At 41.9% G+C, this 50,833-nt stretch carries 37 protein-coding genes, 1 tRNA gene and 1 pseudogene (1 of these 39 running past the window's edge); 26 read left to right on the top strand and 13 right to left on the bottom strand.

Annotated elements, in window-relative coordinates; all coding sequences use genetic code 11:
- The 4 genes from QSE00_RS16150 to QSE00_RS16165 all read right to left on the bottom strand — a co-directional run.
- Positions 1-1,395, bottom strand: partial view of a RagB/SusD family nutrient uptake outer membrane protein gene (locus QSE00_RS16150; RefSeq protein WP_286106747.1) — the 5' portion only. The gene continues 114 nt to the left of window position 1, outside the view; the window shows 1,395 of its 1,509 coding nt (coding positions 1-1,395); it begins with the start codon at positions 1,393-1,395; its stop codon lies beyond the left edge, outside the window.
- A gap of 19 nt (positions 1,396-1,414) precedes the next feature.
- A complete protein-coding gene (locus tag QSE00_RS16155) occupies positions 1,415-4,822 on the bottom strand; it encodes a TonB-dependent receptor (protein WP_181422811.1) in 3,408 nt (1,135 codons plus the stop codon).
- 156 nt (positions 4,823-4,978) lie between these two features.
- Positions 4,979-6,196, bottom strand: a complete 1,218-nt coding sequence (locus QSE00_RS16160; RefSeq protein ID WP_286106748.1) for a FecR family protein — start codon at positions 6,194-6,196, stop codon at positions 4,979-4,981.
- Between the two features lie 100 nt (positions 6,197-6,296).
- Positions 6,297-6,887, bottom strand: a complete 591-nt coding sequence (locus tag QSE00_RS16165) for an RNA polymerase sigma factor (RefSeq protein ID WP_286106749.1) — start codon at positions 6,885-6,887, stop codon at positions 6,297-6,299.
- A 226-nt stretch (positions 6,888-7,113) separates the two neighbouring features.
- Here QSE00_RS16165 and QSE00_RS16170 point away from each other — a divergent pair, with 226 nt between their 5' ends.
- The 18 genes from QSE00_RS16170 (at position 7,114) to QSE00_RS16255 (ending at position 31,780) form a co-directional block, all read left to right on the top strand.
- On the top strand, positions 7,114-7,980 hold the full coding sequence (locus QSE00_RS16170) for an AraC family transcriptional regulator (RefSeq protein WP_110354904.1): 867 nt from the start codon (positions 7,114-7,116) through the stop codon (positions 7,978-7,980).
- Between the two features lie 103 nt (positions 7,981-8,083).
- Positions 8,084-9,409 carry an L-fuconate dehydratase gene (locus tag QSE00_RS16175; RefSeq protein ID WP_110354905.1) on the top strand — a complete coding sequence of 442 codons (1,326 nt, stop codon included), beginning with the start codon at positions 8,084-8,086 and terminating at the stop codon, positions 9,407-9,409.
- A gap of 45 nt (positions 9,410-9,454) precedes the next feature.
- A complete protein-coding gene (locus tag QSE00_RS16180; RefSeq protein WP_110354906.1) occupies positions 9,455-10,231 on the top strand; it encodes an SDR family NAD(P)-dependent oxidoreductase in 777 nt (258 codons plus the stop codon).
- Positions 10,232-10,366: 135 nt separating this feature from the next.
- Positions 10,367-12,610 (top strand): alpha-L-fucosidase, encoded by a 2,244-nt coding sequence (locus tag QSE00_RS16185; RefSeq protein ID WP_286106750.1) that lies wholly within the window; start codon positions 10,367-10,369, stop codon positions 12,608-12,610.
- A 31-nt stretch (positions 12,611-12,641) separates the two neighbouring features.
- Positions 12,642-14,516, top strand: coding sequence for a right-handed parallel beta-helix repeat-containing protein (locus tag QSE00_RS16190; RefSeq protein WP_286106751.1), 1,875 nt, complete (start codon positions 12,642-12,644; stop codon positions 14,514-14,516).
- The gene (locus tag QSE00_RS16195) at positions 14,491-14,994 is read left to right on the top strand and encodes a PDZ domain-containing protein (protein ID WP_286106752.1); all 504 of its coding nucleotides are present in this window, start codon (positions 14,491-14,493) and stop codon (positions 14,992-14,994) included. The genes QSE00_RS16190 and QSE00_RS16195 overlap by 26 nt, the downstream gene beginning before the upstream one ends.
- 12 nt (positions 14,995-15,006) lie before the next feature.
- Positions 15,007-16,590: a sulfatase family protein gene (locus QSE00_RS16200; RefSeq protein WP_286106753.1), complete on the top strand. Its 1,584-nt coding sequence runs from the start codon at positions 15,007-15,009 to the stop codon at positions 16,588-16,590.
- 90 nt (positions 16,591-16,680) lie between these two features.
- Complete coding sequence (locus QSE00_RS16205) at positions 16,681-17,541, top strand: fumarylacetoacetate hydrolase family protein (RefSeq protein ID WP_110354910.1); 861 nt, start codon at positions 16,681-16,683, stop codon at positions 17,539-17,541.
- A gap of 228 nt (positions 17,542-17,769) precedes the next feature.
- On the top strand, positions 17,770-19,923 hold the full coding sequence (locus QSE00_RS16210) for a glycoside hydrolase family 31 protein (protein WP_286106754.1): 2,154 nt from the start codon (positions 17,770-17,772) through the stop codon (positions 19,921-19,923).
- A gap of 21 nt (positions 19,924-19,944) precedes the next feature.
- Entirely contained in the window at positions 19,945-21,339 is a 1,395-nt protein-coding gene (locus QSE00_RS16215; RefSeq protein ID WP_286106755.1) for a sialate O-acetylesterase, read from the top strand.
- Between the two features lie 23 nt (positions 21,340-21,362).
- Positions 21,363-22,703 carry an alpha-L-fucosidase gene (locus QSE00_RS16220; RefSeq protein ID WP_286106756.1) on the top strand — a complete coding sequence of 447 codons (1,341 nt, stop codon included), beginning with the start codon at positions 21,363-21,365 and terminating at the stop codon, positions 22,701-22,703.
- 27 nt (positions 22,704-22,730) lie between these two features.
- On the top strand, positions 22,731-24,290 hold the full coding sequence (locus tag QSE00_RS16225; protein WP_286106757.1) for a sulfatase: 1,560 nt from the start codon (positions 22,731-22,733) through the stop codon (positions 24,288-24,290).
- 7 nt (positions 24,291-24,297) lie between these two features.
- Positions 24,298-26,682 carry an alpha-L-fucosidase gene (locus tag QSE00_RS16230; RefSeq protein WP_286106759.1) on the top strand — a complete coding sequence of 795 codons (2,385 nt, stop codon included), beginning with the start codon at positions 24,298-24,300 and terminating at the stop codon, positions 26,680-26,682.
- Between the two features lie 10 nt (positions 26,683-26,692).
- On the top strand, positions 26,693-27,475 hold the full coding sequence (locus tag QSE00_RS16235; RefSeq protein WP_286106760.1) for an L-fucose dehydrogenase: 783 nt from the start codon (positions 26,693-26,695) through the stop codon (positions 27,473-27,475).
- A gap of 59 nt (positions 27,476-27,534) precedes the next feature.
- A complete protein-coding gene (gene fucP / locus QSE00_RS16240; RefSeq protein WP_286106761.1) occupies positions 27,535-28,845 on the top strand; it encodes an L-fucose:H+ symporter permease in 1,311 nt (436 codons plus the stop codon).
- Positions 28,846-28,903: 58 nt separating this feature from the next.
- Positions 28,904-29,233: an L-rhamnose mutarotase gene (locus QSE00_RS16245; RefSeq protein ID WP_110354917.1), complete on the top strand. Its 330-nt coding sequence runs from the start codon at positions 28,904-28,906 to the stop codon at positions 29,231-29,233.
- Between the two features lie 31 nt (positions 29,234-29,264).
- Positions 29,265-30,524: a DUF6786 family protein gene (locus QSE00_RS16250; RefSeq protein ID WP_286106762.1), complete on the top strand. Its 1,260-nt coding sequence runs from the start codon at positions 29,265-29,267 to the stop codon at positions 30,522-30,524.
- Positions 30,525-30,622: 98 nt separating this feature from the next.
- Complete coding sequence (locus QSE00_RS16255; protein WP_110354918.1) at positions 30,623-31,780, top strand: alpha-hydroxy acid oxidase; 1,158 nt, start codon at positions 30,623-30,625, stop codon at positions 31,778-31,780.
- 57 nt (positions 31,781-31,837) lie between these two features.
- Here the strand turns inward: QSE00_RS16255 and QSE00_RS16260 are convergent, their stop codons facing one another.
- The 7 genes from QSE00_RS16260 to QSE00_RS16290 form a co-directional block, all read right to left on the bottom strand.
- Complete coding sequence (locus tag QSE00_RS16260; protein WP_286106763.1) at positions 31,838-32,851, bottom strand: LacI family DNA-binding transcriptional regulator; 1,014 nt, start codon at positions 32,849-32,851, stop codon at positions 31,838-31,840.
- Between the two features lie 206 nt (positions 32,852-33,057).
- Positions 33,058-34,542: a sodium:solute symporter family protein gene (locus QSE00_RS16265; protein WP_286106764.1), complete on the bottom strand. Its 1,485-nt coding sequence runs from the start codon at positions 34,540-34,542 to the stop codon at positions 33,058-33,060.
- 290 nt (positions 34,543-34,832) lie between these two features.
- Positions 34,833-36,056 (bottom strand): exo-alpha-sialidase, encoded by a 1,224-nt coding sequence (locus QSE00_RS16270; RefSeq protein ID WP_286106765.1) that lies wholly within the window; start codon positions 36,054-36,056, stop codon positions 34,833-34,835.
- An 80-nt stretch (positions 36,057-36,136) separates the two neighbouring features.
- Entirely contained in the window at positions 36,137-37,297 is a 1,161-nt protein-coding gene (locus QSE00_RS16275) for a sialidase family protein (protein WP_286106766.1), read from the bottom strand.
- 76 nt (positions 37,298-37,373) lie between these two features.
- Positions 37,374-38,600: a sialidase family protein gene (locus QSE00_RS16280; protein ID WP_286106767.1), complete on the bottom strand. Its 1,227-nt coding sequence runs from the start codon at positions 38,598-38,600 to the stop codon at positions 37,374-37,376.
- A 50-nt stretch (positions 38,601-38,650) separates the two neighbouring features.
- The gene (locus QSE00_RS16285) at positions 38,651-40,432 is read right to left on the bottom strand and encodes an L-fucose isomerase (protein WP_286106768.1); all 1,782 of its coding nucleotides are present in this window, start codon (positions 40,430-40,432) and stop codon (positions 38,651-38,653) included.
- Between the two features lie 38 nt (positions 40,433-40,470).
- Positions 40,471-42,150, bottom strand: a complete 1,680-nt coding sequence (locus QSE00_RS16290) for a ribulokinase (RefSeq protein ID WP_286106770.1) — start codon at positions 42,148-42,150, stop codon at positions 40,471-40,473.
- 288 nt (positions 42,151-42,438) lie between these two features.
- On the opposite strand from QSE00_RS16290, the gene QSE00_RS16295 reads away from it, so the two are divergent.
- Positions 42,439-42,510 (top strand) — tRNA-Arg (locus tag QSE00_RS16295).
- Between the two features lie 236 nt (positions 42,511-42,746).
- Positions 42,747-44,021, top strand: coding sequence for a site-specific integrase (locus tag QSE00_RS16300; RefSeq protein ID WP_286106771.1), 1,275 nt, complete (start codon positions 42,747-42,749; stop codon positions 44,019-44,021).
- Positions 44,022-44,090: 69 nt separating this feature from the next.
- Here the strand turns inward: QSE00_RS16300 and QSE00_RS25375 are convergent.
- Together QSE00_RS25375 and QSE00_RS16305 are read right to left on the bottom strand one after the other, a co-directional pair.
- A pseudogene (locus QSE00_RS25375) lies at positions 44,091-44,243 on the bottom strand (IS982 family transposase); the annotation flags it as partial.
- Positions 44,244-44,343: 100 nt separating this feature from the next.
- Complete coding sequence (locus QSE00_RS16305) at positions 44,344-45,255, bottom strand: helix-turn-helix domain-containing protein (RefSeq protein ID WP_093978005.1); 912 nt, start codon at positions 45,253-45,255, stop codon at positions 44,344-44,346.
- Between the two features lie 231 nt (positions 45,256-45,486).
- Here QSE00_RS16305 and QSE00_RS16310 point away from each other — a divergent pair, with 231 nt between their 5' ends.
- The 6 genes from QSE00_RS16310 to QSE00_RS16335 are packed head-to-tail and all read left to right on the top strand — an operon-like array spanning position 45,487 to position 50,372.
- A complete protein-coding gene (locus tag QSE00_RS16310; RefSeq protein ID WP_286106772.1) occupies positions 45,487-46,470 on the top strand; it encodes an aldo/keto reductase in 984 nt (327 codons plus the stop codon).
- Positions 46,471-46,507: 37 nt separating this feature from the next.
- Complete coding sequence (locus tag QSE00_RS16315; RefSeq protein WP_286106773.1) at positions 46,508-47,248, top strand: carboxymuconolactone decarboxylase family protein; 741 nt, start codon at positions 46,508-46,510, stop codon at positions 47,246-47,248.
- A gap of 4 nt (positions 47,249-47,252) precedes the next feature.
- Positions 47,253-48,311, top strand: a complete 1,059-nt coding sequence (locus QSE00_RS16320; RefSeq protein WP_286106774.1) for an alpha/beta hydrolase — start codon at positions 47,253-47,255, stop codon at positions 48,309-48,311.
- On the top strand, positions 48,308-48,799 hold the full coding sequence (locus QSE00_RS16325) for a cupin domain-containing protein (protein ID WP_286106775.1): 492 nt from the start codon (positions 48,308-48,310) through the stop codon (positions 48,797-48,799). The genes QSE00_RS16320 and QSE00_RS16325 overlap by 4 nt, the downstream gene beginning before the upstream one ends.
- A 39-nt stretch (positions 48,800-48,838) precedes the next feature.
- Positions 48,839-49,936 (top strand): alpha/beta hydrolase, encoded by a 1,098-nt coding sequence (locus tag QSE00_RS16330; RefSeq protein WP_286106776.1) that lies wholly within the window; start codon positions 48,839-48,841, stop codon positions 49,934-49,936.
- A 4-nt stretch (positions 49,937-49,940) separates the two neighbouring features.
- Complete coding sequence (locus tag QSE00_RS16335) at positions 49,941-50,372, top strand: putative quinol monooxygenase (RefSeq protein ID WP_286106777.1); 432 nt, start codon at positions 49,941-49,943, stop codon at positions 50,370-50,372.
- The last annotated feature ends 461 nt before the right edge of the window (positions 50,373-50,833 follow it).

The following is a 50,833-nucleotide window of genomic DNA, read 5'->3' on the forward strand; positions in this document are numbered from 1 at the left end:
GCCCACAAAATCTTCCAATGCATTGGTTTCAGGGTTATATGCCTTTCTCCACCTAGCCATGTCGAACCAAGTCTTGTTTTCAAAACTCAATTCGTGAATTCTTTCTATTCTCACCGCATCTCTAAAGGCGTCTTGTGAAAGGCCCTCCAATTCATCCAGTTCTGCACGATCCCTAATCTCGTTTATAGCGTTATATGCTTCTGTAGTAGGTCCGCTTTCAGCTTCATTTAAGGCTTCCGCGTACATCAGCAATACATCGGCATATCTATAGATACACCAATTCAAGTCGGATTGGGCGCTCCCTTCGTTCGCTTCAATATCAAAATGTTTAAAGATATAGGGTGCTCCTAGATTAACACTGCTGTTGCGATCGGCCTCTAACGAATAACTGGTAAAATAGAATTGTTTTTCTTCTGCCCGTTTATCACCTAGCTCGTAGGAGTCCACAAAAGCATTTGTTGAAAAGATACCACCGGTTTGGGCCGAATAGGCCGATATTCCTAAGTTATAGGGTAAAATTCCTGGTTGCCAGTTACCGGATTGAATTCCCGCTGCAAATTGGGTCATAAAGATATATTCCCCTGTGTTTTTGGTGGCAGGGTCATGTAGTTCGTCATAGGTGTCAAAAAGTGCAAACTCGTCCGAATCCATTACCTGTTTGGCCTTTGCGGCTGCAAGCGCATAATTTTCGATTTTTTGAAGAGGGTAACCTGCCATGGTCAAATACACATCTGCCAGTAAGGTTTTAACAGCTCCCATTGATACCCTTCCAGATCCATCCCTCCATGGTAGGTCGGAGTTCTCTGCATCGGTGAGATCACTGACAATTAAATCATATACCGCTTCAGGGGAAGATTGTTCAGGGTATAATTGTTCCGACCCCAAATCTACCGAATTGGTGATGATAGGAATGTTTCCGAACATGCGTACCAAACCAAAATAATAATAGGCCCTAAAGAATTTGGCAGTGGCCAAGTAATTTTGCCTATCGGTCTCATCCATATTTATTTCAGGGATTTTTTCTATCGCCAAGTTGGCCCTAGAGATACCGGTGTAATATTCCGTCCAGAAACTGTTTCCATATCCATTGTCCGAATTGTTAATTAAATCCTTTACCAAATAAATATCGGTGGCCTGCCCCAGTGAAGTGTTGGCCAAACCAGTGGCGAATTCCAGCATCATCCAAGTACCGCCTCCAAAACCACTGTTCGTTATAGGTACCAAAGGTTCATATATCCCATTAACAGCACTTTCGGCATGTGCGGCCGTGGTAAAATAGGTGTCTGTTGTGAAGTTGGATTCATCTTCTTCATCCAAAAAATTACTACATGCCGTTATGCTCGAAATTGTGGTTAAGACGGCTATAGCTCTTATAAAGTTTCTATAGATTTTCATTTTTTTATCTTTTATATGGTTATAGTCCAACATTTAATCCTAACATAAAGGTTCGGGGCCTCGGATAATCGTAAAGGGAGAATCCTTGGTCGAAAGCTTGACTTCCATTGGAACTTTCAGGGTCATACCCTGGATATTTGGTGGATACAAAAAAGTTCTGTACCGAGGTATATATCCTGAGACGATTCAAGTGTAAGCGCTCTACCAATTCTGGTTTGAATACGTAGGATAACATTAAATTTCTTCCTCTTAAAAATGAGGCATCCTTTAATTTTCCTGAATCGTTATTGGTATCATAACCAGCAGCAATTGGTCTAATCTGGGCAATGTCGGTATCTTGATTGTCCGGAGTCCAGGCATTAAGAACGGTCTTAAAGCTATTGGCAATTGTCTGACGGTCTTCCGCCGAGTGCTCGTCACGGTACATTATACTGTTGCCATATTGAAACTGTAAGTCTACCAGTAGCTCAAAATTGCCATATCTGAAGGTATTTGAAAAGGTTCCGAAACCGTCGGCAATACCTTTTCCTATGATGGCCCGGTCATCGCTATTGATGGCGCCATCGTTGTTTAGGTCACGGTATTTGATATCTCCAGGTAATCTATCGTAGATGGCGGCCTGGGCTGCCTCATCGGTATTCCATGTGCCTTCATCAATATAACCGAAGAAAGTACCTACAGGTTCACCAACACGGATCAACGTAGACCCTAAGAAAATATCGGAACCTCCCGATAGTGCTTTTACTTCATTTTTGTTAATTGAAATATTGAAGTTGCTGCTCCAGCCAAAAATTTCATTGTCTACATTTATCGTGTTCAAATTAATTTCAACACCCTTGTTTTCCAAACTACCAACGTTTCTAAATACATTGCTGAAACCACTGGAAGATGGAATAGGGGCATTGAGGAGCATATCCGTGGTCAACTTTCTATACAGATCGATCTCTAAGCCTATACGGTTGTTTAAAAGGCCCAATTCAATACCCGCATCTACCTGTTCCGTTCTTTCCCATTTTAGATCGGGGTTGGCCATACGGCCCGCTACAGTGTAAGAGGCAAGGGCATCATCAAAGATTACAGTGCCGTTGGATAGGCCTGCCAATGCTCGGTAGGCAGGTAGTTCAGAGTTACCTGTTGCACCGTAACTGGCTCTAATTTTTAGATTGGAAATGGTTCCATTCTCTCTGAGGAAATCTTCTTCAGAAACCCGCCATGCCAATGCTGCCGATGGGAAAAAGGCAAATTGATTTTCCGGTCCAAATTTAGAGGATCCGTCTGCTCTTCCCGTAAGGGTCAACAAATATTTGTTCATGTAATTATAGTTGACACGCCCAAAGTAAGAGTTGAGTCCGTAAGCGATTTTTTCCGAGGTGGGTGTCTGTGGGTTGGAGCCTGCACCCAGGTTGTTGAAGCCGTAAAAGTCATCGGCAAATCCTCTGGTCGATGCTGTTGCACTAAACTGGTCTATATGTTGCCAAGAAAGCCCTACCATGGCCGTTAGCGAATTATTGCTATCAAAATCCTTGTTATAGGTCAAGTAATTTTCAAATTGCCAAGAATTGTACCGTGCGTTTGTGACACTTGCAGCACCATCGGGCATGGCTATATATCTTAAGTCCTTACCTCCGTAATAATCGTTCCTTTGGTTAATGATATTGGTACCTAGGGTAGTCCTTAATTGAAGGTTTTCATTAAACTCGATATTGCCGTAAAAATTACCTAGAACAGTTTGGGTTTTAAGGAAATACCGGCGATCGTGTGCAACCGCCACAGGGCTGCCACCACCTTCCATACCCGGATAATGTATATTGGATCCCCAGCTGCCATCCTCATAACGTACTGGTATTATAGGCAAGGCTTCGTATACTTGGCGCATGGTGGTGATACCACCGCCCCCAAGTTGGTCTACCTGCTTTTCGTTTTGGTCGTTATAGCTCAGGCTACCTCCAACTTTTAGCCAGTCGGTAACCTCGGTATCCAAAGTAAATCTACCTGAATAGCGCTTCAACCATGATTCTACAATTAATCCCTCTTCATCCCTGAAGCCCATAAACAATCCGAAATTGGATTTTTGGTTACCACCGGTAAAGGAAAGTTGGTGATTTTGGGTAATAGCGTCCCTAATAGCTTCATCTTGCCAATCGGTGTCGTAAAGTGGGTTGCCATTGGTGTCAAAAAGTCTAGGATCGGTTCTTTTTAATCTAGGATCGGTATATCTACCACCTGCCCATCCATCCGGATCAAATTTTTCAGCATTGGCATAAGCGATTTCCTCAACGCGAAGAAACTCTTCAGAATTTAAGAGATCAAGTTTTTTAGGTAAAGTTCCTATGCTGAAATCCACATCATAATTAAGACGTGTTTCACCAGAAGTAGTGCCTTTTTTTGTGGATACAAGAATTACGCCATTGGCACCTCTGGCACCATAAATGGCTGTGGCAGAAGCATCTTTTAATACCTCGATGGATTGGATGTCATTGGGGTTCAGGTAATCTATGGGGGTACTCCCATTGGGTAAGCTGGCGGCATTCAGGATTACACCATCTATTACATAGAGTGGTGTATTGGCGATACTTACCGAGGTATTACCACGGATTCGTACAACGGTTCTACCCCCTGGTCGTCCAGAGCCGGAAGTTATGTTCACTCCTGCTACCTTTCCGGCCATGGCCTGGTTTAAAGAAGCCGCCGGTCTTTCTGCCAATTCTTCCGATTTAATAGAACCTACAGCACCGGTAAGGTCACTTTTCTTTTGCGTACCATAACCGATCAATACCACTTCGTCCAATCCTGCGGCACTTTCTTCCAAACTAACGGCAATAGTGGTTTGTCCGTTAAGAGCTACTTCCTTGGAAGCGAATCCAATATAGCTTATAACCAGTGTAGCATTTTCATTGGCTACATCAAGGGTGAAATTACCGTCAAAATCGGCAGTAACCCCATTGGTGGTTCCTTTTTCCACAATGTTCGCTCCAGGTAAGGGGGTGCCTTCGGTATCCGAAATGGTCCCACTTATAGTATTTTGGTCAATGCTATTATTTGCGTCGGGAATGGTTGTTTCCAGCTTGCCCGTTTTTAAGATAATCTGCTTATTCTTAACAGTGAAATAGATATCGGTAGCTTTAAATATCCTGTCCAAAATATTTGAAATGGGTTCCTTTTTTACATTTACGGAAACAATTCTCTTTAAATTAACCTTTTCATGGTTGTACAGAAACCTAAAATCTGAAAGTGATTCTATTTCTTCAAAAACCTGTTGAACGCTTACGTTTTTTAGGTTTAATGTGATTTTTGTGCTCTGTCCGTATGTGTTGGCCTGAATTTTAAAGAGAGAAACTATTAGTAATAAGGTCGTTAGTTTCATCTTTAAATGATGTTTGCTAAGCCAATCCGAACGGAAAGGCCCTACTAAATTTAATTTTTTCATACTTTTGTAAAGGTTTGGTGATTAAACATTTCGTTTGTTTATATCACTTTCTTATGCCGGGGAATGCGCCAACATTTTCCGGTTTTTTTGTAAAAGTGATACGTTTAGTGCTCATGTTTTCAGTTAATTTTCATTGGCATCTTCTTTAGGTTAATATTAGTCGAGTATTGTTATTTTTGAACCTTCCTGTATAAATTCAAAGGGAATGTCTTCCTTGAAGGCTTCCAAGATTTCCATAATGGTCTCATTTCGAAAAGTGGCCGTGTATATTTGATTTTTCAATCGACCGCTTCTATCTTCTATGGTAATGTTGAAATGACGTTCCAGTTTTGATTTAATGTTGGAAAAGGGAGAGGCCTTGAATAAAAGATACCCGTCTTTCCAAGCGGTATAAATGTTGGTATCCACCTCGTTAATGGTCATGGTATTACTAGTCTTATTCCAAGCAGCCCTTTGCCCAGGAACCAGCTGGGATGAAGTGTTTGTATTTATGTCTGCCCCTTCCTTGTAAAGGACTACGGCCCCTTCTACCAATACGGTGCTGATGTCCTCATCTTCAGGATAGTAGGAAAGGTTGAACTGTGTACCCAATACCCTAATGTTCATTTCGTCCGCATTTACAATAAAAGGGCGGGTCTCATCTGTGGTAACGTCAAAGTATGCTTCTCCTTTTAAATAGACTTTTCTATCCTCTCCTTTAAGGAAGCGCACGGGATATTTAATGGAGCTTCCAGAATTCAATTTTACTTTGGTGCCGTCGGAAAGAACAAGATCGAATTGTCTTCCATGCGGTATATTAAGAGTGTTGTAAACCAGTTTGTCATGAGCTTCAGCTCCGGTATATTGCAAAGTGTTCCCCTGCTGCGAAGCAACTAAATTTCCGTTGGTACTGGTAATTTTCCGTTCCCCGTTCTCCGAAATGGTTTCAACCGTACCATTGTCCAATTGTAAAGTAATTGAGTTGGACTTTGGGTTGTTTTCAATAATAAGTGGTGGGATGGGTACTGTAGTTGTGCCTACAGAATTTTGGTTATAAAAGTAGATGCCCATGAGCAATAAGAATGTCGCTGCCATACCAGACCAAAATCCAATATTCGTGTGTGCAAAAAATGGCTTAACTTTTTTTTTCTTTTCAATGTCCTCTATTTTATTTAGAATATTCTGCAATAAAACTTCGGAATCACCTTTTATTCTTTTCCTAATGGGCAGATTACCTTCTTTTGCACTATTCCAATGTCTGGCTAAAAGCCCATTCTTAACTTCATCCGGATCGGAACTATTAATAAGCTCCATTAAACAATCCAATTCCTTTTCGGAAATGGTATTGTCTACCAATTTCTGGAAGAGCTTGTCCATTTTGTTCTCGTTCTGCATCTACATTATTTTAATAGCAATATTATGGGCTATATAAGTAATACACTTCAATAATGCAAAAGTCCCAAATTAAGAACCATTTTTTTACGAAATAGATAAATTAAGACGTAAAAAGTAAGATTGTTGTAAAAAAACAAATGGTATCAGCCAGATACGGTTTTAATTCCGCCCTGATAATTTGTAGTGTTTTCCAGAGATGGTTTTTTACTGTTTTTTGCGTAATTCCCAAAAGTTCCGCTATTTCCTCATTGCTTTTTCCCTGTTGTTTGGACAAAATGAAAATGCTGCGTTTTTGAGTGGGAATATTTTCTAGGATATCGTTTACCAAATCCTCATATTCGGCAAGGAGAATACTATTTTCGGTTTCTTCGTTTAATGAGCTAATGTTTTTCCAGTATTCCTTTTTTAAGGATTCCTGGGAGGCAATACTTCTTAAGTAGTTGTAAGCCGAATTTTTAGCAATAGTAAATAGAAAGGCATCAAAAGAATATCTTACATCAATGGTTTCCTTTTTTGTCCAAATTTTAATAAATACTTCTTGTAGAATTTCCTCGGAGGCATAATCCGACTTTGTAATGGAATGTATGTAATGGTACAACCGTTTTTCATACAGATCAAATATGGTCTTAAATGCTGTCCTGTTACCTTTTATCAAGGAAGCAATCAATTGGTCTAAGGGTTGTCCTGCCATTTTGAAAAAAAGTTAAAGGATTTGGGCTCTAATAAAATACTTTAGGGTTCTATTCCATAAAGATTTAAATGGTACTTAAAGGGTAACGTTCGAAATTAAGTGGAAATTTCTTTCATTTCAACTATAAAATCAACATTTAGCAATACTTTTTTTGCCAATTTTTTGTCCGTATAAAAAAAGATGTATATTTAAAATCTCAATCAAGCCTTTTGTTATTTATCTTTTTATGAAATTACACCTTCTTAATAGGTCCAGTTTACAGAACAGCTCCTTTACAGTTACACATAATAGGTATTCCCATTTTTTAAAAATTTGGCATTACCACCCGGAATTGGAATTGGTATACATTGCACAAAGTACAGGGACCCGTTTTATTGGTGATGGAATTGAGAAATTCTCCCAAGGCGACCTCGTTTTGATAGGTAAAAATTTACCCCATATGTGGCTCAATGACGAGATTTACTTTGAGGCTGATTCGGGCCTGATTTCCGAGGCCATTGCCATACACTTTAAGGAAGATTTTTTAGGGTTGGATTTTCTAAATGCCATAGAAATGAAACCAATACTGCAATTGATCAAAAGGGCTAGCCAAGGAATTAAATTTTCCAATATTGATTCTAAACTTATTGAAAAAATTGAGAAACTTCAAAACCACGAACCTTTTGATAAGACAATAAAGCTAATTGAAATACTGTACAAATTGGCTAATCATGAGGAGTATCAATTATTGTCAAGCCCGGGATTTTTGAATTCCTTTAACAAGACGGATAACAAAGGCTTGGATGAAATTTATGAGTTTGTCTTTAAAAATTTCAATCAGCCCATAGGGTCCAAGGATGTAGCAGAGATAGCCAAAATGAACCCTTCTGCCTTTAGCAGGTTTTTTAAACGTATCCACAGAAAGACGTTTACCCGTTATTTAAATGAGATACGAATTGGGTATGCCTGTAAATTATTGATAGAGAACAAAAATAACATTACGCCGGTGTGCTATGAATCCGGCTTTAACAATATTTCAAATTTTAACCGACATTTTAAGTCCATAACTGGGATGTCTCCCTCCGATTATATTAAACTTCATACTCAAAATTGACAAAAATAGTAATGTTGGCAAAAAAAGTATTGAAATTGGTACTTCTTGTGGTTGCTATGGATGTGGTTTGGAATTAGTTTTGTCTTGATTAATATTTCACATAATGAACAGCAAAATTATTATAACGGATGTTCTGGTTAAAGATGTCCGATTTCCTACCAGCAAATCACTGGACGGATCAGATGCCATGAATCCGGATCCGGACTATTCCGCAGCTTATGTAATACTGAAGACCGATCATCCAGACGGACTGGAGGGCCATGGATTAACCTTTACCATTGGTAGGGGCAATGAATTGTGTGCTGCGGCCATCCATTCATTGGCGCCTTTGGTAAAAGGAAAATCTTTGGAGAGTTTTACTGCAAATATGGGGGCGTTTTGGAAGATGATCACCGGGGACAGTCAATTGCGTTGGCTGGGTCCTGAAAAAGGTGTTATTCATTTGGCAACGGGTGCTGTGGTAAATGCCGTTTGGGATCTTTATGCCAAGGTAGAAAAGAAACCATTGTGGAAATTGCTGGCCGATATGACACCGGAGGAATTGGTTTCCTGCATAGATTTTACTTACATTACGGACGCCATTACACCTGCAGAAGCTCTGGAACTTTTGAAGGCCAAAGCTTCTTCCAAGCAGGAGCGTATTGATAAACTTTTAAAGGATGGATATCCTGCATATACCACCTCTGCCGGTTGGCTTGGTTATTCGGATGACAAAATGAGGAGACTTTGCAAGGAAGCAAAGGCTTCTGGATTTAAGCATATGAAAATAAAGGTAGGATCAGATTTAAAGGATGATATGCGGCGCGCATCCATAATCCGTGAAGAGATCGGTACCGACCTAAAATTGATGATGGACGCCAACCAGAAATGGGATGTGGACGAGGCAATTGCCAATATGGCTGAGCTAAAAAAGTTTGATCCATGGTGGATCGAGGAGCCAACTAGTCCTGACGATATTTTGGGCCATGCGAAAATAGCAAAAGCCGTTTATCCTATAAAAGTGGCAACAGGGGAACACTGTCAGAATAGGGTTGTATTTAAACAATTAATGCAGGCCGATGCCATTGGTATCTGTCAGATAGATAGCTGCAGGGTAGGTGGGGTAAATGAAATTTTGGCCATTCTTTTAATGGCGGCAAAGTTCAATATTCCTGTTTGTCCCCATGCAGGGGGAGTAGGACTCTGCGAATATGTGCAACATCTGTCCATGATAGATTATATTGCTATAAGCGGTTCTTTGGAAAACCGAATAATAGAATATGTGGATCATTTGCACGAACATTTTTATGACCCTGTGGTAATAAATAATGGGGCCTATATGCCCCCGTCAATGTCGGGCTATAGCATCACTATGAAAGAACAATCTTTGGAGGATTATAGTTTTCCGGAAGGTGTAATTTGGAAGGATGGGGCAAAGGCCAAACAATAGGGAACAAAATAGAATAGTAACCGAGATAAATAACCTTAAGAAAATATGTCACTTTTTAGTCTAGAAAATAAAACAGCCATTGTTACCGGTGGTGCCAGTGGTATTGGTGAAGCTATATCCAAAGCCTTTGCCGGCCAGGGAGCGCATGTGCACATCCTGGAATTTAATGTGGAAAACGGAGAACGTGTAGTTGGGGAAATAGAAGCTAAGGGCGGTAAGGCCAAGTTTCACGCTTGCGATGTTTCCAATAATGCCCAGGTAGCCGAAATTATATCCGCTATTGGCGCCCAGAGTTATATTAATATTTTGGTGAACAATGCGGGGATAGCCCATGTGGGAAATTTGGAGGGAACCGCAGTAGAGGATATGGATCGCATATATAATGTAAACATCAAAGGGGTTTATAATTGTATGCATGCCGTTATCTCCAAGATGAAGGAGAAAGGAGGGGTCATTTTAAATATGGCTTCCATTGCCTCCACGGTTGGTATCTCGGATAGATTTGCTTACTCCATGTCCAAAGGAGCAGTGCTAACCATGACCTATTCCGTGGCCAAGGATTATTTGGATCTGGGCATTCGCTGTAATAGCATTTCTCCGGCACGAATCCATACGCCGTTTGTAGACGGATTTATAAAGAAGAACTACCCAGGTAAGGAAGCGGAAATGTTTGAAAAATTATCCAAATCCCAACCTATTGGAAGGATGGGCAAACCTGAAGAGGTGGCTAACTTGGCAGTTTATCTCTGCTCGGACGAGGCTTCCTTTATAACGGGAACCGATTTTCCTATAGATGGAGGGTATATAAAATTAAATGGATAGGTTATTCTGAAAACCTGTTTTTGGACCAATTTAAAAATGGAACTAAATATCAAATGGATGTTTTAGTTCCATTTTATAAAACCAGTAACACCTGCTCCGGGAATATTCGGAAATATATTCAAACATCAATTCTTAATGAATAAAATAGTTCAATACCTAGCCATAATATCTCTTTTGGCCGCTTGTACCCAGAAATCGGAGCCAAATGCCTTGGTGATGCCGGTGTCCAACACCATTGAAGTAAAAGATACGGACAGTAAGGATTCCATTTTGCTCAAGGCGGCCCATGTGGTGCCTACAGCCAATCAGTATGAGGCTCTGCAAAACGAGTTTATCGCTTTCATCCATTTTGGCCCAAATACCTTTACCCGTATGGAGTGGGGTAATGGAAAGGAAGATCCTAAAATATTCGACTTACGGAATTTGGATACGGACCAATGGTGTAAGGCTATGAAGGCTGCCGGGATGAAAATGGTGATTTTTACCGCCAAGCACCACGATGGTTTTGTTTTATGGCAAAGCCGCTATACCGATCACGGGCTAATGTCTTCGCCCTTTAGGGAGGGCAAAGGGGACGTCCTCAAGGAATTGTCCGAATCCTGTAAAAAATACGGTCTTAAACTGGGGGTATATTTATCTCCGGCCGATCTGTTCCAAATAGAAAGCAAGGATGGCCTATATGGAAATTTAAGCGAGTACACGGATAGAACCATTCCGAGACAGGTGGAAGGTAGGCCATTTGAAAACAAGACTACATTCACCTTTAAAGTGGACGACTATAATGAATATTTTTTAAACCAGCTCTTTGAATTGCTTACCGAGTACGGACCCATCCATGAAGTTTGGTTTGATGGTGCCCACCCTAAAAGAAAAGGAGGCCAGACCTACAACTATTTGGCATGGAAAGAATTGATAAGGACCTTGGCCCCTAAGGCGGTTATTTTTGGGAAAGAGGATATTCGTTGGTGCGGCAATGAATCTGGTAAAACCAGGGATACGGAATGGAATGTGATTCCCTATCTGGAAAACCCCCATCAAATGAACAGTTTTGCAGATTTGACAGAGGAATCCTTAGGAAGTAGGGAAGATCTTTATAAGGGGAAATATCTACATTACCAACAGGCGGAAACCAATACCTCTATCCGCGAAGGATGGTTCTATAGGGATGACACGGACCAGAAAGTCCGAAGTACGGATGATGTGTTCGATATATATGAAAGATCGGTGGGTGGTAACTCTACCTTTTTGCTGAACATTCCCCCGAATAGGGAAGGGAAATTCTCTCCAAGGGATGTTGCCGTATTGGAAGAGGTCGGCCAACGGATCAATGAAACCTACAGTGTCAATTTGTTGTCCAGCGCCAACGGACCTAAAGCTATTTTGGATGAAAACTTAAACAGTTTTGAATTGTTGGGCAAAGGACCTCAAGAGATCATAATTGAAAACAATGCACCAATCACTATAAACAGATTGGTTATTCAGGAAGCTGTAGCTTCCCATGGGGAAAGGGTTGAAAAGCATGCCTTGGATGCTTGGGTGGACAATGCCTGGAAAGAAATTGCCACAGCTACCAATATTGGTTATAAACGCATATTGCGATTCCCGGAAGTTGCTACCCAAAAATTGCGAATTAGAATCTTGGATTCGCGCTTTTATCCTGCTATAGCGAGCGTATCCGCCCATTATTACAAGGCAAGGCCACCCCAGCTCAGTATTGTAAGATCTTTGGAGGGAGTGGTAACCATATCGCCCAAAAAGGACACTTTTGGATGGAAACCACACGGGGAAGATATAGCGGGAAACATCAATTCTGGTTATAAAATTCGTTATACTACTAACGGTGGGGAGCCCACGGCCGAATCTACAATTTATAAGGAAGCTTTTGAAATACCGTCGGGAGAGGTGAAGGCAGTAGCCGAGGTCAATGGGCAATTGGGTAGTGTTGCTTCACAGCTTTTCGGAATGGTAAAAAAGGATTGGAAACCTGCAGGAGTGGATAGTGTTAAAGGGGAACATGCCGCCTTGAATGCTTTCGATGGCGATTCTGAAACCTACTGGAGTTCGGTTGAAAAATCTGGATCGCACTACATCAATATAGACCTTGGAAAAGTATATGACATGAGTGGATTTACCTATACCCCACAAACTTCCTCTTCAGAAGGGATGATAGAAAAGGGTGTTGTTAGGATAAGCGAAGATGGAAAAGCTTGGGAAAATGTGGAGGACTTCCAGTTTGGGAACTTAATAAACGATCCCACTGCCAGAACCCATATGTTCAAGGCCAAAATTAAATCAAGATATATCGGCATTGAAACGAAAGTGATTGCAGGAAATGGCAGAACTGCGGCTATTGCAGAATTGGATTTTTTATTGGATTAATATTTAGGATATGATTTCTTACTAAAATATAATGAAACAAAAGGCCTTATATTATTTTGTATTTGCCCTATCCTTAATTGGTTGTTCACCATCGGTCTCTGACATTTATATAACTGCCAATAGGGAGATTTATAAAAATGGAGAGCTGGTATTTGGCACTATCAATGAAGGGATAAATGCTGTGGACAAACTTCGCAAAGAGGGAAACAAAAATACCCTGACCCTTCATCTAATGGAAGGGGAATATAGAATAAGCGCGCCCATTAGAATATCACCAGAAATTGGCCCGTTGAATATTATTGGGGAAGGCGTTGGGAAGTCTGTGGTTAAGGGGTCCAAATTGCTCAACCCTCAATGGGAAAAGTTTAATGACCATATTTGGGTGGCACAATTACAGAAAGAGGATGATTTTGATCAGCTGTTTGTTAACGGGCATAAGCAAATATTGGCGCGTTACCCCAATTACGATGAGAATGGCGGGCATTGGCAAGGACATGCCGAAGATGCTATTTCCCCAGAGAGGATAAAGACTTGGGACAATTACTTCGGGGTTATAGTCCATGCTATGCATAGTGGGGAGTGGGGCGGATTTCACTATGTTTCCACAGGGATTGATGAAAATGGGGACCTTATATTGTCCGGAGGGAATCAGAATAATCGTCCCTCAAAAATGCACGCCAAGTATCGTATGGTAGAAAATGTATTCGAGGAATTGGATGCTCCCGGCGAATGGTTCATGGATAGGGATCATAAATTATATTATTGGCCTACCGAGGGAACGGACATTGGGAATGTCTTGATAGAAGGGGTCCAACAAAAACATTTGCTGGAAATAGTGGGCTCTGAGGAGAATCCAGTTAGGGATATAGAAATAAGCGGAATAAGGTTTGAACATGCCCAGCGTACTTTTATGGAAAAGTATGAGCCATTGTTGAGAAGCGATTGGACCATTTATAGAGGGGCGGCCATTATTCTTGAAGGGACACAAAACGTGAAAATTGGAAATTGCGAACTGACCAATTTGGGGGGGAATGCTATTTTGGTTAATAACTTCAACAGGGACGTGACCATTTCCAACAACCATATACATGACATTGGGGCGTCTGGTATCAGTTTTGTAGGTAGTCCCGAAGCCGTGAGATCACCATCGTTCCAATACGATGAATTTGTTCCTATGGTGGAAATGGATACCGTTCCCGGGCCAAAATCAAACAAATACCCCAGCAAATCCATAGCGGAGAACAATCTAATATATCGAATAGGAAGGGTAGAAAAGCAAACGGCCGGGGTACAGATTGCCATGGCCATGGATATTACGGTTAGTCACAATAGTATATATGACGTTCCCAGAGCGGGAATCAATATTGGCGATGGCACTTGGGGCGGACATATAATTGAATACAATGATGTATTTAATACTGTCTTGGAATCTGGAGATCATGGGGCTTTTAATTCTTGGGGCAGGGACCGGTTTTGGCACCCTAATCGCGAGACTTTGAATGAAATAGTAGCCGCCAACCCAGAAATGCCCAATTGGGATGCCATTCACACTACCGTAATCAGAAATAATAGGTTTCGCTGCGATCATGGCTGGGATATAGATTTGGATGACGGAGCCTCCAATTACCATATATACAACAATCTGTGTTTAAATGGTGGAATTAAATTGAGGGAAGGATTTTATCGCACCGTGGAAAACAACATTACCATTAATAATGGTTTCCACCCACATGTGTGGTTTAAGAGTAGTGGGGATGTTTTTAAACATAATATTGTATTTACGGAACACAAGGATATACGACTACAGGATTGGGGCAAGGAAGTGGATTATAATCTTTTTCCAGATGAGGCAAGCCTGAAACAAACCCAAAAAAAAAGGGGTGGACAAACACAGTATTTTTGGTGATGCATTATTTGTTGATGCAAAATTGGGGAATTATACGGTTAAAGAGGAATCGCCTGCCTTTGAAATAGGGTTTAAAAACATAGATATGGATAGTTTTTGGGTTACCGATATTGAGCTCAAATCCTTGGCCAAAACCCCTACAATACCTACCATGTTTTTTGGTGATAGCGGTGAAGGGGACGCAGTGGTCCAATGGTTGGGTTCACAAATTAAAAGTGTAACTACAATGGCCGAGAGGTCGGCTTCAGGCCTAAACAAGACAGCAGGTGTCCTTGTATTGGCCATAGAACCGCAGACTGTTATAAGCAAATCCCCGCTTCAGGTAGGGGATGTTATTATATCCGCCGAAGGCGATGAAATAAATACGGTGGCAGATTTAATGAAAACTTACCAAAATAATAATTGGAAAGGGAAATTGAATCTAACTATATTTAGGAATCAAAAAGAAAGGCAGATTTCATTGACGACTAAAAAATAATGGATTGGAATTATGAAGGGTTGGTATAAGTATTTTATTGTTGCAGTTTTGATTGGTGGAACCATCTATGGCCTTAATGGCAAAAGATCCACGAATGTTGAAAAACAGCCGAATATTATTTATGTTTTGGCGGATGATCTCGGATATGGTGATATAGCAATCTATAATCCTGACAGTAAGATAAAAACACCCAATCTGGATGCTATGGGATCTGCAGGGATAATATTCACGGATGCCCATACCTCTTCCTCTGTTTGTACCCCTACGCGATATGGAATTATTACCGGAAGGTACAATTGGAGGAGTCCATTAAAAAGTTCGGTCCTTACCGGAAATTCCAAGGCATTGATTCCTAAAAACAGAACTACCGTGGCCTCCTTGCTTAAAAAGGAGGGCTACGAAACTGCATTTATTGGCAAATGGCACCTGGGATGGGACTGGGCTCTTAAAAATCCTAGTTTAGAATCAGGTGAAGGTTGGAATCCAGAGGATTTTGATAATATAGATTTTTCCAAAGAAGTTAAGAATTCACCAAAAGGCCTTGGTTTTAAATATTCTTATGGGCACTGTGGTTCCTTGGATATGGCGCCATATGTGTATGTGGAAAACGGTATGCCGACCATGGTCCCTGATACCGTTACAGAAAGCAAGGATAAGTATGGTTGGTGGCGTAAAGGGCCTACTGCCCGGGATTTTGATTTTGATGATGTTACCCCGAACTTCTTTAGAAAATCCTTTGGCTATATCAAAGAAAAGTCCCAAGAAAAGTCTCCTTTCTTTTTGTATTTGGCATTGCCTTCGCCCCATACCCCCATTTTACCTACCGACGAATGGAAGGGAAAAAGTAATCTAAATCCATACGGGGATTTTATGATGATGATCGATGACTATATGGGACAATTGACAGAGGTGTTAAGGGAAGCAGGGATCGAAGATAATACCATGGTGATCTTTACCAGTGATAATGGTTGTTCCCCTGCCGCCAAGATTAATGAAATGATGGCCAAGGGGCATAGTCCCAATGGAATTTTAAGAGGCCATAAGGCAGATATTTTTGAAGGTGGACACCGTGTGCCCTTTATGGTAAAATGGCCCGCAAAGATTAAGCCGAATACCCAATCGGATAAGACCATATGCACCACGGATTTGTTGGCTACCTGTGCAGATATAGTGAATGTTGAATTGGAGGATGACGAAGGTGAGGATAGCTTTTCCTTTTTACCACTGTTGACCGATCCAGCGTCCAAAGATTATCATAGGGAGGCAACGGTACATCATTCCATCAACGGCAGTTTTGCCATAAGAAAGGAAAATTGGAAAATGATTTTCTGCCCGGGTTCTGGTGGATGGAGTGATCCCAAACCTAATTCGGAAGGTATAGGCGACCTCCCCAAATTTCAGTTGTATGACCTGAGCAAGGACCCCCGGGAAGAAAATAATGTTTACGGTCAGTTTCATGAAGTGGAAAGTGCCCTGACCAGACTATTGGTCTCTTATATTGAAAATGGAAGAAGTAGGATTGGGGAAAAGCAAAAGAACGACCCTGAAGGATATGGTACTAAGGATTGGAAACAATTGAAGGTATTTTATAATTGATTTGAAAATTTGAAATTGCTTAATTTGAATATTTATTCCCAAAACCATAAGCAAAAATTATATTAATAGTAATTCAATAAATAGAGACAAATGAAACTAATAAGATTTGGAGAAGTAGGAAAGGAAAAGCCGGGAGTGCAATTGGAAAATGGTACCCGATTGGACGTATCGGCCTTTGGAAGGGATTATAACGAGGATTTCTTTGGAACGGATGGCTTGGCCCAGCTAGAAGATTGGTTGGCAAAAAATGAAGGTAGTTGTCCTAAAGTGGCTAATGATGTACGTTTGGGTGCACCCCTGGTGAGACCATCAAAAATTGTATGTGTGGGTCTTAATTATGCCAAACACGCAGCAGAAAGCGGAATGGCAGTTCCTAAGGAGCCGGTATTGTTCTTTAAAGCTACCTCCGCAATGGTTGGCCCTAACGATGACGTGATTATTCCAAAAGGAAGTGAAAAAACGGATTGGGAAGTGGAGCTGGCCGTAGTTATTGGCAAAAAGGCGTCCTATGTTTCGGAAGCCAACGCTTTGGATCATGTTGCCGGTTATGTGTTGCACAACGACTACAGTGAAAGGGCCTTTCAAATAGAACGTGAAGGACAATGGGTTAAAGGAAAAAGTTGTGACACTTTTGCTCCTGTAGGACCTTTCATTGCCACCAAAGAGGAAATTAAGGACCCTAACAATTTACATTTGTGGTTAAAACTAAATGGGGAAACCGTACAGGATAGTTCAACTTCCGATTTTATCTTTAATGTGCAAGAGGTGGTGAGTTATATCAGTCAGTTTATGACCCTTTTGCCAGGGGATATTATTTCAACTGGGACTCCTTTTGGAGTAGGATTAGGATTCAACCCCCCTAAATACTTAAAAGCTGGGGACGTGGTAGAATTGGGCATTGAAGGGCTTGGAAGTTCCAAGCAAACTGCAAGGGCCTATAGCGGGAAATAAAACCAAACTTATTTTTAATGTACCCTAATATATGTGGACGGGTCCATCCCGATCACATATTTTAATTTTTGAATTGTTCAGGTCCTGCCTTTGCCTGTCTGCGGATAGGCAGGCCGTACCGGACAATATTTTATCCTTTAGTGTTCCTTCGAGCGGGATCGAAAGGTCATCGGTTTTGTACGCCACACAAAATCTATAGTGGAAACTTAATTTAAAAACGAAACTAACATGAAATCCAAATTCCAGGTAATTATATTGTGTCTATTGGCTACTATTAAGGTTGCCACAACATATGGACAGAAGTTGGAATGGACCGAGATCGAAAATGGAATTTGGAAAGCCAGTATAGGGGATCCGGAGGATATAAGCTTGCTTCGGGCTGCGGATATAGAGCCCATGGTACAGGCTATAAACAGATTGCCCGCCGCCGATTTTCCTTTTCAAAAAGATAGGATCAAAACTAAAATAGTGGACGGGAAGACCTATTTGCAGTTTCCGCTGACCAGGGAAGAGCAAATTTATGGCTTGGGACTCAACTTTAAAACAGTACACCAGAGAGGCCGTATCATGCAATTGCATGTGGATCATTACGGTGGTCGCGATGATGGCCGTACGCACGCCCCGGTTCCTTTTTATGTATCTTCCAAAGGGTATGGAGTGTTGATAGACGCGGCCAGATATATTACGGTGTACGCCGGAACGGGTGTTAGGGTGGAGGCCGATGATAAACCGGTTTTGAGGGACAGGAACACTGATCCCCATTGGCAGGCGCAACCTTATTCCGATGCCGTGGAGATTTTGGTGCCTGCAAAGGGAACCGATGTCTATGTATATGGCGGTTCTACCCCTATGGAGGCCGTACAACGTTATAATTTATATAACGGAGGTGGTTATATTCCCCCGAAATGGGGCCTTGGTTTTACCCAGAGGGTACCTACGCTTTACAGTCAGGCTGATATTGCCCAAGAAGCCCAAGAGTTTAAAGATCACGATTTCCCATTAGATTTTATTGGAGTGGAACCGGGCTGGCACAGTATGGCCTATCCCTGTACATTTGAATGGGACAGTACAAGATTCCCTGACCCAAAGAGGTTCATTAATGAATTGTTGGAGGATGGGATTAGAACAAATTTATGGTTGAACCCCTATGTGTCCCCGGTAGGTTCCCTATATCCGAAATTAAAGGGTCTCTCCGCTTCGCATACGGTGTGGAACGGTATAGTGCCCGATTTGATGCTTCCCGAAACCCGGGATATTTTGAAGGCACACTTTGTTCAAAATCATTTGGACCTAGGGGTTAGCGGTTATAAAATAGATGAGGTGGATGGTTTTGATTTTTGGATTTGGCCAGATGTAGCTACGTTTCCATCAGGCTATAGTGGCGAACAAATGAGACAGGTTTACGGACTGTTGATTCAGGACATGACGGCCAAATGGTTCAAAGAAAGAAATCAGAGAACCTACGGTTTGGTAAGGGCGTCCAACGCCGGGGCAAGTTCCTTGCCCTACGTTATTTACAATGATTATTACAGCCACAGGGATTTTATAACGGCCCTGGTAAATAGCAGTTTTATTGGAGTGTTTTGGACGCCGGAGGTAAGAGCTTCCAAGACGGCCGAGGAGTGGTTAAGGAGAATGCAATCTGTTTGCTTTTCACCTATGGCCATGCTGAATGCCTGGGCAGACGGTACCAAGCCATGGTCATTTCCCGAAGTGGAAGAGGCGGTACGGGATGTGGCCAATTTAAGGATGCAGTTATTGCCTTATATTTATTCTACCTTTTCCCAATATCATTTTGAAGGGTTACCACCTTTTAGGGCCATGAATTTGGTAGACGGATTTTCCTATGACCAAGAGATAGCCGAAGGGGAATTGGACTCTACGGACAATCCCTATAAAGTAGCCATTAAAAGTGAAATAAAGGATCAGTATATGATGGGCGACAATATTTTGGTGGCCCCCATGTTCGAAGGCGAAAAGGAGAGAAAGGTAATCCTGCCCAAAGGAAAATGGTTCGATTTCTATGACGGTTATTTCGTAGGTGAAAATGAAGTAATTACAGTTGCTCCCGGTTTGGAAAAAATTCCCTTGTTTGTCAGGGATGGGGGTATAATTCCTATGCGACCGGTTAGGAGACAGGCTCCAAAATTGGGCGAGAAAGTAGATTTGATTATTCGGCATTACGGAACAAAAGAAGGAAAGTATACTCTTTACGATGATGACGGACTAAGTTTCGATTTTGAAAAGGGACAATTTACCAATGTAGAAATACAGGTCAAAAAGGACCGCAAAGGAAAACTTGTAGGCACCATAGGTAGCCCTGAAAAAGGGAAGCCATATAGCTATAACAAAAAGGTGACCTGGGAATTTAAAACCAAATAATATCTATATAAGAACTGAAATATGAAAAAACTATTAGGATTATTGCTCTTGCTTTTTGTCTCCAATACCTATGGGGAAATTTGGCTTCCTTCCATTCTTTCGGATAATATGGTGCTGCAACAAAAGTCGAACGTTACTATCTGGGGGTGGACCACAGCTACCAGCGAGGAGATTACGGTTTATGGTACTTGGAACAATGAAAAAGTGACCACCAAGGCGTTCCAAGGGGTTTGGTCCTTGCAATTGACTACACCTAAGGCCGGAGGTACGTACAGTGTAATTGTGGAAGGCCACGAGAAATTGGAGTTGAGGAATGTCCTGATAGGCGAAGTTTGGCTGGGTTCCGGACAAAGCAATATGCAATGGACCCCAAAACACGGTTTGGACAATGCGGAAGAAGAAATAAAAAATGCCAATTACCCAGAAATACGGTTTTTTCAGGTAGCGCAGCAAATATCGGACAACCCCCAGGACCAACTAAGGGGTAAATGGGAGGTTTGCACGCCCGGAACTATGGAGAAATTTAGTTCCGTAGCTTATTTTTTTGGTAGGGAGCTGCATCAAAATTTGAGTGTCCCTGTAGGTGTTATCAACTCCAGTTGGGGTGGTACGCCAGTGGAAGTTTGGTTAAAAAAGGAATTAATTACCCAAGATGCCCAATTAAAGGAAGCGGCCAAGAAACTGAATGAAGTTGCCTGGTGGCCCAGTAAGCCGGGCTTGGCCTATAATGCCATGATACACCCCATTACTAAATTCAAAATAGCAGGTTGTATTTGGTACCAAGGGGAATCCAATAGGGTAAACCCGGTTTCCTATTACAAATCCTTTCCCTTGATGATCGAATCCTGGAGGGAGGAATGGGGCAAAGATCTACCCTTCTATTTTGTGCAGATAGCCCCATATAAATATGATGATCCCATGGATACGGATGCGGCACATGTAAGGGATGCGCAATTGTATACAATGCAAAATTTGGACAATACGGGTATGGTGGTTACCAATGATATTGGTAATTTGGAAAATATACATCCCACAAACAAGCAGGATGTAGGGTATCGTTTGGCACTTTGGGCATTGGCCAAAACCTATGGAAAGGAAGGGATGCAATATTCGGGACCTGTGTACAGGTCCAAGGAAATTAAAAATAAAAAAATTGTCCTCAGTTTCGATTATGCCGAAACGGGTTTAATGCAAAAGGGCAAGGACTTACGCGAGTTTTTTATTGCCGGGGAAGACGGGGTGTTTTATCCCGCCAAGGCCAAAATTAGGGGTAATACGGTAGAGGTGTCTTCTTCAAAGGTCAAAAAACCAGCAGCGGTCCGATTTGCTTTTACCAATGGGGCATTGCCCAATCTATTTAATTTAGCGGGCTTGCCAGCTACGGCTTTTAGAACGGATAATTGGGAATTGGAATAGTTTAAATTACTTAGTTTTTACACATGAAGAGACTTATTACCACTTTATTTATAATGTCGATCGCGACAAATTTAGCCCAAGAGCAAGCAGGTGATACCGTTCTGCGGAACGAGCAAAAGATGCAATGGTTTAAAGACGCCAAATTGGGAATCTTTATCCATTGGGGCTTGTATTCCGTAAACGGGATCGATGAATCCTGGTCGTTCTACAATGGTTATATTTCCCATGAAAATTATCTAAAGCAAACCAAGGGGTTCACCGCCAAAAAATACGACCCAAAAGCCTGGGCCGATTTAATTAAACGCAGTGGCGCCAAATATTCGGTGATCACTGCCAAACATCACGAAGGCTTTGCCCTTTGGGATACTAAATTTGGAGATTTTAACGCCGTTAAGAGCTCGGCGGCAAAAAAGGATGTGTTATCGCCCTTTGTTTCCGAACTCCGAAACAATAAGATAAAGGTGGGCATTTATTACTCCTTGCCCGATTGGTCATACCATGACTATACCCACTTTACTAGGGATTCCATTAGATATAAAATTTCCGAAGAACCAAGACGATGGAACAAGTTCCTAAACTATTATCAAGGGCAATTAAAGGAATTGTCCCATAATTACGATCCCGACCTTTATTGGTTTGATGGGGATTGGGAGCACAATTCGGAGGAATGGGAAGTGCCCAAGGTGCGACAAATGCTTTTTGACAAGAATCCCAATACCATTTTGAACTCCAGATTACGGGAACAAGGGGATTACGCCACTCCGGAACAAGGGATGCCCATTACCAGACCAAAGAACAAATTTTGGGAACTATGCCTTACTATGAACGATTCCTGGGGTTTTCAAAAAAACGATCACAACTATAAAACTACAGACCAGATTATTGGAATTTTTGCCGATGTAATAGGTAACGGAGGCAATATGTTACTGGATATAGGTCCCAAGGGCGATGGCAGTATTCCTGAGGAACAGGTTGCGATTTTGGAAGGTTTGGGACGGTGGACCAACAAACATAAGGAGGCTATCTATGGTACGCGTTCCGGGATTCCCAAAGAACATTTTTATGGTCCTACAACCTTATCCAAAGATGGGAAAATTCTTTATTTGTTCGTGAAGGGCAATTCGAATGGCGAGGTAGTTATACGAGGACTTAAAAATAGGATCAATCGAATTTATGTTGTGGGGGAGGGGACAAAGTTATCACATCAGGTTATTGGCAAGGTATATTGGAGCCATTACCCAGGGATTAACTATATAAAGTTGCCGGAACATGTTCTGGATGAAAACATGACCGTCCTGGCCGTTTTGTTGGATGGTAAGGTAGATCTTTATCGCGAAGATGGTGCAGTAATAGAGAGCAACTAAGCCTTGAATAGAAAAAATTTTTAACAGATGAAAAGACATTTACTTAGGGTTTTAAGCATTGGACTTCTAATATTGGGATGTAAGGAGACCACAAAACCTATTAATGCCAATAAAACCCAACCACCAAATATTGTATTATTCTTAGTGGATGACATGGGATGGCAAGATACATCTGTACCTTTTTGGAGTCAAAGAACGACTTATAATGATATTTATCAAACCCCAAATATGGAGCGATTGGCTAGAGAAGGGATGAAATTTACCCAGGCTTACGCTACTGCGGTATGTTCACCAACACGTGTTAGTCTAATGACAGGGATGAATGCGGCCAGACACAGGGTAACCAACTGGACCTTACATAAAGATAAATTGCAACCCATGGAAACCAACCATAAGGTACTCCAATTTCCAGAGTGGAACGTAAATGGGTTAAGTCCGGTTGCCAGTACTGAAAAAGCGGTGCATGCCACTCCCTTGCCTCAATTGTTGAAAGAGGCGGGGTACTTTACCATACATTCCGGGAAAGCCCATTTGGGAGCTATTGGCACTCCAGGGGAAGATCCTTTGAACCTTGGCTTTGTTGTAAATATAGCCGGACATGCTGCAGGAGCTCCAGGAAGTTATTTAGGTAAGGAAAATTTTGGGAATGGGAAAGCAGGAAAGAAAGTTTGGGCAGTACCTGGATTGGAGAAATACCATGGCAAGGATATATTTCTAACCGAGGCCATTACCCAAGAGGCAAAACAGGCCATGGATTCCGCCTTGGAAAAAAAACAACCCTTCTTTTTGTATATGGCACATTATGCAGTCCATACCCCCATTATGACGGATAGTAGATTTGTTCAAAAATACTACGATAAGGGGCTGGATTCCACCGAAGCTAAATATGCATCCTTGGTAGAGGGAATGGACAAGAGCCTGGGGGATATTATGGATTACCTGGATGATAAGAAGATTAGTGACAATACTATAATCCTTTTTATGTCGGACAATGGTGGGCTCAGCGCTGGGGCCAGGGGAGGAAAAAAGCACACCCATAATAAACCCTTGAGCAGCGGAAAAGGCTCTGCCCACGAAGGTGGGATTAGAGAACCTATGTTGGTAAAATGGCCGGGAAAAACAGTGCCTAATTCCATTACTGACCAACAAGTTATAATCGAAGATTTCTACCCATCCATTATGGAAATGACAGGGGTTAAGAGTTATGAATCAGTACAGAAGGTAGACGGCATTAGTTTTGTCCCAGTACTTTCGGGAAAGGGAGCTATTGGTGACCGTCCCTTATTTTGGCATTATCCCAACGAATGGGGGCGATCTGGTCCCGGAATTGGGGCTTCCAGTAGTACCCGGGTGGGCGACTGGAAGTTTATTTATTATTATAGGGACGGCAGTATGGAGTTGTTCAATATTAAAGAAGATATAGGGGAAACCAAGAATCTAATAAAAGAGCAGCCCGAAAAAGCAAGGGAGTTGGCCGTGATATTATCGGAATATTTAAGGAAAGTAGAGGCCCAGATACCTTATAGAAAGGATACCGGAGAGCAGATTGCCTATCCCGATGAGATTTTAAATTCTTACAAAAGCTAAAAGGAATATGAAGTTAAGATTGTTTGTACTTAGCTGCTTTTGTTTTGTTTTGGCTTTTGCCCAAAACAGGGAGGACGATTTATATCTATACGATAATTTCGGACAGGTGTCCAGGGATAACATTTTTAAAACAGACGCATACTACAATTGGGGAGGTTCGATAATCAAGGAAAAGGAAGGGAAATACCATTTATTTTATTCCCGATGGAAAAAAGAATATGGTTTTGGAGGGTGGCTTACCCACTCCGAAATTGCCCACGCCACAAGTAAAAACCCGGTGGGACCATGGAAATATAAGGAGACTGTGCTCAGTGGTAGCGGTAATGGGAATTGGGATGCCATTACGGCGCATAACCCAAAAATCAAATATTTTGAAGGGAAATATTATTTGTACTACATAGCGACCAATATGGGTGATAGGGCTTATTCGGATAATGAATTGGTGGAAACCGCCAAAACAGGTTACAACCATCCCAATTGGAAAATATTACGTCCCAACCAGCGTACGGGCGTGGCGGTATCAAATTCTTTGAAGGGACCCTGGAGGAGAATGGATAAGCCTTTACTGGAGCCCTCAGGACCCATTACCACACTTACTGTTAATCCGGCTATTGATAAGGGTGTGGATGGCAAGTACTATTTAATAGTAAAGGGTGATAAGCCCAACGAAAAGAGATTTATCAGGAACCAGGCAGTTGCAGTTGGGGAACATCCCGATGGCCCTTTTGAGGTTCAGGAGAAACCGGTAATAGATTATATGGACACCGAGGATATGTCTATTTGGTATGATAAAAATAGGGGCCGGTTTTATGGTGTTTTTCATGCCCATAATTATATTGGCTTGGTGACTTCGGTGAATGGTACCGAGTGGGAAAAGGCCAATGAGTTTGTCCTTAAGAATAAAGAAATTTTATTGGAAGATGGGACTGTCATCAATCCAGATAGAATGGAACGTCCTTTTGTATATCAGGAAAACGGACAGCCCATTGTGTTGTCTGTAGCGGTAAAGAAAGGAGATGAATCCTTTAATGTTTTTATCCCCATCATCAAAAATGAATTCCCCGTCCCCAACAAGAGACAGTTGGCATGGCAGGAGGCGGAGTTGGGCGTAGTTTTCCATTATGACCTGCATGTGTTTGATGGGATAAAATATGGGCAGGGAAACAATAGGATTGATCCAGTAGCAGACTATCAAATTTTTAATCCTGAAAAATTGGATACCGACCAATGGGTAAAAGCGGCCAAAGATGCCGGGGCCAATTTTGCCATTTTAACAGCTACCCATGAGACCGGATTTGCATTGTTTCAATCCAAAGTAAACCCTTACAGTGTTAAAGCCTTGAATTGGAAGGACGGGAAAGGGGATGTAGTGGCAGATTTTGTTGCATCATGTAGAAAATACGGCATAAAGCCAGGGATATATCTAGGAATCAGGTGGAATTCCTTTTTGGGGGTGCACGACTTCAAAGTAAATGGAGAGGGCGACTTCAAGGAGAATCGCCAGGAATGGTATAACAGGATGGTAGAGGGAATGGTCAAGGAAATTTGTACCAATTACGGAGAGTTGTTCGAAATCTGGTTCGATGGGGGTGCGGACCATCCAAAAAACGGTGCCCCGGACGTATTGCCCATTGTAAGGCAGTATCAACCAAATTGTTTATTCTACCACAATGGTCAATTGGCGGAGGCCCGCTGGGGTGGTTCCGAATCGGGCACGGTTGCCTATCCCAATTGGTCCACATTTCCCTATAGGGCTACAGGAGCAGGTGAAAGTGCCAAAAAGAAAATAGCGGACAACAATTTTCAATTGCTGAAGGAAGGGGATCCCAAGGGCGGGTTTTGGGTGCCGGCCATGGCAGATGCTCCTTTAAGGGGATTTAACGGCCGTCATGAATGGTTTTGGGAGCCTGGGGATGAGGCCCACATATTTCCTTTGGAAAATTTAATGGATATGTACTATAAATCGGTTGGAAGAAACGCCACTTTGATAATGGGGCTTACCCCTGGTCCTGACGGACTCCTGCCAGAGCCGGATGTGCAGCGTTTGAAGGAGTGGGGAGATGAAATAAAAAGAAGATTTTCCAATCCCTTGGCAAGTACCAATGGGAAAGGGCATCTGTTGGAATTAAAATTGAAAGAACCCATGGAAGTAAACCATGTGATACTTCAGGAAAATATTGCTGACGGGGAAAGAATAAGAAAGTATCAAATTGAAGGTTATTCTGAGGGCCGTTGGAACGTCTTGGCCAGTGGAGAGAGCATTGGCAATAAAAGAATAGAAAAATTTGATACAGAAAAATTAAGTAGAATACGAATAAAAATTATAGATTCGGACGGTTTAGTACAAATTGGGAATATGAGTGCCTATTTTGTTGAGGAAAATGAACTATAAATAAAGGAAAATGGATTTACAACTCAAGGATAAAGTAATTTTAGTAACCGGAGGTTCCAAAGGAATCGGTAAGGGAATAAGTGTTCAATTGGCAGCTGAAGGAGCTATTCCGGTCATTATTGGTAGGGATAGAAAAAGTATGTTGGAGGTGGTTGCCGATATCGAAAGAAGTGGTGGTAAAGCCTCATTTGTGACGGCAGAACTTACAGATCCGGAACAATGTAGACTTGCTGTGGAAAGTACAGTGGAAAAATTTGGTAAGATTGATGGCGTCGTTAATAATGCAGGAGTCAATGATGGGGTTGGACTGGAGAATGGGAATTATGAAGATTTCCTGAGGTCCATCAACCGTAATCTTACCCATTATTATTTAATGGCACATTATGCGTTGCCAGAACTAAAGAAAACCCAGGGAGCCATTGTTAATATCGGTTCCAAGACTTCGGTAACGGGTCAAGGGGGTACCTCGGGTTATGCCGCGGCCAATGGAGGGCGCAATGCCATTACACGGGATTGGGCAGTGGAATTATTGCCCTATAATATAAGAGTCAATGCAGTTATTGTGGCTGAATGCTATACCCCATTATACGATAGATGGATAAAGACTTTTGATAATCCCGAAGAAAAATTAAAGGGCATAACCGATAAAATTCCGTTGGGACAAAGAATGACGACTGCAGAGGAAATTGCCAGTACGGTGGCCTTTTTACTTTCCAATAGATCTAGCCACACTACAGGGCAATTGCTCTTTGTAGATGGAGGTTATACCCATTTGGACCGTTCAATTTCATAAACATGTGAATAAATAATTAAAGCATAAGAAATCAATACAAAACAATAATCAACAATTCAATGAAAGACCAAAGACCGCCCGTAGTATCCAAAAAGGTGCTTATTCCCTTTATTTTAATTACCTCCCTTTTTGCCCTTTGGGGATTTGCCAATGCAGTTACAGATCCCATGGTACAAGCCTTTAAAAAGGTATTGGAACTATCCAATTCCCAAGCTGCTTGGGTGCAAATGGCCTTTTATGGGGGCTATTTCTGTATGGCCCTTCCCGCTGCGCTTTTTGTGCGTAAATACTCTTATAAGGTAGGGGTGTTAATTGGGTTGGCCTTGTACGCAGGAGGGGCTTTATTATTTTATCCCGCAGCAATTACGGAACAATTTTGGTTCTTTTGTTTGGGGCTTTATGTACTTACCTTCGGGTTGGCATTTTTGGAAACAACTGCCAATCCTTATATTTTGGCTATGGGGGCCCCGGAAACTGCCACCCAGCGTTTAAATTTGGCCCAGGCCTTTAATCCAGTGGGATTATTACTGGGATTGTTGGTGGCACAGCAATTTGTACTTAAAAAATTGCAATCCGATGATATTGAGGATTACTCATCCTTGGCAGAGGCAAAAAAGGCCTTGATCAGGACTACGGATTTAATGGTGATTCGGGACCCTTACGTTATTTTGGGGTTGGTAATCCTTGCCGTATTTGTATTGATAGTAATAAGTAAGATGCCCCAGGCCAAGGATGAAGGGGGCATACCTAGTTTGGGAGATACTTTTAGTGGCTTGTTCAAAAATAAAAAATATGTCCTTGGAGTATTGGCCCAAGTTTTTTATGTAGGTGCCCAGATCATGTGTTGGACCTATATTTATCAGTATGCAGAGGCTATTGGGATTTCTAGTGAGGATGCGGCAACATACCAATTTGCGGCCTTTATACTTTTCTTGGTGGGTAGGGCCATTGGCACCTATATGTTGCGATTTATGAGTCCGGGAAAACTATTGATGTACTTTGCTGTTTTTGCAACCTTGTGTTGTTTGGGAACTATTTATATAGAAGGTATGATTGGCTTGTACTGTTTGGTGGGAATTACCTTTTTCATGTCCCTTATGTTCCCAACTATCTATGGTATTGCATTGAACGGACTCAATGAGGAAGAATCCAAGATTGGTGCGGCAGGTCTCGTTATGGCAATCGTAGGTGGGGCCCTAATGCCAAAGCTTCAGGGGATGATTATTGATGCCGGGGGGAATGCCGTAAACGATATACGGATTATGGGCGCTACGGAGGTGAATTTTTCTTTCATCCTTCCAGCGCTTTGCTTTGTCTATATCGCATGGTACGGATTGCGTGTATTTAAAAAGTATGAACTACAGGCCTAAGGAATGGGACTGGTCCCATGGGTGGCTTTTGTAATAATAAACCAAAAAAATTAAAGTAATGAAAAGATATTGTTTGGCATTGGATCTTAAGGATGATCCCGAGTTAATAAAGGCTTATGATGATTACCATAAGAAAGTTTGGCCAGAGATCCTTCAAAGTCTAAGGGAATCCGGTATAAAGGATATGGAAATCTATAGGGTGGGGAACCGTATGTTTATGATCATTGATGCGGATGACAATTTTTCCTTTGAAAAAAAGGCAAAGATTGATGCCAAGTATCCGGAAAATGAGAAGTGGGAGGAATTGATGTGGAAATACCAACAGGCACTTCCATTTGCAAAACCTGGGGAAAAATGGATGTTGATGGAAAAGGTTTTTCAATTATAAAACTAAAAGGCAAAGACTAAATTAAACTGGTATGGAAAGTAGAGTTAACTTTTACGGATTTGGAATTGTTCTAAGATCAATAGTACTCTGCGCTTTTCTTAGTTTATTGGCTTGTAAAACAAAAAATGAACAAAGTGCAAATGCCCTGTCGAATGACGAAGTGGCGTTTTCCTTAGGCTCATTTGGATATGACCGGGAGTTTTTGTCCAGGTACTATAAAGACTTGGTGGTACTGGAAAATGGGGAGTCGAGCATCTTGATTTCCCCGGAACTCCAAGGTCGGGTCATGACTAGTACTGCCTCTGGTGATGAGGGCCAAAGCTTTGGGTGGATCAACCATGATCTTATTTCATCAGGAGAAATAAAAGAACACTTTAATCCCACTGGTGGCGAAGAGCGTTTTTGGTTAGGACCTGAAGGCGGACAGTATGCCCTTTACTTTGAAAAGGATGCCAAGTTTGGGTTGGACAATTGGTACGTTCCCAGGGAATTGGATACCGAGGCCTTTGGTTTGGTGCGAAGAAGTGAAGATAAGGCCTTTTTTGAGAGGGAAATGAAACTGGTGAATTATACCGGAGCTACTTTCAATTTACGTGTTCAAAGGAATATTACACTTCTGACCAGGGAGGAAACCGCTGAAATCCTTGGAATCAGTATTCCTGAATCCATAAAAATTGTAGGATTTGCTTCCGAGAACAGTTTGACCAATATAGGGTCTGAAGATTGGGATAAGAAAACAGGTCTGTTGTCTATATGGATATTGAGCATGTTCAATTCCTCGGATCAAACCACTATAATTATACCTTTTAAAAAAGGGGATGAGGCCATTTTGGGCAAAAAGGTAACGGACGATTATTTTGGTAAAATTCCGAAAGAGCGATTACAGGTCAAAGATAGCGTACTATTTTTCAAGGCGGACGGAAAAGAGCGTGGTAAGATTGGAATTTCCCCCCAAAGGGCCCTGCCGGTCATGGGAAGTTATGATGCAAAGAACAAGGTACTTACCATTGCCAAGTTTAGCTTACGTGAAGGTGCCATGGATTACGTTAATTCATTATGGGAGTTGCAGGAGTTTCCCTTTTCGGGCGATGTGGTAAATGCCTATAACGATGGTGGTGGGTTAGGTCCATTTTATGAATTGGAAAGTTCATCCCCTGCCATGGATCTGAAGTCCAATGAAAGCAGTAGCCATATCCACCAGACCTTTCATTTTGTGGGTAACGAAGGAGAATTGGAGAAACTGGCTAAAGGCATATTGGGAGTATCCATTAAAGAATTATCGGGAGAGTAATAAAGAAAAATATCCAATCCCCTGTAAGTTGTCAATAGCAATTTGGGAGCGGGAAATTAAAAGAGAAAAATTCAAGAACAATTGCAGATAAAAATGCCATGGAGAAAAAAAAGGAAATAAGGATCAATAGCAAATATCCATCCGTTGTTGATTTAAGGAACAAAGCTCAAAAAAGGATTCCCAAGTTCGCATTTGAATACTTGGATGGGGGCTGTAATGAAGATGTAAACTTACATAAGAATACGGCTGAAATTAGGGACATAGAACTCTTGCCCTATTATCTTAGCAAGCATACCGGTTCCAGTATGAAGACAGAATTGTTCGGACATGTTTATGATGCTCCTTTTGGAATAGCGCCAGTGGGACTACAGGGTTTAATGTGGCCCAATGCCCCTGAAATATTGGCTAAGTCGGCCTTTGAACATAACATTCCGTTTATTTTAAGTACGGTTTCCACCAGTAGTATAGAACGCATAAGTGAGATTACCGAGGGGAGGGCTTGGTTTCAACTATATCATCCTACAGAAGATGTTGTTAGGGACGATATTATTAAAAGGGCCGAAGCGGCCGAATGCCCCGTGTTGGTTATTTTGTGCGATGTGCCCACTTTTGGCTTCCGTCCTAGGGACGTTCGCAACGGTTTGGCCATGCCTCCAAAAATGTCCGTTAAGAATATATTGCAGATAATGGGCAAGCCTAATTGGGCCATGCAGACCCTAATCCACGGTCAGCCCAACTTTGAAACCCTTAAGCCCTATATGCCCAAAGGCTTGGATTTGGCGCAATTGGGGAAATTCATGGACAAAACCTTTTCCGGAAGATTGAATGAGGAGAAGATAAAACCGATAAGGGATATGTGGAAGGGTAAATTGGTGATAAAGGGAGTTGCTAACGAGGCCGATGCGGAGAGCGCCATTAGACTAGGATTGGATGGCATTATAGTTTCCAATCACGGGGGTAGGCAATTGGATGCCGGCGAATCTACCATAAAGCCGTTAACAAGAATAGCTGCAAAATATGGCGACCAAATAAAAGTGATGATGGACAGTGGCCTTAGAGGTGGTCCGGATATTGCCAGGACCATGGCCAGTGGTGCGGAATTTACTTTTATGGGGCGGTCCTTTATGTACGGGGTAGCGGCATTGGGCGCCAAAGGTGGGGACCATACCATTTCACTTTTAAAAACTGAATTACAACAAGTAATGGAACAGATTTGCTGTGAGGAGGTAAAGGACTTCCCAAATCACCTTATTTAGTAATTCCTTTTCTTGAGAAATATTACAGTCCAGTAGGCATTGGGCCCCTAAAGGATTTTAGGGCTCCATTGGTCTGCTTTCCAATCTAGTATCAAAGGATATCTGTTGTAGCGCTTGGGTAGGTTCCTGGATCTGTTCTATAAGGATTCTCAATGCTTTTTGTCCTATTTCCTTAATGGGTTGATGGAGATAGGGGATAGGGTCTTCCAAGAAATTGTAGGATGAATTTTGATCGAATACAACCACATCAACCTTCTTAAGTATCTTTCTGTCCAGGCTCAACATTTGTGTTAAGCCCTCCTCAGCTAGGGTGTTGGTGTGAAAATAGATGGCATCCACTCCCGCGTCCTGTACCAATTCTTTAACAACATTTTGCATTTCCACTTTTAAGGACCCGTGATTAATTTTTTTTATAAGTTGGGCATCAATGGGCAAGCCGGCCTGTTTAAGGGCTTCTACGTAGCCCTGATGTCTTTCTTTGTAGTGGTGTAAGGTTGATTTGTAAAGAACAGCCCCTATTTTTTTGTTTCCCTTTCCCAGAAGATAGTTGGTGGCCTGCATAGAGGCCTTAAAATTATCTACGGTTACGTAATTAGTGGTAAGGTCATTGAAGAATCTATCTATCAATACAAAGGGAATTCCGGCTTTGGCCAGATCGGCAATTATATCCCTGGAACCTTCGGGCGCTGCAATGATAAAACCATCTACCTGTCTCATTTTAAGAAAATCCAACACCTTATTGAATTTTTCCGCCTTTTCATCCGAAGATCCAAAAATTACCGTATAGTCCTGGGAAAAGGCTTCGTCCTCTATAGTCCTTGCCAAATTGGAGAAGAAGGGGTTTGAAATATCGGCCACAATAACTCCTATAGACCTTGTTTTATTGGTCTTAAGGCTTCTCGCATTCCAGTTGGGATGATAATTCAATTCCTTGGCTACCTCCCTTATTCTTTTGGCGGTTTTTTCGGAAACCCTATTCTCCTTGCCTTTATTGCTCAATACATACGAAACCAGGGGTATGGAAACCCCTACAATTTTTGCAATATCCTTTAATGATGTTTTAGGTTTCATATTCGTCTTAGGTTAAAATTGACGGGTTGGGGTCAATCCTGTAGGTAATATGTTGTTAATAAGTAAGTTATTTGGTTTGTGGGAAGGGTTTTCAAAAGGTTAAAATTACGAAATTCATACCAAATGGGCATATTTATCTTTGTTGGCAATTGATAACAAAATCCTTTTCTTGTGTCCTTTCAACCCAATTAAACTATTTCCTCAATTTAATTTTCATACATTTCATCGGTCTTTTTATTGATTATGGAGATCAAGAAGCCCACTAGGAATATGGCCGCGGTTCCAAAAACAATAGTTAAATAGGTATGGAAGGAAGCACCAAGGGAATCCTCTCCGAAAAGGGTGCCGGATAAGCTCATCCATACGATGACCAAAATACCTACCAATACCCCGATAAGAGCACCTTTTACATTTTTAGTTTTGGAGAACAGTCCCAAAAGTAATAGTCCCAACATGCCCCCACTAAAAATGGAGGAAAGTTTCCACCAGGCATCCAAGGCACTTTTTACATTGATCATTGCTATGGCAATAACGATACCAATAACGCTAATGATAGCCGAGGAAATATAGAGTACACGCATTCCCTCCTTGTCCGATGCCGACTTTTTAAAATATTTATTGTAATAATCCGTAAGAAAAACGGTCGCGGAACTATTAAAACTAGTAGAGATGGTACTCATTCCTGCCGCAAAGATGGAGGCGATCATTAGTCCTGTTATCCCTGCAGGCAAAGCATTTACAATGAAATGGGGGAATACACTATCGCTCTTATTTATATCTTGCAGTTCTATAGGCAAAGTGGCAGCTGAATGGTAATATGCAAAAAGCGAAGTTCCTATAAAAAGAAATACGGCGGAAATGGGTAGATAGATCAACCCACCTATCAATGCAGATTTTTGGGCCTCCTTGTCAGATTTCGAAGCCATATATCGCTGTACATAATTCTGGTCTATACCATAATTTTGCAGATTGATGAATACACCGTAAACGAGTACTACCCAGAATGTAGGTTCTGTAAGGCTAAGACTGAAGCTCCCCAATCCAAATTTATCATTATCTGCAGCAATTTGGAATACTTGTCCGGGGCCTTCCGGCATGTTAAAGAGAATAAAGCCAACACATACAAGGGCGCCAACAATTAGAATAATGCCCTGAATGGCATCGGTCCATAATACTGCTGTAATTCCGCCCAACATAGAGTATACGGATACTACCAGACCGGTAAAAATTATGATGGTGACCATATCCCAACCAACTATTGCATTTAGGGTCAGGGCCAAAAGGTAGAGTATGGTCCCAATTCGCATTAATTGGGTCAATAAGTAACAAAGGGACACATAGATTCTGGCCCAAGCACCAAAACGTTGTTCCATATAGGTGTAGGCAGACGGACTATTGATCTTTCTGTACAACGGAACAAAATATTTTACGGCTATCAAAGAGGCAATGGGAAGGGACAGGCTAAAGGCCAGGGCGTTCCAATTGGATTGATAGGCATTCCCCGGTAGGGCAAGGTAACTTATACTACTCACAAAGGTTGCAAATATGGACATGGTAACTACCCATCCAGGGATGTCCTTGTTGCCCATGGTGTAGGAAGAGGAAGTTCTACTCTTTTTAAAAAATGAGCCTCCGAAAAGGGCTATTCCCCCTATGTAAATAAAAAATACGATTAAATCTAAACTGTTCATTGGTGTTGGCTATTTAGCTTATATGGTGTTAGCTACTAAAAGTAGGATTTTTGCACCACTTAAAGATTGGTTATTTGCAAAATTCTTAATTTACCTCAACGATCAAAGCAATGGATCAATTGGCCTTCACAAAGGAAATTGATTGTCAGACCGTTAATAGGTGCTTTATCGATTAAGCAATGATAATTAATTATTTCGTGATTTCAAAAGAAAGTGGATTTATTTTGAGAGGGCAGTTAGTGGTAGGCACTTAATTTTAGTATACTGTACAAGGTGGGGCAGATGGTAAATTACTTATTCCGCATCTTCAACTCATCCAAATCCGAGACTTTTACTTTTACCACTTCTATTTTCTGTTTGGCATCCCCTGCAAAGGCTATCAGTAGATATCCATCGTGCTCCAATACATGGGGGTAATCTATGTGTCTTCCTCCAACTAAATATCCCATTTTTGTGAATACCATGCCATCGTCACTTATAGCCAAGGTTAAAGGGTCCCGTTTTTTATAATTGGAATTGGATACCAGGACATATCTTCCATCCTGCAATCGGAGGCCGTGAAATTTGGATCGGGCATCCGGAAAGTTGGTTTGAATGGGTGAACTCCAGCTACGGCCATTGTCGGTTGAAAAGGAGCGATACAAAAATCCACTTTTGCGATTGTCCCGAAAAAGTGCCATCAAGTTTTTATTGTCGGGTAGGATCCACCAATAGGGTTCTTCCGCTTCCAGATGCGTACTGGTTCCAAAAACGGGATAGACTTCCCATTGGTCAAAACTGTCTTTTGCCCCAACCATAAAATCGACTCCCCTTTCAACATAGTCAAACGACCTGCGAGACATGAGCCACTCCCCGGTAGGTAATCTCTTGGGAGGGAAATTATTGATCGCATTTTCCATAACTATGCCATGGTACTCCCATGATTCTGATTCTTTGTTCCATTTAAAGGCATGGAGGGCCAATGCTGGACCAAAAAAGCCTTTAGCCTCATCCAAGGAGGCCAATGCCAAAAATTCTCCTTTGTATTCCCAAAAACCTCTCGAAATCCACCTGAGGCCCTGATCTGTTCTAGTGTTGTAATTGGGGGACTCCGGTCCTGAACCTTCAGGATATGTGGTTAGGAATTTTGGTTTGTCCCATTGCAGACCATCGGTGCTGGTAGAATATTTAACTACCTGACCCACTCTATCCTCAACCCCTGGGCCATCGCTCCACATAATCCAATAGCGATTGTCATGATAGGCCAAATAATTGTGTTGGTTAACTCCGTCTGGGGTAACATCGCTTACCACAGTATGCTCAACAGGGATTTTGGGGAGTTTGTCAAAATCAATTTCATGTGGATATTGAAGCCAATCTCCCTGTAGCATCAATTTGGATTGTGGATTGGAAACCGGATTGGGATAATCTTCGGTTTTATCCTCTTTACATCCAGAGAATATAAGTGGAATAAGTATCAACAAAAACATGATAACTACGGACTGCCACTTTTTAAGTATTTTATATTTCTCCATGCTTATCTTTTGGATGTCATAAGTGTTTTCTGATACCAATATCTTCCCAGTTGTTCTTAGGACCAATTACTTTTTACAGATTACAACTGCTTTGGGTCTATTACTACATGTTTTACAGATTGCCTTACATAGGTGTAGGTAATGTGTACCAAGCCATCCGAGGTTTGTATTATAGCAGGGTATGAATATCCTGATTCGGCCGGAACATTCTCCAAGGTCATTACGGGCTTCCAGTTGATGCCGTCATCGGATATCGCCAAATTCAGCATATTTCTCCCTTTGGGTTCTTCCCCTTCTTTAGTGGTATGATTGTATATGAGCAACTGCCTGTTATCTTTTAATGTCACGGCATCGGTGCCGGAATTGGGATTGGGAAGTTCGGTAGCGGTCATTTTACTCCAGGTCCGGCCTTGATCCTCGGACCAACTTTGGGAAATTACATTTTGTCTCGTTCTACACAGAACTTGCATTTTACCATTGGGATAAGTAAGAATGCTAGGCTGAATGGCATCAAATTCCTTTCCATCGTTGATCGGTCCAACTACCTCCCAAGTCTTGCCATTGTCCTTGCTTATTTCAAAGTGTACCATCCAATCCACATCCCCATCTTCCAGTTTATATTCGGTACTGGTAGGTGAGATTATGGTGCCATCGGCCAGCTGGATGGGTTTGTTTTTTACAGGCCCCAACAAGTGTCCAATTTTCTCGTCGGTTCCCATTTTTTCTGGTTTGGACCATGTTATTCCCCCATCGGGGGAGGTCATCAACATTCCCCACCAAGTCCTGGGGTCGGGGCCTTCTTTATAGAACAACATTAGCGGACCTTCTGTCGGCTGAAATAGTACTGGATTCCAAAGAGGGTAGCGAAGAGTATCATTTTGCACGCCATTGACCACTTCTTCCGGCCATGTCCATTCCCCATCGACCATACGGGATACCCGAATACCAACATCCGGGTGTTTCTCATGGGTACCTGCAAAAAATGCGCTCACCAGCCCGGTGGGGGTTTCCACTATGGTAGAGGCATGGCATTCCGGTGTGGGTTTGTTATCCAAGGGGTAGATAAGCTCCCCACTGAGGTAGGCTCCTTGACCTGGTTGGGACAGGGGGGGCAAAGTGAAATTGCCAGTAATGTCATTGCCGCTTTTAAGTTCTTCTGTTGTTGCCGTTTTTTCCGTTTTGTCCTTGCAGGAAAAAATCATTAAGGTCAATACTGTTAGAAAATAGTGAATGCTTTTCATAGTGATTTTTGTTTTATCTATTAGACAATCAATAAATGGGAACTTTTATCAGGCTGTATGTTAATAATAATGAATTTTAATCTTCAATGGATGGGGGATTCCAAATGGTGGCCGCTATATAACGTTCCGGGCCAGTGTTCTTGTCCATAAAATAATAGAGGGCCACAATTTTTCCGTCTGCCCGTTGCACTACCCTGGGGTAACCGAGATCTTTTCCGGAACCGTCGTCACGTAGCACATAATCCTTGCTCCATGTTCTTCCATTGTCTTTACTAATTTTGGCCCTGATCTCGCTCTTGTCCCGTTTGTTTTTGATATCCTCCTCCAATGCCCTGTATCCATAGATCAGGCATATTCTTCCGTCTTTCATTTTTACCATGGCGGGGGGATTTCCCTGTCCGCAATTGTCTACCGGGTTGGGCAGGCGGTTCCAGCTTAAACCATTGTCCTGGGAAAGGTAGGCGTCAATAAATTTTCCAGATTCCTCTCTTCTGCGAGTGGTTACCAAAATTTCTTTATCGGATATCCTAACGGAAGCTGGCATAATGGAAAATCCTTTTGGTTCCGGCCCTATCCATGAAACGAAGTTCCATTTTTTACCGCCATCAATTGTTTTTACACAAAGCACACGCCCCTCTTTTCCATTCTCTTTGGCTGCAGTAAGAAATAGAATACACTCATTTTTGCCGTCAATAATATAGTCGGTCCTAGCTCCAATTCCAGGCGTATTAAAATTGGGCAACTTAAACGGACCTTCCCAATCCTTTCCCCTGTCATAGGAATACCAAAGACGTGATTCTGCACCGTGGTGGTCCGTCATACGTATTGTAAAGGCCAGATCGGGATTGGTGAAATCGATTTGTTCGGCAGCGATCGGTTCAGGGGCTTTGACATCTTTTCTGATAATGCCGTGATAACTTCCGTTATCGGGTACCACCAGATCCCCGTTTACTGCTCCGGGGTCTTCCATGGTCCATGTTTCACCTCCGTCAAGACTTCGGGCCAGCACATGAAGCTCTGGATTATCCTTGTCGAAATTATGACGATCGGGACCCAGATCCTTGTAATGGCCCTTGGAAAAACCTACCAAAATCTCATCGCCCCAACTCCATACCCCATGGTTGGCCGGCCAGCCCCCGAACATACCGGGTTCATAATACACTTTTACATGTTTTACCGTTCCTTCTGTACCCTGAGCCTGTAGATACAGGGTACAGAAAAAGTACATTAGCGTTATAAGTTGGGTGCATCTATTGTGGATCATGTTCTGTGTCAAGGTGTGGTCATAATTTTTAATTTCCATCAATATATGAAATATGGACGTTCCTTTCAGTAAGAATAATTTTCACTGGTCTAATAAAGGGGGCCATAATTTTGGCAGGCCCTATAGTCGGCTGCTTCCTGATCCATGCCAAAAGAAGCCCAGTCCTTGGGCCTAAAAATTCGTTCCGGTTCAACATTGTGCATATTTACCGGAATCCTCAGCATGGAACAAAGTGTTATTATTTCGTCCCCAAAATGACCATAACTAAAAGCCCCGTGATTGGCTCCCCAATTGTTCATTACGCTATATACATCCTTAAAGGCTTGATCTTTGTTTAATCTAGGAGCGAACCAAGTGGTGGGCCAGGTAGGATTGGTCCTGGCATCCAAAGTTTTATGTACATCTTCGGGGAGGCCTACCGTCCATCCTTCAACAATCTGCATAACGGGCCCCAATCCTTTTACCACATTGATCCTACACATGGTCACTGGCATTTCGCCTTTGGTAACAAAATGGGAGGAGTATCCCCCGCCTCCAAAATACTCGTACATAGCGGGTGGCCAGTCTGTGGCTTCCAGGCATTTTGCAGCTTCCGATTCCGAAATTTCCCAGAAAGGTTTCATGGCCGGTTTCCCGTCTATTTCCTGCTCTCCTGTCCCGTCGAGCGTTGATGATCCGGAATTGATAAGGTGTATAATTCCATTGGCCGCCTTGCCTTGAAGCTTGTGGCCAGTGACCCTTTCTACGGAAGCCGGACTCCAAAAGGTTCTTACATCGGAGAACATTTGTGCTTGGTTGGTCAATAGATAACCAAATAGCATGGAGATGCCGTTTAAACTGTCATTTTCAGTAGCCATTATATATGGAGGGCGAATTCCAGACCAATCAAAGGAGGAGTTGAGAATGGCCTCCATAAAATCGCCATTGGGCATATAGTCGTTCCATTGTCGTTGCCCTTGGAATCCTGCTGCAATGGCGCCGTGCCCTAGCGCTTCCTCACCGTAGCCCAATTCGGCCAATTTGGGGTTGCCGATCATAAGGTCTCTGGCTATCAATGTCATTTTTACCACGGTTTCCCATTCTTCATCCATACGAGGCCTTGGTTTTTGTAATTCTTTGGCATTGTAATTTTTACCTTCCTTGCAGTTCTCCTTGGTCCATTCCAAGGCTCTTTTAAATTCTTCCGGATCAAATATGCCGTGCTGCATCCTACGGTTTACCTCGCTCATATCCACATACTCATTCCGCATGCCCAAGTAATCCTGAAAAAAACTTTCATTGACTATGGAACCGGCTATCCCCATGGAAACGGAACCTATGGATAGGTACGATTTACCGTTCATCATGGCCACCGCCAATCCGGCTTTGGTAAATTGCAATAACAGCTTTTGAACATCTTCAGGGATGTTCTCGTCATCGCTGTCCTGCACTTCTTTTCCGTAAATACTAAAGGCAGGCACCCCTTTTTGGGCATGTCCGGCCAAGGCGGCCGCTAAGTATACCGCCCCAGGTCTTTCCGTACCGTTAAATCCCCAAATGGCTTTTGGGCGAGTGGGGTTCATATCTATGGTTTCGGTGCCGTAACACCAGCATGATGTTACTGTGATGGAAAGTCCTACCTCTTCCCTAAGAAATTTTTCCTCACATTTCTGTGCTTCGGGAACCCTGCCAATGGTGGTATCCGCAATGACACATTCTACCTGGCTGCCGTTATAGTTTCTGAGGTTGTTGGAAAGAAAATCGGCGACCCGTTGGGCCATGGCCATGGTGGTCTGTTCCAAGGATTCCCTTATTCCACCCAATCGGGCATCGATTACCGGTCTTATCCCTACTTTGGGTACGGCTCCTAAATGGTTGTGTTTGTTTTGCATTACTTATATTTTAGTGTGTTGATTTCTAGCATTTAAGCTTATTGTAATTCTTGGGTTTCTACAAAGTGGCCCAATGCGTTGTAATTGGCATATAGCTCCTTATATTTTTTTGCATTTTCAGGGATAGGGAAGTATTCTTTTTGAAATCCGCTGCCCATAGCATTTTGTGCCTCCAGAAAGGTGTTGTGGATACCCGAGGCTACTGCTGCTGCCATGGCCGCACCAAGGGCACAGGTTTGTTCCGATTTGATTATGCGAATGGGAAAGTTGAGGACATCGGCTAGAATCTGCATAACAAAGCCCGACTTTTGGGCTACTCCCCCCATCGCGATAATACCGTCTATACGGACACCCTCCGCTTGGAATTGTTCTACTATTTTTTTGGAACCAAAGGCCGTAGCCTCTACCAGGGCCCTAAAGATATGTGGGGCCGTAGTTCCCAAGGTCAGGCCTTGAATGGCTCCTTTAAGGTTTTGATTGGAGTCTGGGGTTCTCCTGCCGTTCATCCAGTCGAGCGCAATTATTCCAGAGGTGTCTATATCTATTTTGCTAGCGGCTAGTGTCAATTCGTTAAGGATGCCATCGGCCATTTCTTCCAACAATTTTGATTTGGTTTCCCTATCCAATAAGTTGCTGTCCCCAATGATTTTGTTTGCGGGCCAAAGCAACAATTCCCTATACCAGGCATAAAGATCGCCGAAGGCAGCTTGGCCAGCTTCCAGTCCGATCATATTTGGAAGAATGGACCCATCTACCTGTCCACAGATACCGCGGATGGCCTTTTTTCCTATTTCTTCCGTAGGAGCAACGATCATATCGCAGGTAGAGGTGCCGATCACCTTTACCATATGGTAGGGTTTTATAGCGCTGCCAATGGCCCCAATATGGGCATCGATAGATCCTGTGCCAATAATCACATCTTTGGGCAGTCCCAATATTTGTGCCCAATCTTCGGAAATGGTTCCAACGGCCTGATCTGAGGTGTAGGTGTATTTATATAAACGCTCTCTTAATCCGGTTAGGAGAGGGTCCAGTTCGGTCCAGAAACTTTCTGGTGGCAGGCCGCCCCAGTCGGGGTGCCACATGGCCTTGTGCCCTGCCGCACATCGGCTTCTTTTTATACTTAGGGGATCGGTAGTTCCTGTGAGTAGTGCCGGTATCCAATCGCAGTGTTCTATCCAGGAGAAGGCCGCCTCCCGTACTTTGTTATCAACGCGCAGGGTATGTAGGATCTTGGCCCAAAACCACTCAGAGGAATATTCGCCACCACTGTATTTGGAATAGTCAACGCCATTTTCTTGGTGTGCCAATTCGTTGATTTCCTTGGCTTCCCCAACGGCTGTATGATCTTTCCAAAGGATAAACATGCCGTTTGGATTGTCTTCAAATCCCGGGAGCATTGCCAAGGGGGTGCCCTCCTTGTTGATGGCTATGGGAGTAGAACCGGTGGTGGCAATAGAAATGGCAGCTATGCCGTCTATGATTTCCTGGGAAAGAGGTGCAGTGGCCTCTTCAATGGCTTTTTTGAGGCCTTCAATGTAATCCAAGGGATGTTGTCTAAACTGATTTATTTCCGGACGACAGTACATATCTTGGCCCCATCTTTGGTATAAGGCAACGGCCTGACCCATAATCTGGCCATTGCTGGTATCTATTATCATGGTCCTTACAGAGTCTGTTCCATAGTCGACCCCAAGGGTATATTTCCGGTTTTGCATTAGCGGTTGGAATAAAGGTTTAACGAATTTAAACGTTTAAGCAAGCAATTTAAAAAATTATCCCCATACTCCTGTTATATATTTAGTTATTTAACAAATGGGGCTATTGGTTAACCATTGCGGCAATTTATTGACTTAAAAATTGTATTTATGAGGTTTTCTGCTGAAAAAGACACCGAAAAAAGCAAATACATTGCAATTATTTAAAAACTATCCATAAAGTATCGAGTTTTTTTATCAAATATATTTTACTTTTGCAGCCGCAGTTTAAAATAATGAACTGCCAATGGCCTCATAGTTCAACGGATAGAATAGAAGTTTCCTAAACTTTAGATCCAAGTTCGATTCTTGGTGAGGTCACTTTTTAACTTGTAAAGTGGGTTAAATTAATGTAAATTTAACTGATTTACAGTGTTTTAGATAAATTTTGATATCAAATGGGTTTATTTGATATCAAAGGATAGAGTTCACAAATCGTCAACATTTTTTTCAAATGTTTTCGTAACTTGAAGCAACTTATTTTCAAGGTCTAAGATGAACTATTTTTGGTGATTTGACTTTCGTCTTCAATTAAGTTCAACTTAAAGATGATTGTTATGCGCTCTACCACAACTTTTTCTATCCTATTCTGGATATACGCCAAAAGAACTAAGAATAATCTTGCTCCGCTCTATGCAAGAATAACCGTAGATGGGAAAAAGCTCAATATTAGCCTTAAAAGGCGAATCGATATACAGCTTTGGAACCCTCAAAAACAAAGGATAAGGGGAACAGGCAAAACTGCAAGGGACCTCAATCAGTACTTGGACGAGGTGCATTCTAAACTATTTCAATGTTATCAGGAATTAAGGGCGGAGGATAGGCGTATTACTCCCCAGATAATCAAAGCCAAATTTGTTGGGGATGCTAAAGTGGTGCATTACACCTTAAAGGATATTATCGAGTATCACAATGCCAAAATGTTCCACAAACTTCATTACAATACTTCAAGGCTATACCTCATTAGCCAAAAGTATATCTTACTTTTTTTAAAAAAAGAATACAAAATGGACAACATTGAGTTGTCGGAACTCGACTACCAGTTTATCTTGAATTTTGAGAATTTCCTCCGTGGTCATACTCCTAGGCATTACCAAAAGAAAATAGGAAATAATGCGGTTATGAAACATATACAGCGACTTCGTAGAATGGTTACCCTAGCTTATCAAATTGAATGGATAGACAAAGATCCTTTCCGTAAATTCAAACAAAAATTAATGCCTACACACAGGGGATTTTTAACTGCCGAAGAACTGAAGGATTTGGAGGAATTAAATATTGACTCCGAAAGGTTAAAGACCGTAAGGGATATGTTTATTTTCAGTTGTTATACTGGTATTAGCTATGCAGACTTAATGCTTTTGACCAAGAATAGTGTGGTACTGGGTGTGGATAAAAGCTATTGGATCATTACCAAAAGGCAAAAAACAGGAAATGCAGTCAAGATTCCTCTTCTATCAAAAGCATTGGATTTGATAAAGCGTTACATGAATGATAAACGGTCTATGATCAATGGTACCTTGTTCCCGAAAATCTCAAATCAAAAACTAAATGCCTATTTAAAAGAAATAGCAGAGCCTGCGGGAATTCAAAAGAACCTCACTTTTCATATGGCGAGACACACCTTCGCTACCACTGTCACCCTGACCAATGGAGTGCCCATTGAAACCATTTCCAAAATGCTGGGCCATACCAAACTGGCAACAACTCAAATTTACGCTAAGGTCATCGAGAGAAAGGTATCCGGTGATATGCAAATGTTAAGGGAGAAATTGGAGTTAGATAATCAGGTTGGCGTTCGGGAATTGGAAAACGGATCGAATTGGAAATAAAAATTGAATATTGTTTTACTACTTACCCATATAAATTGTGAATCGTAAGGATTAACTATTTCTTTGAAGTCAATTGATGCTTGGTTTAGTAGGATAAATGGCATAGGCAATAAGGCCATAGAACATGTTGGTAATAAATGCACTAAAGCTTCTTTGGCTAGTGTGCTCGATAAAGCTCTTGGTTTTTAGGATATCATTTAAACTTTCGACCATGGACTCTTTTCAGCACGTTATTCTGTCATGTTGGAGTAAGCATTTGTTGTTATCGTTATTTCTTGTCCTTTTCTGAATAAATAGATCTGATTTTCATATAAACCGAAACTCAATTCAAATTCCTAAACTCGCTCGGCGAATACCCTACCCTTTGCTTGAAAAGCCTTGTGAAATGTTGTGGATATTTAAACCCTAATTCATATGCTATCTCACTTAAAGATTTTGATGGATCAAATACGCGTTCCTTAGCAACTTCTATCAGCTTGTTCTGGATGTACTCTTGGGCCGATTTTCCAGTTTCCTTTTTTACAAGATCTCCAAAATAGTTGGGCGAAAGGTGCAAACGATCCGCAAAGTAACCCACAGTTGGAGTACCATGCTTTTGTGGTTTATCGGATGAAAAGTACTGGCTCAGCAAATTATCAAATTTCTCCAGGGAGCCTATATTTTCAACTTCTCGTGTAATGAATTGTCTATCATAAAAACGAGTGCAATAATCCAAAAAAAGTTCAATATTGGCTACTATCAACTTTTTACTATGCTTGTCCAAGTTTTGTTCCAACTCGAATTGTATTTTTTCAAGTAGGCTTAGAATTACCTTCCGTTCTTTGGCCGAAAGGTGTAGCGCTTCATTACTTGAATAGGAGAAAAAACTATAGCTATGTAATTTTTTGCCCAATTCCGTACCTATCAATAAATCAGGGTGGAAAAGTATTGCATACCCCTTGGGCACATAATCAGGGTCAAAACCGCTTAATTCAATGGTTTGGCCGGGAGCCATAAAGACAAGGGTTCCCTCGTCATAATCGTATGGCTTCCCTCCGTAATGCATTTTGCATCCCTTGGCATCCTTCAAGAAAACAGCATAGCAATTATAATGAAAGGCATCATAGTCTTTGTTTTCGTAGCCTTCTTTGTTTACGTTCTCAAAATCAACGATACCCACTAAAGGGTGCAACACCTCTTGTTTTCTCAAATTAAGATAATCTCCAACGGTGTCGATTTGCAGTACATTTTTCATTGACCTCTAATTTTTTGTTAAAGATAAGCCATTGATTACCAGTAATTCAAACGGTTATTATAAAATCTGTAATAGTGGTAGGTATAACCGTAATTTGGGTAAGTCTTTTTGGTTTTTGACCCACTACTTTTGTATTAAACCAAGAATAGGGAACAAGATTTCGGCCACTATCTTTATCCGTAAAGTTTAAAACATGATGAACTGATTGGGATAATCTTTAAAAAATAAAAAGTGAAAACAAGAACATTAGGAAAGAATCTGAAAGTATCGGAAATCGGTCTCGGTTGTATGGGGATGAGTTTTGGATATGGCCCTGCGAAGGACGAAAAGGAAATGATTCAGTTGATCCGTAAAGCGGTTGAAATGGGGGTAACCTTTTTTGATACCGCCGAAGTGTATGGGCCTTATATTAATGAGGAATTGGTAGGAAAGGCCTTAAAACCGTTTAGAGATCAGGTACAAATAGCGACAAAATTTGGTTTTGGTTATCAAGATGGAAAAGTGACGGGCTTGGACAGTAGTCCTGACACTATTCGGAATATGGTGGATGCTTCCTTACAGCGTTTACAGGTAGATACAATAGATTTATTGTATCAGCATCGGGTTGACCCAAAGGTTCCCATTGAGGAAGTTGCGGGTACGGTTAAGGATTTAATAGCTGAGGGAAAAGTGCAACATTTTGGGCTTTCCGAAGCAGGTGTCGAAGTAATCAAAAGAGCACATTTGGTGCAACCGGTTACTGCCTTGCAGAGCGAATATTCATTGTTTTGGCGGGAGCCGGAAGAAGAAATTATGCCCGTATTGGAAGCATTGGGTATCGGTTTTGTACCTTTTAGTCCCTTGGGGAAAGGATTTTTGACAGGCAAAATAGATAGGAATGCCAGTTTTTCCGATAATGATTTTAGAAGTACCGTGCCTCGATTTTCCAAAGAGAACCTGAGGGATAATTTTGCTTTGGTAGATTTGGTTACGGCTTTTGCCAAGGAAAAAGAGGCCACTCCGGCACAAGTTGCTTTGGCTTGGATTCTTTATCAAAAAACATGGATCGTACCCATTCCCGGTACTACAAAGTCTTCAAGGCTGGAAGAAAATTTAGGGGCTACCGGTATTACTTTTACAGATGGGGAACTGCAACAAATTACGGAGGCTACCTCAAAGATTGATTTGGTGGGTGAACGCTATTCCGAAGCAAACCAGAAAATGATAAACCGCTAGCCAATAGCGAAAAATTAAAAATAATAATAATAATAGGATGAAAAAGCTTCTAACAATTGGTATTGCCATAGTGACTACTGCGTTTCTTGGTGTAACAAATCATGTGAATGCCCAATCCAAACATAATACAATCTTGAATTTGGATGCTAAGCAACAATCGATCATTACCATTGCATCGCTGACCGCAAAAGGCGACCTGCAAACTTTGGAATCCGCTTTAACGGAAGGTCTAGATGCCGGATTGACCGTAAACGAAATCAAGGAAGTCATGGTGCATCTGTATGCCTACTGCGGATTTCCAAGGAGCCTACGTGGTTTACGGACGTTTATCAAAGTTTTGGACGAACGCAAGGCGGAAGGAGTGGAAGATCAGCTAGGGGCGGAAGCTGCCCCAATAGAGGAAAACCGTACAAAATACGAACGGGGCAAAGCGAATTTGGAAACCTTGGTACAGGCCAAATTGGACGGTCCTCCGGCCGATTATGCCCAATTCGCCCCGATCATCGAAGTCTTTTTGAAGGAGCATCTGTTTGCGGATATTTTCGACAGAGACATTTTGGATTATCGGCAAAGGGAACTGGTCACGGTTTCCGTTCTGGCAACGATTGGCGGTGTGGAACCTATGTTGCGCTCGCATATGAACATCTGTTTGATTCAAGGAATCACGCCAATTCAATTGAAGGAATTGATGGATGTGGTGGGGAAAAATGTAGATCAGGAAAAAATCGATTCGGCCAAAAAAGTATTGAACGAATTATTGGAATCTAAAAAGCAGTAAGGAAATGAAATATATAGGATTATTCATTTTAATGAGTCTGTTATCAATACATCAGACGATTAGGGCACAAAGCGAGAAAAATCCTTTTGGATTGATATATGAGGGAGCAATTACGGAGAATGTGGATGGAAAAGTCAACTTACATCCTGTTACCTACAAACTGAACGGAATCGATATTGCGGCCAATGTTTATACACCAGCCAATTATGACCGCATAAAGAAATATCCGGCAATAACAATTGCACATCCTAACGGAGGGATAAAGGAACAGACAGCAGGCCTATATGCACAGCATTTGGCAGAGGCCGGTTATATTACCATTACGGCAGATGCTGCCTATCAGGGTGCAAGTGGGGGCCAGCCGCGCCATGCGGACAAACCCCAATTTCGTACCGAAGATATCCGAGGAATGGCCGATTTTATTTCACAGTATCCTGGTGTGGATAGAGAACGTTTAGGTGCTTTGGGCATTTGTGGCGGAGGAGGCTATACGTTGAAAGCGGTTCAATCGGATAAACGATTTAAAGCAGTGGCAACCTTGAGTATGTTCAATACAGGAATTGTACGGAAAAATGGCTTTTTGAATTCGCAGATTTCGACCATTCAAGAAAGGCTAAAGCAAGCTTCAAAGGCAAGAGCACAGGAGGCTGGGGGCGGCGAAATCGTTTATTCCGGAGTAGACGGTATTACCGACGAAGAATTAACAAAAGTTTCAACGCTTTTTTATCGTCAAGGCTATGAATATTATTTTAGGACCCACGCCCACCCCAATTCGACTTTTCTTTACACCACAAGTAGTTTAATGGATTTAATGGCCTGGGATGCTACCGACGATATTGACCTCATAGACCAACCTTTATTAATGATTGCTGGCAGTAATGCCCAAACATTATATTTGACCTTGGATGCTTTTCCAAAGGCGACCAATGCGAAAAGCAAGGAATTGTTCCTTATCGAAGGCGCAACGCATATAGAAACCTATTGGAAGCCAGAATATGTGAATCAAGCAGTAAATAAATTAGTGGACTTTTACCAAAACAATCTTTCAACTACAGACCTATGAACAGAAAAAATCTTTTAGCGATTATATTGATGGGAACGTTTATATTTTCCTGCAAGCAAGCAGCCGAGAAAAATCATACGGTCGATTTGAATTCCCAACAAGAATTGATTTTCCCGAAAGGGGAAAAGGTCACGAACAATAATTTCATTGGTGATGTTTGGGTACATATGCAAGTAATGGCGGATAGTGTGAACCAAAATTCAGTGGGAACAGTAACCTTTGATCCCGGGGCTAGGTCCAACTGGCATTCGCATCCCAAAGGACAAATTATAATGAGTTTGGAAGGCGAAGGGTACTATCAAGAAGAAGGAAGCAGGAAAAGAATACTGCGAAAAGGCGATGTGGTCAAATGCCCTGCAAACACTCCGCATTGGCACGGTGCAAGCGCAGAAAAATCGTTCATACAAATCGCTATAACAAGCAGAGTTGACGGTCCAACGAAATGGCTATATCCTGTGACCGAAGAACAATATTTAAATGGGAATTAAGAAGTACCAACATACTTTCAAATTAATAAAATCTTAGTGATGAAAAAATACATAAAGACAACATGGTTATTGCTTTTAATAGTTCAATTATTGGTAAATGATGTTTATGCTCAAAAGCAGCCCGTTACCCTTTTAGAGCAAGGCAGTTTTACCGTGGGTGGTAGCGTTAAAACCAGCCCCGGTACTTTTGATCCGGTTGCCCATGGAGCCTTCAACCCTTCCAATCAGGCTACCGAAGGACAAACCTTGCATGGGGATCACGCCACCATATTTTATCAGATTCCTGATAATGCAAATAAATTACCCTTGGTTTTTTGGCATGGGTATGGACAGAGCATGCGTACCTGGCAAACGACCCCAGATGGTAGGGAGGGATTTCAAACGCTATTTTTAAGGCGTAATTTTCCCATATTCCTTATTGACCAGCCCCGTAGGGGATTATCCGGGAGGAGCACGGAACCTACTACGATTTCGGCAGCCACGGATGATCAGTTGTGGTTTGGGATATTCAGATTGGGGACGGGAAGCACATTTTATCCAGATGTTCAGTTTTCTGATGATCCAGAGGCGCTGAACCAGTTCTTTAGGCAAATTACTCCTGATACGGGACCATTGAACATCAACCTTAATATAGAGGCGGTTTCCACTCTGTTCGATAAGATTGGACCAGGTGTTTTGGTAACCCATTCCCATAGTGGCGGCCAAGGCTGGTTGACGGCATTAAAAAATGGGAACATCAAAGGTATTGCATCCTATGAACCCGGCAGTAATTTTGTCTTTCCAGAAGGGGAAGTCCCTGAGACCATCCCCTACGTGGGAGGAGCATTAAGTGCGAGAAGCGTTCCCATGACAGAGTTTAAACGATTGACGGAAATACCCATTGTTATCTATTATGGGGATTATATACCCAACGAACCTGTAGCGCATCCTGGCCAGGAACAATGGCGTGCCGCCTTGCAAATGGCAAAGCTTTGGACGGCCACGGTGAACAAGCATGGGGGTGATGTCACCTTGGTACACCTTCCAGAAAAGGGTCTTAAGGGAAATACGCACTTTCCGATGTCCGACCTGAACAATGAAAAGGTAGCCGTACTGCTAGCGGAATGGCTAAAAGAAAAAGGGTTGGATAAAAAATGACACTATGCTGACTAAAAAATTGGGGCTGTTATTGGTATTACTGCATATGCCTTTAATTGGTTTGGGGCAAAGCGATGATGCCCTAAAAGCGGATACTTATCAAGGGAAAATGATGGTTCGCATCGCAGAACTTGAAATTGAGACGGACTATCTGGATGAATATTTGGAGATACTCAAAGAGGAGTCGGAAGCATCACTTAGGCTGGAGCCTGGGGTAATCTGCATTTACCCCATGTTTCAAAAGGAAAATCCTACACAGATACGACTTTTGGAAATTTATGCCAATAAGGAGGCTTACGAATCGCATTTGAAAACACCTCATTTTCAAAAGTATAAAACAACCACAGCAGAAATGGTAAAGGATTTAAAACTGATTGATATGGAAGCTATTGATCCTGAATCGATGTCGATGGTTTTCAAAAAATACAAGTTCTAGTTCGAGATGGGCGAGTAACTTTGGATGCTGGAAGCTATCTGTTCAACATCCGATACTCCTGAGGGGTAAATCCCACCTTTTTCTTAAAAAATTATAATGAAGTGCTCTGGGTACACTGTACCTAAAGTTAAATTTGGAACAATAATCATCGACCCTGATCTAATCTTTTGTGTTGGACATAGAAGAAAACTGTTGTTCGAATTTAGTTAATACTTTGTGAACAAATGGTTTATACTCCTGTAATCCGTAATAATGGTAGGTAAATCCGTAATTGTGGTAAGCCTATCCTTTGAATTATACCATAGCTTTGGAAGAGGTAATTTATAATCTAAATCAATTCACTAGTGTCCCATTAAAATTGGGACGTTTTAAAAATTAAATAAATTTGGCCCATTAAGCCTATTTCGTTCTTTGTCATTTTGAAATTTAGTTTTGCTGAAGAGTTCCCGAAGGTTCGTTTT

Origin of the sequence: Arenibacter flavimaris (assembly GCF_030291335.1) — a bacterium.
GTDB lineage: Bacteria > Bacteroidota > Bacteroidia > Flavobacteriales > Flavobacteriaceae > Arenibacter.

What these genes read in the sequence shown, in the direction of transcription:
- QSE00_RS16225 (WP_286106757.1), top strand. Translation starts at nt 22,731, where the DNA reads ATGAAAAGACATTTACTTAGGGTTTTAAGCATTGGACTTCTAATATTG.
- fucP (WP_286106761.1), top strand. Translation starts at nt 27,535, where the DNA reads ATGAAAGACCAAAGACCGCCCGTAGTATCCAAAAAGGTGCTTATTCCC.
- QSE00_RS16335 (WP_286106777.1), top strand. Translation starts at nt 49,941, where the DNA reads ATGCTGACTAAAAAATTGGGGCTGTTATTGGTATTACTGCATATGCCT.
- QSE00_RS16160 (WP_286106748.1), bottom strand. Translation starts at nt 6,196, where the DNA reads ATGCAGAACGAGAACAAAATGGACAAGCTCTTCCAGAAATTGGTAGAC.
- QSE00_RS16285 (WP_286106768.1), bottom strand. Translation starts at nt 40,432, where the DNA reads ATGCAAAACAAACACAACCATTTAGGAGCCGTACCCAAAGTAGGGATA.
- QSE00_RS16210 (WP_286106754.1), top strand. Translation starts at nt 17,770, where the DNA reads ATGAAATCCAAATTCCAGGTAATTATATTGTGTCTATTGGCTACTATT.
- QSE00_RS16180 (WP_110354906.1), top strand. Translation starts at nt 9,455, where the DNA reads ATGTCACTTTTTAGTCTAGAAAATAAAACAGCCATTGTTACCGGTGGT.
- QSE00_RS16165 (WP_286106749.1), bottom strand. Translation starts at nt 6,887, where the DNA reads ATGGCAGGACAACCCTTAGACCAATTGATTGCTTCCTTGATAAAAGGT.
- QSE00_RS16220 (WP_286106756.1), top strand. Translation starts at nt 21,363, where the DNA reads ATGAAGAGACTTATTACCACTTTATTTATAATGTCGATCGCGACAAAT.
- QSE00_RS16200 (WP_286106753.1), top strand. Translation starts at nt 15,007, where the DNA reads ATGAAGGGTTGGTATAAGTATTTTATTGTTGCAGTTTTGATTGGTGGA.
- QSE00_RS16305 (WP_093978005.1), bottom strand. Translation starts at nt 45,255, where the DNA reads ATGAAAAATGTACTGCAAATCGACACCGTTGGAGATTATCTTAATTTG.
- QSE00_RS16260 (WP_286106763.1), bottom strand. Translation starts at nt 32,851, where the DNA reads ATGAAACCTAAAACATCATTAAAGGATATTGCAAAAATTGTAGGGGTT.
- QSE00_RS16315 (WP_286106773.1), top strand. Translation starts at nt 46,508, where the DNA reads ATGAAAAAGCTTCTAACAATTGGTATTGCCATAGTGACTACTGCGTTT.
- QSE00_RS16245 (WP_110354917.1), top strand. Translation starts at nt 28,904, where the DNA reads ATGAAAAGATATTGTTTGGCATTGGATCTTAAGGATGATCCCGAGTTA.
- QSE00_RS16325 (WP_286106775.1), top strand. Translation starts at nt 48,308, where the DNA reads ATGAACAGAAAAAATCTTTTAGCGATTATATTGATGGGAACGTTTATA.
- QSE00_RS16255 (WP_110354918.1), top strand. Translation starts at nt 30,623, where the DNA reads ATGGAGAAAAAAAAGGAAATAAGGATCAATAGCAAATATCCATCCGTT.
- QSE00_RS16250 (WP_286106762.1), top strand. Translation starts at nt 29,265, where the DNA reads ATGGAAAGTAGAGTTAACTTTTACGGATTTGGAATTGTTCTAAGATCA.
- QSE00_RS16320 (WP_286106774.1), top strand. Translation starts at nt 47,253, where the DNA reads ATGAAATATATAGGATTATTCATTTTAATGAGTCTGTTATCAATACAT.
- QSE00_RS16190 (WP_286106751.1), top strand. Translation starts at nt 12,642, where the DNA reads ATGAAACAAAAGGCCTTATATTATTTTGTATTTGCCCTATCCTTAATT.
- QSE00_RS16270 (WP_286106765.1), bottom strand. Translation starts at nt 36,056, where the DNA reads ATGGAGAAATATAAAATACTTAAAAAGTGGCAGTCCGTAGTTATCATG.
- QSE00_RS16175 (WP_110354905.1), top strand. Translation starts at nt 8,084, where the DNA reads ATGAACAGCAAAATTATTATAACGGATGTTCTGGTTAAAGATGTCCGA.
- QSE00_RS16235 (WP_286106760.1), top strand. Translation starts at nt 26,693, where the DNA reads ATGGATTTACAACTCAAGGATAAAGTAATTTTAGTAACCGGAGGTTCC.
- QSE00_RS16215 (WP_286106755.1), top strand. Translation starts at nt 19,945, where the DNA reads ATGAAAAAACTATTAGGATTATTGCTCTTGCTTTTTGTCTCCAATACC.
- QSE00_RS16155 (WP_181422811.1), bottom strand. Translation starts at nt 4,822, where the DNA reads ATGAAAAAATTAAATTTAGTAGGGCCTTTCCGTTCGGATTGGCTTAGC.
- QSE00_RS16290 (WP_286106770.1), bottom strand. Translation starts at nt 42,150, where the DNA reads ATGCAAAACCGGAAATATACCCTTGGGGTCGACTATGGAACAGACTCT.
- QSE00_RS16205 (WP_110354910.1), top strand. Translation starts at nt 16,681, where the DNA reads ATGAAACTAATAAGATTTGGAGAAGTAGGAAAGGAAAAGCCGGGAGTG.
- QSE00_RS16300 (WP_286106771.1), top strand. Translation starts at nt 42,747, where the DNA reads ATGCGCTCTACCACAACTTTTTCTATCCTATTCTGGATATACGCCAAA.
- QSE00_RS16265 (WP_286106764.1), bottom strand. Translation starts at nt 34,542, where the DNA reads ATGAACAGTTTAGATTTAATCGTATTTTTTATTTACATAGGGGGAATA.
- QSE00_RS16330 (WP_286106776.1), top strand. Translation starts at nt 48,839, where the DNA reads ATGAAAAAATACATAAAGACAACATGGTTATTGCTTTTAATAGTTCAA.
- QSE00_RS16185 (WP_286106750.1), top strand. Translation starts at nt 10,367, where the DNA reads ATGAATAAAATAGTTCAATACCTAGCCATAATATCTCTTTTGGCCGCT.
- QSE00_RS16170 (WP_110354904.1), top strand. Translation starts at nt 7,114, where the DNA reads ATGAAATTACACCTTCTTAATAGGTCCAGTTTACAGAACAGCTCCTTT.
- QSE00_RS16275 (WP_286106766.1), bottom strand. Translation starts at nt 37,297, where the DNA reads ATGAAAAGCATTCACTATTTTCTAACAGTATTGACCTTAATGATTTTT.
- QSE00_RS16280 (WP_286106767.1), bottom strand. Translation starts at nt 38,600, where the DNA reads ATGGAAATTAAAAATTATGACCACACCTTGACACAGAACATGATCCAC.
- QSE00_RS16230 (WP_286106759.1), top strand. Translation starts at nt 24,298, where the DNA reads ATGAAGTTAAGATTGTTTGTACTTAGCTGCTTTTGTTTTGTTTTGGCT.